The organism is Brachybacterium sp. GCM10030268, assembly GCF_042666305.1.
Taxonomy (GTDB): Bacteria; Actinomycetota; Actinomycetes; order Actinomycetales; family Dermabacteraceae; genus Brachybacterium.
Genome location: NZ_JBHTCW010000004.1, coordinates 283,068 through 340,738, shown reverse-complemented (window position 1 = coordinate 340,738; position 57,671 = coordinate 283,068). Strand labels below are relative to the sequence as shown.

General features: G+C 70.4%; 37 protein-coding genes (2 of these 37 cut by a window edge). 21 read left to right on the top strand and 16 right to left on the bottom strand.

Going from position 1 to position 57,671, the window contains the following annotated elements:
* Positions 1–473 carry the 3' portion of a cytochrome c oxidase assembly protein gene (locus ACFQRD_RS08995; RefSeq protein ID WP_377803817.1) on the top strand. The gene continues 337 nt to the left of window position 1, outside the view, so 473 of the gene's 810 nt are visible here — the last part of the coding sequence; its start codon lies off the left edge, out of view; the stop codon is at positions 471–473.
* A gap of 109 nt (positions 474–582) precedes the next feature.
* Positions 583–1,296, top strand: a complete 714-nt coding sequence (locus ACFQRD_RS08990) for an SOS response-associated peptidase (protein WP_377803816.1) — start codon at positions 583–585, stop codon at positions 1,294–1,296.
* 71 nt (positions 1,297–1,367) lie between these two features.
* Here ACFQRD_RS08990 and ACFQRD_RS08985 read toward each other — a convergent pair whose 3' ends face one another.
* Positions 1,368–2,426 (bottom strand): patatin-like phospholipase family protein, encoded by a 1,059-nt coding sequence (locus tag ACFQRD_RS08985; RefSeq protein WP_377803814.1) that lies wholly within the window; start codon positions 2,424–2,426, stop codon positions 1,368–1,370.
* A gap of 237 nt (positions 2,427–2,663) precedes the next feature.
* On the opposite strand from ACFQRD_RS08985, the gene ACFQRD_RS08980 reads away from it, so the two are divergent.
* The 3 genes from ACFQRD_RS08980 to ACFQRD_RS08970 are packed head-to-tail and all read left to right on the top strand — an operon-like array spanning position 2,664 to position 5,042.
* Positions 2,664–3,197, top strand: a complete 534-nt coding sequence (locus tag ACFQRD_RS08980) for a hypothetical protein (RefSeq protein ID WP_377803812.1) — start codon at positions 2,664–2,666, stop codon at positions 3,195–3,197.
* Positions 3,190–4,662, top strand: coding sequence for an SRPBCC family protein (locus ACFQRD_RS08975; protein WP_377803810.1), 1,473 nt, complete (start codon positions 3,190–3,192; stop codon positions 4,660–4,662). The genes ACFQRD_RS08980 and ACFQRD_RS08975 overlap by 8 nt, the downstream gene beginning before the upstream one ends.
* Positions 4,662–5,042 (top strand): gas vesicle protein, encoded by a 381-nt coding sequence (locus ACFQRD_RS08970; RefSeq protein ID WP_377803808.1) that lies wholly within the window; start codon positions 4,662–4,664, stop codon positions 5,040–5,042. The genes ACFQRD_RS08975 and ACFQRD_RS08970 overlap by 1 nt, the downstream gene beginning before the upstream one ends.
* A 730-nt stretch (positions 5,043–5,772) precedes the next feature.
* On the opposite strand, the gene ACFQRD_RS08965 is transcribed toward ACFQRD_RS08970, so the two are convergent.
* The 5 genes from ACFQRD_RS08965 to ACFQRD_RS08945 all read right to left on the bottom strand — a co-directional run bounded on the left by ACFQRD_RS08965 (position 5,773) and on the right by ACFQRD_RS08945 (position 14,762).
* Positions 5,773–6,846 carry a patatin-like phospholipase family protein gene (locus ACFQRD_RS08965; RefSeq protein WP_377803807.1) on the bottom strand — a complete coding sequence of 358 codons (1,074 nt, stop codon included), beginning with the start codon at positions 6,844–6,846 and terminating at the stop codon, positions 5,773–5,775.
* Positions 6,843–9,317: a ThiF family adenylyltransferase gene (locus ACFQRD_RS08960; RefSeq protein ID WP_377803806.1), complete on the bottom strand. Its 2,475-nt coding sequence runs from the start codon at positions 9,315–9,317 to the stop codon at positions 6,843–6,845. The genes ACFQRD_RS08965 and ACFQRD_RS08960 overlap by 4 nt, the downstream gene beginning before the upstream one ends.
* On the bottom strand, positions 9,314–10,630 hold the full coding sequence (locus ACFQRD_RS08955) for a hypothetical protein (protein WP_377803805.1): 1,317 nt from the start codon (positions 10,628–10,630) through the stop codon (positions 9,314–9,316). The genes ACFQRD_RS08960 and ACFQRD_RS08955 overlap by 4 nt, the downstream gene beginning before the upstream one ends.
* Before the next feature lie 447 nt (positions 10,631–11,077).
* Positions 11,078–13,471 carry a penicillin-binding protein gene (locus ACFQRD_RS08950; RefSeq protein WP_377803804.1) on the bottom strand — a complete coding sequence of 798 codons (2,394 nt, stop codon included), beginning with the start codon at positions 13,469–13,471 and terminating at the stop codon, positions 11,078–11,080.
* Between the two features lie 214 nt (positions 13,472–13,685).
* Complete coding sequence (locus ACFQRD_RS08945) at positions 13,686–14,762, bottom strand: LLM class flavin-dependent oxidoreductase (protein ID WP_377803803.1); 1,077 nt, start codon at positions 14,760–14,762, stop codon at positions 13,686–13,688.
* A gap of 713 nt (positions 14,763–15,475) precedes the next feature.
* Here ACFQRD_RS08945 and ACFQRD_RS08940 point away from each other — a divergent pair.
* A complete protein-coding gene (locus tag ACFQRD_RS08940; RefSeq protein ID WP_377803802.1) occupies positions 15,476–16,642 on the top strand; it encodes a DUF1524 domain-containing protein in 1,167 nt (388 codons plus the stop codon).
* Between the two features lie 191 nt (positions 16,643–16,833).
* Positions 16,834–19,206 carry a LamG-like jellyroll fold domain-containing protein gene (locus ACFQRD_RS08935; RefSeq protein WP_377803801.1) on the top strand — a complete coding sequence of 791 codons (2,373 nt, stop codon included), beginning with the start codon at positions 16,834–16,836 and terminating at the stop codon, positions 19,204–19,206.
* Positions 19,207–19,385: 179 nt separating this feature from the next.
* Here the strand turns inward: ACFQRD_RS08935 and ACFQRD_RS08930 are convergent, their stop codons facing one another.
* The 3 genes from ACFQRD_RS08930 to ACFQRD_RS08920 all read right to left on the bottom strand — a co-directional run bounded on the left by ACFQRD_RS08930 (position 19,386) and on the right by ACFQRD_RS08920 (position 21,006).
* Positions 19,386–19,682, bottom strand: coding sequence for a DUF4235 domain-containing protein (locus tag ACFQRD_RS08930; RefSeq protein ID WP_377803800.1), 297 nt, complete (start codon positions 19,680–19,682; stop codon positions 19,386–19,388).
* Between the two features lie 108 nt (positions 19,683–19,790).
* Entirely contained in the window at positions 19,791–20,609 is an 819-nt protein-coding gene (locus tag ACFQRD_RS08925; protein ID WP_377803799.1) for a DUF3618 domain-containing protein, read from the bottom strand.
* A 1-nt stretch (position 20,610) separates the two neighbouring features.
* Positions 20,611–21,006, bottom strand: coding sequence for a phage holin family protein (locus tag ACFQRD_RS08920; RefSeq protein ID WP_377803797.1), 396 nt, complete (start codon positions 21,004–21,006; stop codon positions 20,611–20,613).
* A 409-nt stretch (positions 21,007–21,415) separates the two neighbouring features.
* Here ACFQRD_RS08920 and ACFQRD_RS08915 point away from each other — a divergent pair, with 409 nt between their 5' ends.
* Positions 21,416–22,699, top strand: coding sequence for a YhjD/YihY/BrkB family envelope integrity protein (locus ACFQRD_RS08915; RefSeq protein ID WP_377803796.1), 1,284 nt, complete (start codon positions 21,416–21,418; stop codon positions 22,697–22,699).
* Between the two features lie 207 nt (positions 22,700–22,906).
* On the opposite strand, the gene ACFQRD_RS08910 is transcribed toward ACFQRD_RS08915, so the two are convergent.
* Both ACFQRD_RS08910 and ACFQRD_RS08905 read right to left on the bottom strand, forming a co-directional pair.
* Positions 22,907–23,473, bottom strand: coding sequence for a YdeI/OmpD-associated family protein (locus ACFQRD_RS08910; protein ID WP_377803794.1), 567 nt, complete (start codon positions 23,471–23,473; stop codon positions 22,907–22,909).
* A gap of 102 nt (positions 23,474–23,575) precedes the next feature.
* Positions 23,576–24,907, bottom strand: a complete 1,332-nt coding sequence (locus ACFQRD_RS08905; protein ID WP_377803792.1) for a hypothetical protein — start codon at positions 24,905–24,907, stop codon at positions 23,576–23,578.
* Between the two features lie 136 nt (positions 24,908–25,043).
* On the opposite strand from ACFQRD_RS08905, the gene ACFQRD_RS08900 reads away from it, so the two are divergent.
* The 7 genes from ACFQRD_RS08900 to ACFQRD_RS08870 all read left to right on the top strand — a co-directional run bounded on the left by ACFQRD_RS08900 (position 25,044) and on the right by ACFQRD_RS08870 (position 39,319).
* Positions 25,044–26,123, top strand: a complete 1,080-nt coding sequence (locus ACFQRD_RS08900; RefSeq protein ID WP_377803791.1) for an AAA family ATPase — start codon at positions 25,044–25,046, stop codon at positions 26,121–26,123.
* On the top strand, positions 26,120–27,520 hold the full coding sequence (locus ACFQRD_RS08895) for a DUF58 domain-containing protein (protein WP_377803790.1): 1,401 nt from the start codon (positions 26,120–26,122) through the stop codon (positions 27,518–27,520). The genes ACFQRD_RS08900 and ACFQRD_RS08895 overlap by 4 nt, the downstream gene beginning before the upstream one ends.
* On the top strand, positions 27,517–30,285 hold the full coding sequence (locus tag ACFQRD_RS08890) for a transglutaminaseTgpA domain-containing protein (RefSeq protein ID WP_377803789.1): 2,769 nt from the start codon (positions 27,517–27,519) through the stop codon (positions 30,283–30,285). Before ACFQRD_RS08895 ends, ACFQRD_RS08890 begins: the two co-directional genes overlap by 4 nt.
* 533 nt (positions 30,286–30,818) lie before the next feature.
* On the top strand, positions 30,819–37,043 hold the full coding sequence (locus ACFQRD_RS08885; RefSeq protein WP_377803788.1) for an Ig-like domain-containing protein: 6,225 nt from the start codon (positions 30,819–30,821) through the stop codon (positions 37,041–37,043).
* A 334-nt stretch (positions 37,044–37,377) separates the two neighbouring features.
* The gene (locus ACFQRD_RS08880; RefSeq protein ID WP_377019316.1) at positions 37,378–38,427 is read left to right on the top strand and encodes a formylglycine-generating enzyme family protein; all 1,050 of its coding nucleotides are present in this window, start codon (positions 37,378–37,380) and stop codon (positions 38,425–38,427) included.
* Entirely contained in the window at positions 38,424–38,786 is a 363-nt protein-coding gene (locus ACFQRD_RS08875; RefSeq protein ID WP_377019317.1) for a YidH family protein, read from the top strand. Before ACFQRD_RS08880 ends, ACFQRD_RS08875 begins: the two co-directional genes overlap by 4 nt.
* Complete coding sequence (locus ACFQRD_RS08870; RefSeq protein WP_377793208.1) at positions 38,783–39,319, top strand: DUF202 domain-containing protein; 537 nt, start codon at positions 38,783–38,785, stop codon at positions 39,317–39,319. The genes ACFQRD_RS08875 and ACFQRD_RS08870 overlap by 4 nt, the downstream gene beginning before the upstream one ends.
* Before the next feature lie 42 nt (positions 39,320–39,361).
* On the opposite strand, the gene ACFQRD_RS08865 is transcribed toward ACFQRD_RS08870, so the two are convergent.
* Positions 39,362–40,813 (bottom strand): NAD(P)/FAD-dependent oxidoreductase, encoded by a 1,452-nt coding sequence (locus ACFQRD_RS08865; protein ID WP_377803845.1) that lies wholly within the window; start codon positions 40,811–40,813, stop codon positions 39,362–39,364.
* Between the two features lie 515 nt (positions 40,814–41,328).
* Between ACFQRD_RS08865 and ACFQRD_RS08860 the strand changes: the two genes are divergently transcribed.
* From ACFQRD_RS08860 to ACFQRD_RS08850, 3 genes are all read left to right on the top strand, one after another.
* Entirely contained in the window at positions 41,329–43,932 is a 2,604-nt protein-coding gene (locus ACFQRD_RS08860; protein WP_377803787.1) for a 5'-nucleotidase C-terminal domain-containing protein, read from the top strand.
* 160 nt (positions 43,933–44,092) lie between these two features.
* A complete protein-coding gene (locus ACFQRD_RS08855; RefSeq protein ID WP_377803786.1) occupies positions 44,093–46,849 on the top strand; it encodes an ExeM/NucH family extracellular endonuclease in 2,757 nt (918 codons plus the stop codon).
* Between the two features lie 42 nt (positions 46,850–46,891).
* Positions 46,892–48,265, top strand: coding sequence for an APC family permease (locus tag ACFQRD_RS08850; RefSeq protein WP_377803785.1), 1,374 nt, complete (start codon positions 46,892–46,894; stop codon positions 48,263–48,265).
* Between the two features lie 91 nt (positions 48,266–48,356).
* Here the strand turns inward: ACFQRD_RS08850 and ACFQRD_RS08845 are convergent, their stop codons facing one another.
* From ACFQRD_RS08845 to ACFQRD_RS08835, 3 genes are all read right to left on the bottom strand, one after another.
* Positions 48,357–49,052 carry a hypothetical protein gene (locus ACFQRD_RS08845; RefSeq protein WP_377803784.1) on the bottom strand — a complete coding sequence of 232 codons (696 nt, stop codon included), beginning with the start codon at positions 49,050–49,052 and terminating at the stop codon, positions 48,357–48,359.
* Positions 49,053–49,172: 120 nt separating this feature from the next.
* Positions 49,173–49,832, bottom strand: a complete 660-nt coding sequence (locus tag ACFQRD_RS08840) for a TetR/AcrR family transcriptional regulator (protein ID WP_377803783.1) — start codon at positions 49,830–49,832, stop codon at positions 49,173–49,175.
* A gap of 741 nt (positions 49,833–50,573) precedes the next feature.
* Entirely contained in the window at positions 50,574–52,076 is a 1,503-nt protein-coding gene (locus tag ACFQRD_RS08835) for a dihydrolipoyl dehydrogenase family protein (RefSeq protein ID WP_377803782.1), read from the bottom strand.
* A gap of 118 nt (positions 52,077–52,194) precedes the next feature.
* Between ACFQRD_RS08835 and ACFQRD_RS08830 the strand changes: the two genes are divergently transcribed.
* Both ACFQRD_RS08830 and ACFQRD_RS08825 read left to right on the top strand, forming a co-directional pair.
* Entirely contained in the window at positions 52,195–53,379 is a 1,185-nt protein-coding gene (locus ACFQRD_RS08830) for an exonuclease SbcCD subunit D (protein ID WP_377803781.1), read from the top strand.
* On the top strand, positions 53,376–56,474 hold the full coding sequence (locus ACFQRD_RS08825) for an AAA family ATPase (RefSeq protein ID WP_377803780.1): 3,099 nt from the start codon (positions 53,376–53,378) through the stop codon (positions 56,472–56,474). Before ACFQRD_RS08830 ends, ACFQRD_RS08825 begins: the two co-directional genes overlap by 4 nt.
* Positions 56,475–56,545: 71 nt before the next feature.
* On the opposite strand, the gene ACFQRD_RS08820 is transcribed toward ACFQRD_RS08825, so the two are convergent.
* Positions 56,546–57,214 (bottom strand): VanZ family protein, encoded by a 669-nt coding sequence (locus tag ACFQRD_RS08820; protein ID WP_377793199.1) that lies wholly within the window; start codon positions 57,212–57,214, stop codon positions 56,546–56,548.
* 141 nt (positions 57,215–57,355) lie between these two features.
* Here ACFQRD_RS08820 and ACFQRD_RS08815 point away from each other — a divergent pair, with 141 nt between their 5' ends.
* A protein-coding gene (locus tag ACFQRD_RS08815) for a VanZ family protein (RefSeq protein ID WP_377803779.1) crosses the window boundary here: on the top strand, positions 57,356–57,671 show its 5' portion. It continues 821 nt past the right edge of the window; only the first 316 of its 1,137 coding nucleotides appear in the window; its start codon is at positions 57,356–57,358; its stop codon lies beyond the right edge, outside the window.

Genomic DNA, 57,671 nt, shown 5'->3' with positions numbered 1-57,671 from the left:
TGACGGGTGCCCGGAGACTGTCGCGGCTGCTGCGCACTGCGGTGATCCGGGCTCTCACCCATCCGGCGGTCGCCGGTGTCCTCAACCTCGGCGGGCTGTGGCTGCTGTACGCCACAGGCCTTTACCCGCTGATGCACTCCTCGGCGCTGGTCCACGCGCTCGTGCATGCCCACATCGTGTTCGCCGGGTATCTCTTCACCGCCTCGCTGATCGGGGCGGATCCGACTCCCCACCGCGCCTCGATCCCGGTGCGCTCGGCGGTGCTCATCGCGTTCATCGCGGGGCACTCGATCCTCGCGAAGTGGCTTTGGGCCAGCCCGCCGGCCGGTGTCGCGCCCGATGACGGCCGGGCGGGCGCGCAGCTCATGTACTACGGCGGGGACGCCGTCGATGTCGCGCTCATCGTGCTGCTGCTGCACCAGTGGTACGTGGCGACCCGGCTCCGGGCCGGCGCCGCGGTGTTGGCTGGCTGAGCGGCGCTCGCCGGCTGAGCGGCGCATTGACCGAAGACTCGCTCCAGCGGGCCCGAACGTCCCCGGTGCCCAGTACGATCGTGGCCACCGAGTCGGAGGAGACGCCACCATGTGCGGACGCTATGTGCTCGAAATCGACGCCGAGGGGCAGATGCGTGCCTACGCGGCCCAGCCCGCGCGTGAGCTGGACTGGTACCCGATCTTCTCCATCGCGCCGCGCACCAAGGCCCCCGTCGTCCGCGAGTACGTCGACGAGAGCGGGCAGCTGCAGCGCACCCTCGAGCTCGCCCGCTGGGGTTTCCAGCCCTCCTGGGCGAAGGAGAAGGGGCCGCGGCCGATCAACGCCCGCTTCGAGACCGCCGCGACCAACGGCATGTTCCGCGCGGCCTTCGCCTCCTCCCGGGCGGTGGTGCCGATGTCCGGGTACTACGAGTGGGTCGAGACTGAGACCGGCAAGCAGCCCTACTACGTCCACCCCACCGATGAGCGCCTGCTGCACGCGGCCGGCCTCACCACGGCCGCGCAGAACGCGGACGGCGAGTGGGACGTCAGCTTCACGATCATCACCCGGGAGGCCCGCGACGCCGCCGGGGACGTCCATGACCGCATGCCCGCCTTCCTCGACGAGGATCTGCTGGCGGACTGGCTCGCCCCCGGCAAGCTCGACGCCACCGGCAGGGAGCGCCTGCATGGCGAGCTCGGGGACGTCTCCGAGCGCCAGGCGCAGACCCTGGTCACCCATCCCGTGGATCGCCGGGTCAACAACACCCGCACGGTGGACCGCACCGACCCGGGCCTGATCGCACCGCTCATCCTCGGCTGAGCATCAGCCTCCGCGTCGGGCCGGATCGCCGTAGGGGAGCGGGACAGGGAAACGACGCGGGGCGGAGAGCGTCACGCCCGCACGGGGGAGCGGTACCTCGCGAAGTACTCCTGGAAGTCCCACGCCGGCTGATCGGCCGTGCCCTCGAGGAAGTCGGTCGCAGCCTGCCGGCCCCGCGTGTACAGCAGCTCGCATTCCTCGTCCGAGAGGGAGAACTTGGTGGGGCCGACGGCGTCGGTGTCGATGAAGATCGTGCGCGCCCGCGCGTGCGAATCCTCGATGTGCTGGCGGTCATAGAACCCGGTGACGGTGTCCACGACCGCCTTGCCGTAGGACAGCGGGCCCGTGATCTTGTTGACCGTGCCGGTCCCGTCCGGCGGCCGCGCCGAGAGCTTGATGCCGAACGTGGGCCAACGCGGCACCTGCCCCTCGGGCAGGTCGAACACGGAGACCGGGAAGTTCGACAGCATCCCGCCGTCGACCAGCCACGCCGGCCCGCCCCGCCGGCTGCGCCACCGCACCGGCCGGAAGAACAGCGGGATCGCCACCGAGGCGCGGACGGCATCGACCACCCGCAGCTGCGCGGGATCGGTCCCGAACTCGGCGCCGTCCGTCGGCAGGAAGCGCAGGCGGCCGGCGGAGAGATCCGAGGCGGTCACGACCAGGCGGAACTGCTGATCGCCCTGCCCTTCGCTGCCGAGGTGCGGATCGTGGCAGAGGAGATCGGCGAACGTGCCGGTGCGGTCGGGCCCGCCGTGCTCGGCCAGCTGCTCCTCGAGCCAACTGACGAGGGTGTCACCGCGGTGGATACCGAGGTGCAGCAGGATGGCCAGAGCCTTGCCGAGCAGGAACCGGGTCCACCACGGACCGTCGGCGAATCGCGAGTAGTCGGTCTCGCGGAGGATCTGGACCATCGTCGTCGCCGGGACCCCCGCGGTGACCAGTGCGCCGGCGATCGCCCCGGCGGAGGAGCCGGCGACCCGGTTGATGCGATACCCGTGCTCCTCGAGCACCTCGATCGCGCCGGCCAGCGCGATGCCTCTGACTCCGCCGCCCTCGAGCACGAGATCGACGCGCGGGGTCTTCTCGCCCGGGTCCGGTGACGGCAGGGAGGGGCGGGCGTTCGGCATCCGCACAGGGTAGGCCAACGCCGCGCAGCCCTGCCGCGGAGACCACCGGACCGCCGACTGACCGAGTGTTCGCCTCCTCGGCAGGACGGCGAACAGCCCCGCTATCAGGGGCGGAGCCTGCGCAACGGCCGTCCCCGCAGTCGCGGGAGCAGCGAGGCATTGACCGTCTGCGAGGGTGGGATAACACTTGCCGCATCATCGGCCGACGGCGCCGATCCTCCCGGGAGGAGTAGATCCATGAACGCGAGATCGAAGATAGCGCTCGGACTGCTGGGCGGGTACGTCCTGGGCCGCGGACGGCAGGCGAAACTCGCAGCACTTGTGCTGGGATACATCGCCGTCAAGCAGGGTGGTCGCGGCCTGGAGTCGGTCCGCTCGTCCCTGATGGAGTCCGACGAGGCCAAGGCGCTCACCCAGCAGATCACCACAGGCCTGGCCACGGCCGCGACCGGGGCCGCGACCGCAGCGGCAGGCAAGGGCATCCACACCCTCAGCGAGAACCTCCAGCAGCGCACGGCGCAGCTGCGCGACGGGTCCGCCTCCGAGACCGCCGCATCCTCCCAGCCCGAGTCATCAGAGTCTTCCGAATCCTCCGACTCGTCAGAGGCCTCGGATTCCTCCGACTCCTCCGAGTCGGCCGCGAGCGGCACGGAGAACTCGTCCGACGAGCCGGCCGAGGGCGGTTCGTCGAGCGAGAGCGAGGCGAGTGGCAGCGCTGAGAACACCGACCAGGCTGAGAGCACGGACCGGAAGGGTGAGTCCGATGAGTGAGCGCACCGCCGAGGACACCTCGACCAAGCCGTGGTGGAAGAGCGCCCTGGAGCAGCTTCCCCTCGATGACCTGAGATCGGACCTGACCGAGTACGCCTCGGCGCTCGCCGAGAAGGGCACCTCCGCCCTGACCGACAAGCTCAACGACTTCGCCGAGTCCATGACACCGGGGGAGGGCGGCGCCGCCGGCGAGGGCCTGAAGAAGGGCGCCGAGAAGCTCAGCGAAGGCAAGAACCCGGCGACCGCGGGCGCCTCCGCGCTGGCTGCCGGAGCCAAGGAGAAACTGACCCCGGGTTCATCCGGTGGGTCCTCTTCGGGTGGGTCGTCAGAGGTCAAGAAGTTCTCCAACATCGTCGAGACGGTCGAGGTCGGCGTGCCCGTCAGGGTCGCCTATAACCAGTGGACGCAGTTCCAGGACTGGACCGGCTTCATGAAGAAGGTCGAGAACGCGGAGCAGCAGTCCGAGGAGAAGGTGGAGTTCAAGGGGCAGGTGTTCCTCTCTCACCGCACCTGGGAATCCACCATCGTCCAGCAGGTTCCCGATGAGCAGATCGTCTGGCGTTCGAAGGGCGAGAAGGGGCACCTCGACGGCGCGGTCACGTTCCACGAGCTCGGCCCGCGCCTGACGCGCATCCTCATCGTCGTCAACTATTACCCGCAGGGCTTCGTCGAGAAGGTCGGCAACATGGGACGCCCGGTGGGCCGGCGCATCCGCGTCGAGGCCCGCCTCTTCGCCCGCTACGTCATGACGCAGACGATCCTGGACGAGGACGCCGTCGAGGGCTGGCGCGGGGAGATCCGCGACAGCGAAGTGGTGCGCACGCACGAGGAGGCCCTCGAGGCCGAACGCGTTGCCCAGGACCAGCAGGGCGAACAGGATCAGCAGAGTCAGCACGGCGAGCAGGGCCAGCAGAGTCAGCACGGCGAGCAGGGCCAGCAGAGTCAGCAAGGCAAGGAACAGCAGGGTCAGCAGGCTCAGGACGATGAGGAGAGCCCGAAGGACGAATCGGCCGGCACCGACGAGAGCGGCGACCAGTCCGACGAGTCCTCAGGCGGCGACGGAACCTCCGAGGCCGACGCTGGCGAGAGCTCCGACGCTGCAGATGCCGAGCAGGAATCAGCCGACACGGAGCAGGATTCTGCCAGCACTGAGCAGGACAGCGAGGGCGACCAGAGCGATGGTGGCGACGGCCAGGACAGCGGCACCGACGAAGACGGCGGTGCTGGGCAGGACGGCGACACCGAAAACGGTGACGACGGCCAGAACGGCGGCACCGACGAAGGCGGTGGCCAGAGCGACGGCGCCGAGGGCGACGGTACCGAGGAAGCCGGCGGCACCGCCGACGCGGAGGGCAGCAGCACCGAGCAGGACGCCAGCACCGAGCCCGACGAGCCTGCCCAGGAGGAGGACGGCGACTTCGAGTACGTCGAGGTCGACCCCGACGACACCAGCGGCTCCTCGTGATGGCACAGGCCTCGCAGAACAACGACCTGGGCGGCGACGGGACAGAGGACGAGAAGGAGCAGGGCCGTCAGGACAGAGGGTCCCGCGCTGAGAAGAAGCCCTCCGGCCGGCGCCGACGGAAGAAGGTGCTGACGGCCAAGGGTGCGGTTCGCCGCTCGACCGGTCACCTCGCGGAGCTGACCGGTCGGGTTCCCGAGTCCGTCATCGCGGTCGAACGCCAGGAGGACGGCTGGAAGGTGAGTCTCGAGTTCCTCGAATCCCGCCGGGTCCCGGACACCACGGACATCCTGGCCGAGTACAGCGTGTACGTCGACGACCGAGGCGAGCTGACCTCCTACAAGCGCGAATCCCGCTACACCCGCGGACGCGTCGACGGGTGAGGCTCCACTCCAGGCCGGGGCGAGGAGCCGCGGCGAGACCCGCGGACAACCCTCGGTACGGTAGGCCCTGCCAGCAGTCATAGAGCCGGCCATGTACCGGCTCTTCGCAGATGAGGGGGAGTGTGACCGGTTTCGACGATCTCTGCGCAGGCGGTGCCGCCGACGGCGTGGGGATCGGAGGTGCGTGGTCGATTAGCGAAGCGTCGGTTCATAGTCTGTCAGCGCGATGTTGTCGCGGCCGGTGCAGTTCCTTCGCTGGTACTGGACTCCATTGATGGTTAGGCCGTCGTAGGGTTGTACGGCTACACACATCGCGGAGTCGGCGTCCCAGGTCTCTGGTCTGTACTGCCAGTAGGCGAGGGTCTGGGTGGCCTCGAGGCCGACGATCGCCTGTCCGATCGAGGATGCGCACGCCCCGTAGATTTTCACTGGCGATCGGGAGAGTGTCGAGGTTGACCCGCGCTCGCTTGTCGGCGGCCATCTTGAAGGTTCGCGGATCCTCGATGACCGGCCTGCGGCTATCCCGGGTCGTGCGCCCTGTTGTTGCCCCACGTGTCGGAACCGACGGCTCTATCGCCGCTGACCTGGGTTTCTCTGTTTCGGTCGTTGCTCGAGGTATTGCGTTTTTGCAGGGTTTGGAGGCCGTTGGTCACTCCCTTGGTGCACTTCGGCAAATAATCCTTCGTTCCACATCCGACGGGATCGCCACCGCGAAGAGTCTGCAGGTGCATCATGCACCGAGGTCGGGGGTGTAGTAGTTGATAAGAGAGCGTGTGAGTTGCTCACCACGGATGGCGATCGCATCCAAGTCGCCCTTGGCCATCGCCGCAAAGTTGGTGGGATAAGCCTGCACCGTGCCGCGTGGGATCAGGTCGGCCATCGGGACTGGGAGCCGGTCGTCGTACATGCCGAAGTAGACATGAAGAAATCCTTTGATCTCCGCGGTCGCTCCGATCGAGTGGATTCGGCTTCGCGCAGCGTCCTGCGACTTCGTGTGGGTGATGTCGAAGCTCTGTGCGAGTCGTCCTGTGAGGAAACGCGCGGCAGTTCGTTCGCCGCGACCTCGACCAGCATCAACCGCAATGATGTAGTCGAGGTCGTAGACATGAGGGCTGTAGCGGGTAGACCGGCCGGGCAGCAGGGGCGCGAGCCCCAGGTTGTCGTAGACACCGCCGTCGGTCATCACCAGCTCTTCGTCGTGGCGCGTGCCGTCGGTTCGCTGAAACATGTATCGCCGATGCAAGGCGGGTAGCAGGACGGGGAAGGCTGCTGAGGCTGCGACGGCCTCGGCGACGGTCACCTCATCGAGGATCCCGCCGTAAGGGGAAGAGGCACTGAGGGCGCTGCCGAACCTGACAGCGTTGCCGGTTCTCATGTCGGTCGCAGAGATGACAGTGTCTAGGCCGGCGTGCCTAACCTCGGTCATCTTCTCGGCGCCGAAGGGGCGCGCGGCGAGTGCCTCAACCAGTGCGTCCGCACGGGAGTACGAGCGACCTTGCCGAGTGCCGAGAGCACGCATTGTGCTCAGTGTTGCTCGCCAGGCGGCGCGTGGTGTAAGTGCGCGGCGCGCTAGTTCGGCTTGTAGACCTCTTCGGAGCAGGGCGGTGACGGTGTCGTCGAACTCGTCGAATTGTTTGGGACCGTATGCCCACATGGCGGTCAGGAGGCTGCCGCCGCTGACGCCTGACACGACATTGACCTTGTCGAGGACGTCCCGGTCATGGAGGGCTCGGAGAGCACCGAGGCCGAATGCTGTGGCGCGGAAGCCTCCCCCGGAGAGGGCAAGACCGATCTTCGTAGTCATCGGTCACCACCTGGAGCTTCTTGTTCCTCTTCGTCAGAAGTTCTCTGGCTCGGGTAGGCGTAGCCGCCGGGGAACCACGCGCTCGACGAGATGAGATGGAGTGCTATCGGCGTCTCAGGTCGGGTCGTGGTCGCGCGGCTTACCACGCGCACGTAGAGATCCGGCGGTGTTCCTATCTCCAACCAGCTCCGCCACGTTTCTCCCCTGCCACCGAGAATCAGCATGACGGCTCTGCGCCCAGTGCCGTCGGGCGACACGATGTCGGCCATGCCGGCCTCGTCGGTGGGGCTCGGGGCGGCGGGTCCGTGCGGATGGGTGTGCCACATACCGACGAATCCGATCCGATCGACGGTCGCGGTGCGGATGCTCGTGACTACGTCTTGGGTACCCTCGATGCCGTGGTCGAAGTACGCGGCTGACAGGCGGCTGTCGGGCGATGGGCCGGTGGCGGCATCGATGTAGACGGTTTGGGTGGCTTCGTCGAGGCTGCCCAGGGTCATCCCACCGGTCTCGACTCGCGTCCCTCGTACTCGTTGTCCTCGCCGTGCCTCGGTGCGCATCTCAGCAAGTGCCCGTTCGCTGATGCGGACTTCATATTCGCCGGTGTGGTCCGTGAGTGTGATGTCGTTCTGCCAGATCAGCGGCACGGGGCGGATGCCTGATGCTGTGGGCGCAAGATCACAGCCGATTGCGGACATTGGTGCTGTGTTCGCGTCGGCAACTGCGGCCAAGGTGGCGGAGAACAGAGTGGACGCAAGCGACGTGACTTCACTTGCTGCGCCGGTGAAGGTTGGTGCTGAGCAGCCTGGCTCTGGGAAGAACCGATCAGTGCGCGGCGGATTCGGGAACAGGTCTTCTGCGATGGCGCTCCAGCCCGCGGGCGGGTTAGTGACCGTGTCGATGGCAACGCGCCGCAGAATGTCGTGGCCACTTCCGGTAGCACCCGGCATCGATACCGTGGCGATGCCTCGCTGGGCGGTGTGCCCGAACAGCGCGCTGATCGTCGGTGGCCATTGTCCGCGTGTAGCTGCACGTGCTCGTTCGATCCCGACCCGCACTCCCACGTCGGCCGTCGCGTCGACGATGAGGTCGTACTGGAGCAGAGCTTTAGGGGCCGAGAGCGTGCCAGTCACGATATTGTCCCGTGCGCTCGTGACCGTAAGGTCCCGGCGGATACGAGACAACCTCTTTGCCAATCGTTCGGCCTTGTTGTAGCCGATGTCCGCGTCGTCGTACGGCTGCCTGACCAGGATTCCTGGCGCGACGACGCCCTTGTCGATGACGTGCAGTTGCGCCACTCCGGAGCGTACGCAGTGTTCAGCGATCGGTGCCCCGAGTGCTCCACAGCCCAAGATCAACACCTTCTGCCCCGCGAGCCACTGGGCGGGCGATCCGGAGTCGCGGCGACGTGTCACCTCCGATCGGGCCTCGTGAATGACCATCCACTGGACTTTGGCGAGACCGAGCCAGGTGTCTGCGAGGTCTCGCACCCGTTGGGTGAGATCGGCATGTTCCGGGCTGACGTCTTGGAGCAGATCGGTGATCTGCTCACCAAGGTCGTCCAGGTGCCAGGCCGTGATGTGGGCCAGTGGCTTTCCAGGTTCGAGCCGGCGCGCGGGAGTGCCGAGCAACATCATGGCGGGTGCGGCGCCGTCCCCGTCCAGTGCGACACCAACTGCTTTGTTTATGGTGCGGGCGTTCACGAAGGCCCTGAGCAGCTCATCGCGGCTATACCCGTAGGTGTCGAGAGCGGTCGCGAGGGCTTCCGCCGTGCTGGGGTACTCCATGTCGAGGGTGTCGCTGATCAACACAAGCGGTACGACGAAGAGAGCAGTGCCTCGATCGTCGTGCGCTGACAGTTCGTCAGCCACGAATCGTTCATAGACCTGCTGTCCGGTGAGCCACTCCAGGACATCAATCCGCTCACCGTGCTGTGCGCACCAGGCGTACAGAAGGCGCACTCGCGCAGAGTCGGGTTCCGTCTCCGCCCAAGGAACCAGGGCGCCCAAGTCGGGGCGAACAACTACCCAGCCGTTCTTGTACGAGCTGTACGCGACCGGCGGGTGCAGCGGCTGGCCGGCCGGATCGAGTTCGCCAGCCGCGGCACGCTGCAGCCACAGGTTTAGTCGCGCGATCAGACCGCGCATCCCGTCCGCGGGATTCCACTCCACGGAAGGAGCCGCATACAGACACAGGAAGCGCCCCCACTGCACATGTGGCGTCCCCGCCCAGCGGAGGTGCATGACGTAAACATCCGGGTATAGATGCGGAAAGGACGAGCCGACCACGATCTCGAATCGTTCTCGGGCGCGCACGCGAATGCCCGGCTCACTCGTCACGATCCCGGACGTATCGAGTGAGACAGTGAAGGTGGTCAGGCCCTTCTCATCGCTCTCGACCTCCAGTAGTTGAATCGCACCACCGCTGACTTCGGCGAGGTCGGAAAGTTGCCGGTGGGCCAGCTCGCTCAACGACCGAACCCGACCGGCGTCTCCGGGGCGCTGTTGCCGCCTCGGTCGGCAGCAACCGCCGCGTCAACACGCTCCGGGCCGGCACCTAAAGGCGCAGAGTTAGCTGTAGCGGCTGGAATTGCGTTCCCGACAGCGACAGCGGCTGCGGTGATGGCAGCAAACCTGTGACCAGTCGCGGAAGCTGCGCGTTCGACCTTGGCCTCGGTCGCCGCGCTGCTGACGATGTCCCCCCGAATGACCCGTGCGCCAGCCGCATCGACACCGAACACGACCGGAGACGGCGTTGCCTCATCTATCCACGACATAGTGCAGATGACCTCGTCCGCGATCTCTGCGTACCGGTCTGCTGCCATCCTGTGCGGCGGGTTGTGTCCGTCCACGTCCGCGTCAGGGAACACGGTGCTGCTGCAGACCACGGTTGCGTTTGGGCGGGCGTTGCGCTCGAACGCGTTGAGAACATCCATCTGGAGCTGTTCGTTGCCGTCGACATCCTTCTTGTACATCACGCGCTTGGAGCAGTGGTGAGGGGCCAAGAGCAAATCCCAAGCAAGATACTGCTCACGGTTGTGGTACTCGCTGTAGTTGAAGATCTTCATGACCGTGTCGTGAGCCAAGTCGCCGAACAGTAGCACCTTGCCGTCAATACCGGTTTCGTCCGTCAAACTGACCTGCATAGACAAGGATGTCTCGTTCCGCGCCGCTGCCGCGTCGTCCTTGAAGGGCGCGTGAATGAATGCCTCGAACACGCCGGCACGCTCGTACCCGTCAAGCACGGTCAGCGACTGGCCTGGCCATGCCAGATACGCATCCGGCAGCTCGGCATAGGCGTGGGAGCTGTGTTCGTCGTCGTAGCCGATGACACGGATGCGATCACCACTTGCAGGGACCCCTCCAGCGTTCACAGCATCCATTGTTGCCGCGATGCGCCGCTCTGACTCTTCCCGGAACGCAACCGCGTCGCTGCATAGCTCCGGAGCGTCCGGATCGTTGTACTCACGCCACAGCCGAGGGGTCGACCACAACTCGCCGATCCTGACGTTCTCCAGCAAATCGGCGAAGCCTAGGCAGTGGTCTTTATCAACGTGTGTCAGGGCGAAGGTCGCCAGGTACGGCATATTGTTCACCATCGGCAGGGCGTCAACGAGCCGGTCAACCACCGCGGCCTCCGGCGTGGTCTCGTCACCTGCTTTCGCCATGTCATGGAGATCGACCTGCAGCACAACGAGATCGTCGATGACTACAGTCGTGCTGTCGCCGGTCCCAACCGGCCAGAACACCACACCGCGGGCTGGAAGCCCCTCAGACTGGTCCATGTGCTGCCTCTCTGCTGGAGTTCGTCGGGCGCGACTCCAAGCTTGCGATAAGGGTAGCCGAGGGCACCGACATCACGACTACGGCACCAAAGCGAACCACGACCCGAGGTGCGGGAATCGACGGCTCTACTGCCCGGATCTGGAATTTGCGTTCCAGCCGTTTGCTCTGGGTGCCTCGTACTCATTGATCTCTATCAACACTTCCTCCGACGAGGCCTTGACGGTGGACCGGCGGTCGCGCCCGACGCACCGCGATTAGCTCGGAGGTTTCCCGGCCATAGCACGATACCGCCGAGGTCTCTCAGGGCCGGAGTGCAACGAACCACCACCGAAGCTCGTCGCGGAATCCCTGGTGTCGATCAATGATCGGAGCATGCAGTGGTTGTGGTTTTGGCTGGCACCGTCGCGCCCGCCCCAGCGACGCTGCCCTCATCTGCGAACAGCCCCTCACCCGGTGGACTGGCGGATGACCACCGTCTCGCCCTGGGGCAGCGGGGTGCCGGCAGGCGGATCGGTGCCGATCACGTACCACTTGCCCACCGTGCTCGAGGGCTCGTTGCGCACCTCGTAGTTGTAGCCGGCTGCCTGCAGCGTGGCTTTGGCCTGGGAGAGATACATGCCGGAGACGGAGGGGACCCCGCCGTTCTGATCCGCCTGCGGCGGGGGCGCCTTCGTTGCTGCCGGTGCGGACGGGAAGGGTTCGCTGGGCAGGCCCTCGTGGACGCGGCTCATGTACTCCTGCCACGTGGGCAGGGAGACGGTGTTGCCCCACACGTGGCCGTGGCGAAGCATCTGGTCATCGACCGGGAAGCCGCCGGGGGAGATGTTGGCCTGGGGGTGGCCGAACCAGACGGCGGTGGACATCTGGCGGGTGAAGCCGACGTACCAGGTGTGGAACTGGGAGCCGGAGGTGCCAGTCTTGCCGCCGGCGGGGTGGCCCTCGATGATCTTGCCCTTGCCGGTGGCGCGGGGGTCCTCGAGGTCCTGCTCGAGGGTCCAGGCCATGGTGTCGGCGACCTTCTTGTCGACCGCCTGGTGGCATTCGGCCCCGGAGATCGGCATGGCCTCGCCGTTGCGGTCGATGACCTCGGTGACCGCCTGCGGCTTGCAGTACGTCCCGCCGGCGGCGTACGTCGCATAGGCGCCTGCCATGTCCAGTGCCGAGATGCGCACCTCGCCGAGCACGATCACGGCCGGGGCCAGTTCGGTGCCGTAGATGTCCTCGATGCTGGCGTCCCACGTCTGCGGATCCGCGGGGTCGTGGGTCGCGGGGACCACGCCGAGCTCCCGCGCGCCCTCGGCGATGTCGCACAGATCCAGCTGCCGGGCCATGTTCGCGTAGGCGGTGTTGATCGAGAACTTCGTGGCGTTCAGCGCGGTCTCCATGGGGGAGATCCGCACCGAGACGGCGTTGTCCGGGTTGTACCCGGGGTTCTCCCGCCACGCGCCGCGAGGCAGGCACTTCGCGGGGAAGCGGGACATGGGCTCGCGCACCGTGCTCACCCTGTCGGTGATGCTGTGGTTCGTCTCCAGCCATTCCTGGAGCACGAAGGGCTTGAACGTGGAGCCGACGGGGAAGCCGCTGGAGCCGCCGAGGGCCTTGGGGACGTTGTAGTTGATCGCCGTCTCGCCCGGATTGACCTCTTGATACGGGTTGAACGAGCGGTTCTCGGCCATCGTGAGGATGTTGCCCGTTCCCGGCTCCACGGTCACGATCGAGTGGCCGAAGCCGTGCTGCGCATCCCCGGGCACGCGGCGTTCGAGGATCTCGCCGGCGATCTTCTGCTTGGCCGGATCCAGCGTGGTGCGGATGGTCAGCCCGCCTCCGTAGAGCAGCTTCTGGCGCTCCTCGTACGTCGGGGCGAACTCGGGGTCGCTGAGCAGGGTACGGGTGACGTAGTCGCAGAAGAACCCGCTGCGGCCCGCGTCGGCGCAGCCCGCCCGCACGTTCTGGATCTGCAGCATGTCCTCCACCGGCTGCTCGGTGTACTTCGTGTACTCCTCGTCGGTGATGTAGCCCTCGCTGTGCATGTCGGCGAGCACCTCGTTGCGGCGCTTCTCGCCGGCTTCGGGGTGGTCGACGGGGTCGTACTGGTTGGGGCCGTTGGTGATACCCGCCAGCAATGCGGCCTCGCCCGGATTCAGATCCGCGGCATTCTTCGAGAAGTAATGCCGCGAGCCGGTCTCGACCCCGTACTGCGAGGGGCCGAACTGGGCGACGTTGAGGTAGGCGTTGAGGATCTCGTCCTTGCTCCAGCGCTTCTCCAGCGAGATCGCCAGTTTCGCCTCGCGCGCCTTGCGCCCGTAGGTCTGTTCCGTGGCCTCTTTGATGTCTTCCTGGTCGCCGCGCTGGACCGCATCCATCAGCAGGGCGTTCTTGACGTACTGCTGGGTCAGCGTTGACCCGCCCTGCGTGGGGCCGCCTCCCATGTTGCTGAGGAAGGCGCGCGCGGTGCCCTTGAGGTCCACGCCGCCGTGCTCGTAGAACCGGCGGTCCTCGACCGCGATCACCGCATGCTGCATGTGCGGCGAGATCTTCTCCAGCGGCACCATGATGCGGTTCTCGGTGTAGAAGGTCGCCAGCAATGATCCGTCGGCCGCCTCGATCCGGCTGGCCTCGTTCAGGGGCTGGACCTCGAGCTCGGTCGGGTAGGACTCGAACAGCTCCACCCCGTCCTCGGCGACCGCGGAGGCGGCCGAGACCGCCGGCAGGAAGAAGGCAGCGAGCAGCACGCCCCCCAGCGCCGAGACGGCGATCATCCCCAGCAGCAGGTACAGGGACTGCGCCAGGGCGACGGGAAGGGAGCGTCCGGACGGGGAAGTGGACGGAGTGCTGGCCATGTTTCCAGGGTATGGCGGGCACATGCGACCGCGGAAGGTTCAACCACGGGTCCTGTGCCTGCGCGTCGCCGATGTAATGCGATCGTTGTGCGCCGAGGGCGCTGTGGGTGGCTCGTGGCACGCATCGCGATGCTCCCGGCGTCGGAGTTCAGGCTCGCTCGGTGCGGCGCGGAGGCCCGTGGCGACGAGGCGGGGCTCCAGCGGTGCGGGGCGGTCAGACGGTGAACATCGCCTCGGCCAGCAGCTGGAGCGTCTGGGCATTGCCCGTCGGCTCATCGAGGGGCTCGGACTCGTAGGCGCCCAGGGAGCCGGAGACCATGATCTCGTCCACCCCGCTGGCGGCGGCGAACTCGCGCAGCCGCGGAGCGACCTGCTCCGGGGTGCCGATGAACCACGAGGAGCGCACCTGCTCCAGCGCCTGCGCCTCGGCGCCCTCGGAGGGCGCTGCCAGGACCTCCTCGATGGTCTCCAGCGGCCGCATCGGAGCGTTGGTGCGCATTCGGGCGAACTGTCGCAGCATCGGCAGGGCGCGCTGGTGAGCCTCCTCCTCGGTGGGTGCGACGGAGACGTTGGCCGTGAGGAAAGACTGCGGCCGGGGATGTCGCTCACTGGGCTGGTACGTCTCGCGGTACAGCGTCATCGCCTGCTCGAGGCCCGGGGCGCCGAAGTGGTTGGCGAACACGTAGGGCAGGCCCAGCTGCGCCGCGAGGCGGGCGGAGAAGTCGCTCGAGCCCAGCAGCCACACCTCGGGCGACGCGGTCGCGGCCGGGGTCGCGCGGGACTCGTAGGTGCCGCCGTTGCTGAAGGAAAAGCTGGCCCCGTCCGGGCTCATGATCTCCATGATCTCCTGGACGTTCTGCGGGAACTCCTGGGCCTCGCTGGTGGTGCCGGAGCGGCGCAGCAGCTGCGTGATCACCGGATCGCTCCCCGGAGCGCGGCCCAGGCCCAGGTCGATCCGGCCCGGGGCGAGCGCCTCCAGCGCCGCGAACTGCTCGGCCACGATCAGCGGGGCGTGGTTGGGCAGCATCACCCCGCCCGAGCCGAGACGGATCCGTGAGGTGCGCGAGGCGGCTGCCGAGATCAGCACCGGCGGCGTCGTGGAGGCGACGGCCGCCATGTTGTGGTGCTCGGCGAACCAGTAGCGGCGATACCCGAGCTCGTCGGCTCTCTGCGCCAGGGCCATGGATGAGGCCACGGCGTGGGCGGAGCTCTGACCGGTGCGCACCGGCACCAGGTCGAGGACGGACAGGGAGGGAATCGCGGTATCGGTCACCGAGGGCGCAACGCCCACCGGCGGAGCTGCATTCCCCGCGCGCGCGGACTCCGAGCACGGGTCCGCCGCCGGCGAGCGGGAAAGGGGGCCGGCGCCGACGAGGAGAGCGGCACCGCCGCGGACTCCGACGCGTCGCGGGCCTCCGTGAGCCAGTGAGGCCCGCGGAGCCGTCGTCCGTCACCTGCTGACGCGGTCGCAGGCAGCCAGCCGGTCAGCGCGTGGAACGACCGCATCGACCAGGTGTGGGCCACTTGCGGCTGACGCCGGGGTGCAGTGCGAGCCGCGGCAGCGCAGCTCGCGGCAGTGCTGCCGCAGCCTGTACGGCACGACATGGAGCGGGCGGGGCCGAGGGCCCCGTCCGCTCCATGTCGCGTTTCGCCATCGTCCACCCTGCACCGAGGTCCGCCCGGCTGAGGACTTCTGCTCGCGCGGGCTGCTCGAGGGGCTCTTGCCGGTAGGCGGAGCGAGAGGCGGCTCTGCGGCGTATCAGGCCGTGAAGTGTAGGTGCCGCGGCTGGTTCTGCCAGGGCCCTTAGGGGCCTTGCCGCGGGGTCGAAAGAGACGATTCCTGTGACCGTCTCGAGACATTCCGGAGGCGGATTTCGAGGTATCCAGAGGCGTGGCGTGGTGTTCAATCATCCATGGAACACCACCCGAGTCCATAGTGAACGGCGGGCGGCCGAACAGGCCGAGCGGTGTCTTCTCCTCCTCAGGTTCTAGGTAAGGGTCACGATGGCTCCTCAGCTCGGCGCGCTCAAAGGTAAGAAGAAGGTCGGCGTCATCTCCGCCCTGTCATGTTGCGGATGCGGCGGGCTCGCGTTTCTCCTGGTGATGATCACCGGCGTCCTGGGAGCGGTCTTCGCTCCTCCCGTGGACGAGACGCCGTCCGATCAGCCCACGGTCGCTGCCCGCGAGGCCGACGCTGAGACGGTTGCGCCGGAAGCGGCGACGGAGACCGCGACCGCCACCCCGTCGCCGACCAGCACGCCGACACCGACCCCTACGCCGACCGCAACACCCGAGCCGACGCCTGACCGCTCGAGCGCCCTCGGGGTTCTCGCCGGGCTCGAGGTCAAGGGCCGCGCGCCGAAGACGGGCTATGACCGCGATTCCTTCGGGTGGCGCGATGACATCGACCGCAACGGGTGCGACACCCGCAACGACATCCTGCGCCGCGACCTCAGCGACATCGTGCTCGAGTACGGCACCGAGGGATGCGTCGTCCTCTCCGGCGTTCTCGCGCCCTCGCCCTACAGCGGTGCGGACGTCTCCTTCCACCAGGAGGACGACAACTCCCTCGATATCGACCACGTCGTGGCTCTTTCCGACGCCTGGCAGACCGGCGCCGCGCAGTGGGATGAGGAGAAGCGGGTGGAGTTCGGCAACGACCCGCTCAATCTGCTTGCGGTGGAAGACTCCCTGAACCAGCAGAAGGGTGATGGGGACGCCGCGACGTGGCTTCCGCCGAACAAGTCGTACCGGTGCGAATACGTCTCTCGGCAACTAGCGGTGAAGGACAAGTACGGCCTGTGGGTCAAGCCGGCCGAGAAGGACGCCATCGAACAGGTCCTCGGTGATTGTGAGGGCTTCGCCGCATTCGCTGACGACGAGGTCACGCCGGACCGCTGGGAGGGCGATGGTGCGCGCGAAGAGGCCGCCCCGGAACCCGAGCCTGCCCCGGAACCCGAGCCTGCCCCGGAACCCGAGCCCGCCCCGGAACCCGAGCCTGCCCCCGAACCGGCTCCCGCACCCGAGCCCGAAGAACCGGCCGGCGGCAGCGTCCACTACAAGAACTGTGATGCGGCACGAGCGGCCGGGGCGGCGCCGGTGCGCGTCGGCGACCCCGGCTACTCACGCAAGCTCGACAGGGACGGCGACGGAGTCGGCTGCGAGAACTGACCGGACGGGACCGGGGCGGGGAAGCGCGTGGCGTGCCGCGAAGAGTGCACGGGAATCAACAAATTAACCCGGCTGAACCCTGAGCGTCATCGGGTGGCTACGGCCCGGTGACGTGGGGCTCATACCGTCGAGCGGCCCGATCCCCGGCGTCGCCCCCGGCGACGCGCATCCCCGCGAAAGGTCCCCGCCCCATGAGTCCCTCCTCGCCGCCCTCGGCGCGCGCCGCCGTGCCTGCCTCCCCGATGCGCCGCAGCAGCTGGCTGCTGCTGGCCCTCGCCCTCGCCGCCACCTCGCTGCTGTGGTCGCCGACCGCTCCGTCGGCGCACGCGGACGGGGAGGAGGGCTCCCGCTTCAGCCTCGCCGTGCTGCCCGATACGCAGTTCTACTCCCGCTACGCCCAGTCGAACTTCATCCCCGACTACGGCACCGATCCCTTCAACGTCCAGACCCAGTGGCTGGCCGATCACGCCGACGAGCTGAACATCCCCTTCACCGCGCACCTCGGCGACGTCGTGGACCAGGCCGGCGTCCAGGAGCAGTGGGAAGTGGCCGACCAGGCCATGGCCACCCTGGAGGAGGCGGGCATGCCCTACTCGATCCTCCCCGGCAACCACGACGTGCTGGACTCGAACGACCAGCTCACCGACACCGACTACGACCTCGCCGCCGAGCCGTTCGCCCAGTGGTTCGGCCCCGAGCGCGCCGCCCAGCAGTCCACCTACGGCGGCAGCGACCCCACTGGCCTCAGCCAGTTCCACCTCTTCGAAGCCGAGGGCCAGCAGTTCCTGGTCCTCGCCCTGCCCTGGCGAGCCTCCGAGCAGACCCTCCAGTGGGCCCAGGGCGTGCTGGATGCGCACCCCACCGTGCCCGCCATCCTCACCACGCACGACACCATCGCCATCGACACCGAGGGCCAGGGGTTCACCAGTGACTACGGCGAGCAGCTCTGGGACGGCCTGATCGCCGGCAACGACCAGATCTTCCTCACCCTGAACGGGCACTACCACGGCGCCGCGGTCACCACCCGCGCCAACGACGCCGGCCACGACGTCACCCAGATCCTCATCGACTACCAGATGGCCCAGGACGGCGGCAACGGCTACCTCGGCCTGCTCGAGTTCGACCTCACCCGCGGCGGCATCCACGGCGAGACCGTCTCCCCGTGGGTCGGCCAGAAGTCCCAGGACCAGCTCACCCAGTTCGACCAGCCCGCGCTGACCGGACCGGCGCAGAGCTTCGACGTCGACATCGACTTCGCCGAGCGCTTCGCCGGCTTCGCGCCGGACTTCGGTCCGGGGGAGGGGCTGTACCCCTCGCTGTCCCAGCGCGCCGTCGACCTCGTCACCGACGGCTTCAGCGGCGTCCCCGAGAACAGCACGCAGGAGCCGGGCTCGGCCCAGGACTACGTGCGCGCCCCGGGCACCCTCGCCCACTGGCGGATGGACGCCCCCGAGGGCACCCTTGAGGAGGGCGCGGTGATCGAGGACGTCGTCGGCGACAGCGACCTGCACCGCGTGAGCCTCGAGGAGTCAGGGTCCAGCGAGGCCCAGGTCGAGGACGTCAGCATCGAGCGCGAGTCCCAGCGGTACTCGGCGTCGGGCAGCTCGGTGTGCTTCGACGACTCCAGCCGGGAGCGCTTCAGCTACCTCAGCACCGACCCGGAGGCCGCGGTCAACAACGCGGACCTCTCCGGTGGCTACACCATCGAGACGTTCCTGAAGATCGACGAGGACTGGAGTGAGTCCGCCAACGCCTGGAGCAAGGCCCTGGTGCGCAGCGGCAACCGCTCCCAGATCGAGGGCATGCCCTGGTCGCAGTGGGACTACACCGCCTCGCCCACCGCCCTCGGCGTCTCGAACCTGCGCGAGTACCAGTTCACCACCGTCGGCCAGGACGCGGCCGCCGGGGACAAGACCGCGTGGTCCGGGGAGATCCTCCCGGGCACCTGGAACCACGTCGCGATCGTCAACGACCCGGCCACCGAGGACATCGTCATGTACGTCAACGGCGCGCCCGTGCTGCGCACCTCCCAGGACGTGCTCGGCCAGTCCTTCAACGAGTCCATGCCCTGGATCATCGGTTCGGACTGGGTCGACGACGCGGCCACCAACGGCTGGCACGGCTGCGTGGGCGAGACCCGCATCTCGGATCGTCCCCTGGACCAGGACCAGTGGCTGACCGCCCGTCCCGATCTGGGCACGCTCGCGGTGACCCAGCAGCCCGAAACCGCGGTCGTAGCCGGTGAGGACGCTGTGCTCGAGGGCACCGGAACCCCGGGCGCCGAGGTGCGCGCCGTGCTGCCCGGCAGCGGCGAGACCCTCAGCGCCGAGGTGGCGGACGACGGCACCTGGACTCTCACCGTTCCCGGCGACCGGCTCTCCGACGCCGAGACGGTGCTGACCCTGGACCAGGGCTTCGGTGAGCGCCGCTCCGAGGCCACAGAGGTGACCGTCCCGGTCGAGGCCGACGGCAACGGCAACGGCAACGGCCACGGCCATGGCAACGGCCATGGCAACGGCAACGGCAACGGCAATGGCCATGGCAAGGGCAACGGCGGCAGCTGAGGTCCCGGGCCGGGCGGTCCGGGGCACGGCCCCGGCGGGGCTCATGACCACGGTGACCTGGCCCGTCGCCCCGTCGCCCCGTCGCCCCGTCGCCCCGCCGCCCCGTCGGGCACCGGTCTACGGGGTTGACTGCGGCCGACCCGTCGGCCTGAGCAGGGGATGGCCCGGCGACTGAGCGCTCAGTCGCCGGGCCATTCGCCGACGAGGCGCTCGAACGTGCGCGCCCCGCCGCGGTCCACGGCCGCCTTGATCGCCGCGTAGATGGCGCCCTGCAGGGCGGAGGCCAGAAGCACCTCGCGCAGCGGGAAGTCGGATTCCAGAGCCTTGGGCGCCTGACCGGCCTCCTTCGGAGTGACGAGCTTCCAGACCTGCTTGAACAGCACGCCCGCGAGGGCGCCGCTGAGGACACCGCTGAGCAGCCCGATGGGGCGGTAGAGGATCTTCGCGGACGTATGCGTCGACTTCTTGTGAGGCATGAACGTGCTCCTTCCGGACTGGCCGTGCTGGACGTGCGGACGATGCCGGCGGCCGGGATCGACGGGCCCGGGCGTCCCAGCTCGAGCCGATCCCGGCGCGACCTCGGGTCAGCGCGCTGCGCGAAGCCCGCGGCCGGCGCCGGCCTTGCGCTTGAGGCGTGCAGGGACGGCGGCGCGGGCCTTGCTCTGCAGAGGCGCCGGAGCGGCGGTGCGAGCCTTGCGCTTCAGCCGCTGCGGGGACGCGGCGCGAGCCTTGGCCTCGGCGCGCGCTGCGCCGGCCACGCGCCCTGCCCGGGCGGCGCGGCCCATCCCGGTCGCGCCCGCCCGGCGTGCGGTGGGCCCGGAGGTCGAGCGGTTCCCGCCCGAGGCGCGCACGATGATCGCGGCGACAGAGGCCAGGGCCACCGCACCGGCCGCGCCCAGAGCCGTCCACCCGTTGCGGTTGGGACGACCCTCGGCATCGGTGAGCGCCTCCCGCGCCTGGGCCACGGACGTCTGGGCCTTGGTCCGGGCAAGCTCGACCTGCTCGCGAGCGCGAGTCTGGAGCTCCTCGGCCTTCTGACCCGCCTCGTTCTTGAGCTGCTCGGTCTGCGCCTTCGGGTCGAGCTTCTTGGACAGCGCCTCGACGGTCTCGCCCATCTCCTCGCGGGTGCGGGCGATGTCCGCCTCGAGCGCCTCGGGGGAGTCGTCCTCGGCCTTGACGGCGTCGGACTCGGCCTCGGCCCGTGAGCCGTCGCCGGCGGCCCGGCGGCCGGTCTCGGCGCCCGGGTCGGTGGCGGGCCCGGGATTGGGGTCGGTCTGCGAGGCCGGGCGCGTGTTGGGGGTGTGCTCTGCTTGATTGCCCGCAGCGGCGGTACCGGGCTGGTCGGGCTTGTTGGGCGTGTTGGGCTGGTCGTGTCGGTCCTCGGGGGGCAGGGCTGTGGTCATGTCAGATCCTCTGCTTGATCTCGTCGGCATCCTGACGAACCGTGGCGACGGTCCGCTCGGGCGTGGGGGACAGGTCCTCGGCCTTCTTCTTGCCCATCAGGGCGGCGATGCCGGCCGCGATGAAGACCACGACGGTCACGATCAGCGCGGCAGCCCAGGCAGGCAGGAACAGCGCCAGGACCAGCACCAGCGTGGCCAGGAGCATGCCGAACCCGAACCAGGCGAGCACGGCGCCGGCACCCACCAGACCTGCGGCGGTCCCGCCCTGCTTGGCCTTCTCGGTGTACTCGGCCTGAGCGAGCTTGAGCTCATCGCGGACCAGGCGCGAGGTCTGCTCGGAGAGCCGATCGACCAGATCGGCGACGGACGGTTCTCTCGATGGATCGGGGACTGTCACCGGATACTCCCTTCGGATCCTCAGCTGCGGATATCCCTGTATGAGTCTCTGCGGCCGGCCCGCATGACCAGGCGGTTCGCGCGGGCACCAGCGGTAGGACGAGCCATCAGCCACAGCGGACGCTGTGTGATGGGCCACAGCCTTCGGCAGGCGTCGCCGCCCGTCAAGAAGTCGCGTCGGCCCCCACCACCGAGCCAGCTAGTGACCTGCGCGTTCGGTGACGGACCGGACGGACGGTGGGGTCGACCGCATGGTCGCGATTCGGCCGGGCCGACGTGATGGCCGCTGACGTGCGCCGGAGCTCTCCGGACCGCGCCGAGCGGACGCCGGGGTGTTCTCTGCCCGCCGCCGGCATGGTTCGATCGCCGCACGAAGCGCGAGAGGTGTCATGCGGCGAAAGGACTCGGCGATGTCATCGAAGAGCACAGATCCCCCGACGAGCACTGAGCCATCGAAGAGCACTGAGCCATCGAGGAGCACGGGCCCCACGGCGGGCACCGAGACGTCCGCGGGCAGTCACCCCGCCGATACCCCGCACCCCGAGGACTCGCGGAAGCCGGACACCCCGGCCGACGTCACGGCCCCCTCCTGGCGATACGTCCTGCGCACCACGATGCGCGAGTATTCCGCCGACGGCTGCAGCGATCTCGCCGCCGGCCTGACCTACCGCACCGTCCTGTCGATCTTCCCGGCCCTGATCGCCCTGGTCTCCCTCCTGAGCCTGGTGGGCCAGAGCGAATCCACCGTCACCGCCGTGCTCGACCAGGCCCAGGGCATCGTCCCGCCGGACATGTGGCAGACGGTGCGGCCCGCGCTGGAATCGATCCTCACCGCGCCGGCCGCCGGAATCGGGTTGATCATCGGTCTGCTGACCGCGCTGTGGTCCGCCTCGAGCTACACCAAGGCCTTCGCCCGCGCGATGAACACCATCCACGACGTGCCCGAGGGGCGCGGGGCGATCAAGCTGAACCTGCAGATGTACCTGCTGACCGCGCTGTTCCTCCTGCTCGGGGCGGTGGGGCTGCTGATCGTCGTCCTCTCCGGACCGGTGGCCGAGGCCGTGGGCAGCGCCATCGGGCTGGGCAGCGTAGCGATCACCGTGTGGTCGATCGCGAAGTGGGTGGTACTGGCGGCCGTCGTCGTGTTCACGATCGCGCTGCTGTACTACGCCACCCCGAACGTGCAGCAGCCGAAGTTCCGGTGGGTCAGCATGGGCGCACTGCTGGCCATCATCGTCGCGGTCCTGGCCAGCGTCGGCTTCTTCCTCTACGTCTCGAACTTCGGCAACTACAACGCCACCTACGGGGCGCTGGCCGGCGTGATCGTGCTGCTGCTGTGGATCTACATCATCAACTCGATCCTGCTGTTCGGCGCCGAGGTCGACAGCGAGATCGAGCGGGGCCGCGAGCTCCAGGCCGGCATCCCCGCCGAGGAAGAGTTGCAGCTGCCGCCGCGGGACACCAAGGCCAGCGACAAGCGGGCGCGGAAGTACGCCGAGGACGTCGAGCGCGGCCGGAACCTCCGCAAGAGCGCCGGCCGCAGCCAGGAGAACCCGTCCGGTGGCCGGGAGGGCTCGTCGGGCCGGCGCGGCCAGGAGGGCTCCGCCGACCGGCGCGGCCGGGAGGGCTCCGCCGACCGGCGCGGCCGGGAGGGCTCGTCCGGTCGGCGGAAGCGGGAGCGGAACCGGTCCTAGTTGCCGCGCTCGAAATTGGAGCCAGCATATGCACCGATAGCTCTATATAGCGCCTACGTGTGCACATGCTGGCTCCAATCCGGGTTCGCCGCCGGATCATGGCAGGCTTCGCGTTACTCGGCTGGCCCCATGTCGCCGGTTGGCCCCATGTAGCTGGGTCGGCCTGTCGTCACTCGGCTGGCCCCGGGTCACTGGGCTGGCCCCACGTCACTCGATCTCGAGCAGCTTGCCGCTCTTCGAGAGTTCCGGGTCGGTGCAGGAGGCCAGATCGAAGCAGCAGGGGCGGCGCTTGCCGGAGCGGAGCTTGTCGATGGAGACGTCCACCCGCCGGGCACGGGTGTCGGGGTTCTTGGTGGCGCCTACCCAGCGCACCCACTCCCAGCGGGCCATGGGCGTGATACTCGCCCAGGTCTGCTCGAGGTCCTCTGCCTCGGATAGTGCCGCGCCGAGGTCCTCGGGGATCTCTGGTTCGGGCCAGGTGGCCGACGGTGTCAGGGTGAAGGCCACGGTGTCGCCGTCGTGCAGGCCGGCGGACTGCTGCAGTTCGGTGTCGATGGAGAGCCAGTGGCCTTTGCGTCCGTCCGGCTCGATCACGGTCTCCACCGCGACGCCGTTCACCTCGCCGGTGACCGCGACCTGGCCGCGGGAGGGGAACTGCGCGCTGGCCTCGTCCGGCAGCGGGAGGATCAGGCGCTCGCCGATGGCGCGCACACGCGCGTGGCCCTGGACGGTCGGTGCCGTGGAGCTGGATCGTGACGTGGGACGTGAAGCCATGGCAGTTCTCCTTACCCCGGCGCCGGTGCTGGAACAGGACGTGCGGGCTGGAGGGGAGCACCGGACGCGTGCTTCCAGAATAGAGCCCCGCCCGAGGTGCCCTTACTCCTCGCGCTGGCGCCGGCTGGCCCACAGGGCGGCAGCTCCGCCACCGAGCGCGAGGGTCGTCAGTGCCGCTGCTCGGCCCGGCTCGTTGCCGGTCTCGGCGAGTTCGTCGCTGCGACCGTCCGAGGTGCCGCCATCGGAGCTGTCCCCGGTGGACGCGTCGCCGTCGGCCGCGCCGTCGTCGTTCGTATCGGAACCGGTCGAGCCGCCACCGCTGAGCAGTTCGCCGATCAACAGGGCCTGGGCAGCGGCCTGCCGGGCCGAGGAGTTCCGAGCCTGATCGGGCTGGAAATCGTCCGTGGCAGGCTCGGGCGAGGCGGGGCGCTCCTCGGGCCGGGCGGGCCGGTCGTCGCTCCCGTTCGGTGCGGGATCCTCGCCGTCCTCCCTGCCCTCGTCATTCCCGGGGGCGGGGTCGGCCGGGGGAGTGGTCGTCGAGGTGTCGCCATCCTCGGCCGGCTCGTCGGGTCCGGTGCCGTCGTTGGGCGCATCAGGGTTCTGCCCGTCGTCGGCCCCGTCGTTCCCGTCAGCCCCGTCGGCCCCATCAGTTCCGTCGTTGCCGGCCGGATCATCGGGAGCGTCATCGCCGTCGGCGCCGGATCCGGCTCCGTCATCGCCGTCCGTCGCATCATCCCCGTCGGCCCCGTCCGACCCATTGCCCTGGTCGGGCGCGGTGCCGTCGGCATCATCCGGGCTCGTCGGGTCCGGGCTGGTCGGTTCAGGGTCCTCGGTGGGCTCCGGCTCCGGTTCGGGGTCCGAAGTCGGTGAGGCGGACGGGTCCTCCGGCGGCTCCGTCGAATCGTCGGGCGGTTCAGCCGGATCGGCAGGCGGTTCCGTCGGCTCCGGCTCCGGCTCCTCTGTCGGTTCCGTCGGCTCCGTCGGCTCCGGCTCCTGCGTCGGCTCGGGCTCCGGTGCCGGCTCTTCTGCGTCCTCCCCGGTCACGGTGAACTGGCCGGTGACCTGGTCTCCGCCCGCCTCGACGACGAACGAGTAGTCGCCCGGCACCTCGGGGCCGTACGTCGACGAGAGGGTACCGTCGCGATCAGAGGTGACCGGGATGGTCTGCGGGCCGGTCCCGGAGGGGCCCGCGATCTTGATCGTGCCCGGGGAGTTCGCCGGGAAGCACTCACCGGTCATCGTCACCGTCTCGCCGGGCGCGATCTCGGAGGGAGAGGCCGAGACCCGTGCGCTGCTGCACACCTCCCCGGCCATCGGTGCCGTCTCGGCGACGCCCGGCGCGATGAACACAGCTGCCGGAGCCAGCGAGCACGCTGCAGCCAGCAGCAGCCCGGCTCCGATCCTGGCGGCGGCCGGGCGACGGCGGGTGGTCACAGGGAGAACTCCTCGAAAGACACGGGGGACCGTCATACTCTATGGGGAGGTCCCCCCGTTGTCCCCCGCATGGAGTTCATCCTCGGGCAAACACTTCGTGAACGACCTCTTCGGTGTCGACCTGAAGGAGCCCGCCATGACGCAGGACGAAGGACCAGTCGTCGCTCTCGACGAAGGCCCGAGCCCCGATCGCCTCGACCGTGCCCACGAGGGCGCCGTCGGCACCGCCCCGGCTCCGGCGCTGCCCCCGCTCACCGACTCCGAGGCCCAGGACATCGCCGCCGAGGCCGATGCCGTGGTCACCGAGGTCGCCACCATCGTCGAGGGCAAGAGCGAGGTGGCCCGCATCGCCGTGCTCGTTCTGCTGGCCGGTGGGCACCTGCTGATCGAGGACATTCCCGGCGTCGGCAAGACCATGCTCGCCAAGTCGCTCGCGGCCGCCCTCGGCGCCGAGCGCCACCGCATCCAGTTCACCCCGGACCTGCTGCCGGGAGACGTCACCGGCGCCAGCATCTTCAACCAGGCCACCGGGGAGTTCGAGTTCCGCCGCGGCGCCGTGTTCACCCAGATCCTGCTGGCCGACGAGATCAACCGCGCCTCGCCGAAGACGCAGTCCGCCCTGCTCGAGGCCATGGAGGAGCGCCAGGTCAGCGTCGACGGCACAACCTACGAGCTGGATGAGCCGTTCATGGTGGTCGCCACCGCCAACCCGGTCGAGATGGAGGGGACCTACCGCCTGCCCGAGGCGCAGCGGGACCGCTTCCTCGCGCAGACCACGATGGGCTACCCCATCCAGGCCGCCGAGACGCGCATGCTCGCCGCCCAGACCGGCCCCGTGCCCGAGGGCGACCGCGAGACCCTCGACGCCGTGCAGCGGCGCACCACCCCGGAACGCATCGCGGCGCACGTACGCGACGTGCGCCGCGTCCATGCCTCCCCGCTGATCCTGGACTACGTGGTCCGCCTGGCCGACGCCACCCGCTCCCACCCGCAGGTCACCCTCGGAGCGTCCCCGCGCGCGGCGGTGCACCTGGTGCGCGCGGCCAAGGCCCACGCCGCCCTCGCCGGTCGCACCTTCGTCGACCCCGAGGACATCCGCTCCGTGCTCATGCCCGTGTGGCGCCACCGCATGCACCTGACCCCTCAGGCCCTCTCGCGGGGCGCGAGCGCGGGCGATCTGCTCGACCAGGTGCTGCGCAGCACCCCCCAGTCGTGACTCCGCGCCCGGGGACGGTCCTGCGGCCCACCGCTCGCGGCGTCGTCGTGATCGTGCTGGCCGTGGCCTGCTGGGTGCTGGCGGACCTGACCCGGGTGATGCCCGCCCGCTATCTCGCCGCGGCCCTGCTGCTGGCCCTGCTGATCGGCGCCGCCGGGATCCTGATCTCCCGGATCGGGCTGGATGCGCGGCGCCAGGTCCTCGATGACGCCGTGCCCGTCGGCTCCGTGGCCCGCGTGCAGCTGGACCTCGTCGGCCGGCCCCCGCTGACCGTGCTCCCGCTGGGCCGCGGCGCCGTGCGCGAGCACCTGCCCGCGGCCCTCGGCGGCCAGGGCGACCTCACGCTGGCCCGGCACATGCCCCACGTGCTGCGAGTCAGCCACCGCGGCCCCCACGAGCTGGGGCCGATCAGCATCATCGTGCGCGACGTGTTCGGGCTGTTCCATCTGCGCCGCACCATCGAGGACGGCCAGCGCATCACCGGACTGCCGGTCGTCGCCGAGCTCACCCCCGCCGCCGCCCGCGCCACCGGCATCACCCGCGAGGGCACGGTAGGCGCCGCCATGGCCCCCGGCGTGGGGGAGATCGGGCCCATCGCCCGGCCCTACGCCACCGGGGACGACATCCGCCGCATCCACTGGCGGGCCAGCGCCCGCACCGGCCAGCTGATGACCCGCGAGGACGAGCCCGCCGAAGGCCACAGCGCCGTGGTCGTGCTGGACACCACCCGGCGCGGCGAGCCCGATCCGGAGGTGGAGGACCGCCTGGTCTCCCACGCCGCGACCGTGCTGGAGTCCCTGGGCCAGAACGGCTGGGAGGTGCGCGTGCTGGAGGCCTCCGGGGACGAGATCACCCGCACCGGCACCCGCCGCGGCCTCTCCGGCACCTCGCCTCTGGGCAGCGAGGCCGACGCGCTCGAGCAGCGCTCCTCACTGATGGCACTGGCCGAACTCGACTTCGACGACGACTGCACCGGCATCGGCCAGGACCACGCCGCCGGGCACACCGCCCTGGCCATCGCCCTCGGGCCCGACGACGGCGAACCGTTCGCCGGCCTCGAACTGGACCGCTTCGCCGGTCGCGCCGCGAACCGCACCGCCATCGCCCTGCGGGCCCTGCGCGAGGACGACGAGGACTCCGGCCGGCGCCGGCCCGCCCGCCGGATCGGCCCCGGCGCGGAGGCCGACGAGATGGGGCACGACGGCGTGGGGGCCGACGGGATACGGGCCGATGGGACCGCGGCCGACGGTGTGGGGGCGGACGGCCCACTCGGCGATCCCGCCGTCGGCCCCGCGCCCACCCGGTCCCGGCTCGGGGCATGGACTCTGGTGCGCGGCACGACGGCCGACAGCCTGACCGACCTGCTCACCGCGGCCGAGGCGGAGGAGACACCATGAGTCCCCTGATCGGACGCCCGGCCCTGCGCGGCCGGCACCTCGTCAGCCGCTCGCTGCTGCTGCTGGTGGCGATCCTGCTGGCCTCGGCGCCCATGTCCATGCTCCTGGCGGGGTCCTCCTGGCTGATGCTGACGGCCGCGGCGGCGACCCCGGTGATCCTCGGCGGGATCGTGCTGCGCCAGGTGCTTCGGCACCAGGCGCTCGTGCCCCTCGGGCAGGTCGTGGTGGTCGCGCTGCTGGTGCTCGTGATCGAGCTGTACCAGGGCGTGGTCCGGCTCGAGGACGGCCCCATCAGCATGATCACCGACCAGGCTGCGATCTTCCCGGCCGCCGTCAGCGAACTGGCCTCCGGCATGGCGCCGCTGAGCCTCGGCGCCCGCGCGACCGTCATCGTGATCCTGATGATGGCCCTGGTCACGCTGGTGCTGGACCTCGTCTTCGTGGACCTGGGGTGGCATACGCCCGTCGGCATCGCCCTGCTGTGCTTCCTGCTGGTCCCGGCCCTGCAGCAGCCCTCCGGCGGCCAGTGGTGGACGGTCGCCGCGCCCGTGCTCGCCGGTCTGATGATCCTGGCGACCCGCACCGTCCACGCCGACCCCTCCTATCTGGAGGGCGACCGCCGGCCGCAGGCAGGCCCGCTGGCCCGCCCCGGTCGCCATGCCGCCGTCACCGCGGTGTGCCTGGTGCTGGTGGCGGGGCTGGCCGCCCCGCTCGGCGCCGCGCTCCCGCAGGTCGCCTCGCCCCGCGTCGCCCTGAACATGGACGTGATCAACCGCTGGCAGAACCGCGACATCCCCCAGCTGGGCCCGGTGATGATCGATGACGACGTCTCGGTGCGCCGTTCCCTGCTGCAGCAGGAGGACGTCGAGGTCGCCCACTACACGACCACCGATCCTGAGCCCTCCTACCTGCGCCTGCGTACGCTGAACACCTACGACGGGGAGACCTACCGCAGTGACTCCGACAGCGAGCAGCCGGCTCTGAGCACCGCCGCGTTCTCCGACGCCCGCGACGACGGCGCACCCGTCTTCGGCGGCGACGACCTGGTCGAGACGCAGGTGGAGATCGGCAGCCTCGCCGGGGACCGGCTGCCCGTGCCCGACAACATCCGCGACATCTCCACCGCCGACCCGGCCGTGCTGGAGCAGCTCTCGCTGCGGCCCTCCAACGGGGAGATCGCCGTGGCCGGGAGACGCGCGGGGCTGACGGGCCTGCAGTACACGGTGACCTCCGAGGAGAGCAGCGCCAGCCCCGACCAGCTGCGCACCGTGGCCCCCGCCGTGTTCGAGACCCCCTTCGACGAGGGCTACACCTCCCGCGACGAGGTGCCGCCGATCGCCGCCGACCTCGCCGAGGAGATCGCCACCGATGCGGAGGCGGACAACGCCTTCGACACCGCCGTCGCCTACCAGGACTACTTCCGCTCCTCCTTCGCCTACTCCCTGACGGTCAGCACCCCGCCCGGGGAGGACCCGCTGGAGTCGTTCCTCTCCGACCGCATCGGCTACTGCGAGCAGTTCGCCGCCGCCTTCGCCCTGATGATGACCTCGCAGGGCTACCCCACGCGGGTGGCGATCGGCTTCACCGCCGGGGAGCAGGACGGTGACGAATGGTCCGTGAACTCCCAGAACGCGCATGCCTGGCCCGAGGTGTGGTTCGGGCCCCGGTACGGCTGGGTGCGATTCGAGCCGACGCCGGCCGCCGCCAACAACGGGGTGCGCCCGCCCGGCGTCACCGATGAGAACCAGGGAGCCGACGAGGCCGAGGAGCCGGCGCAGGAGGAGACGGAGCCCAGCCCGGAGGCGGCCGAGGAGAGCCCCAGCACCGAGGAGACCTCCTCCGAGGACCCGGAGGACTCCACGGAAGCGGCGGCATCCGACGGCGGCGGGCTGGGCAGCAACCCCGAGACCGTCAACCGTGTCGAGAGCGGGCTGGTGCTCGGCCTCTCGATCGGTGCCCTGGTCGCCGCGGCGGGCGCGGCAGCCGTGGTGCTGATCCGGCGGCACCGCATGCGACTGCGTGAGGACCGGTGGAACAGCCTGCTGCTCGGTGAGGGCGGCGGTGGCGATGGGCCCGGTGGCTCCGGCGGTGCCGGTGGCTCTGGTGGCTCCGGCGGGCCCGGTGGGCCTGGTGGTGCCAGTGGGTCCGCAGGTCCCGGCGGGACCGGCTCCGGGGCCGGAGACGGGATGGCTGCGGCGGTGCTGGCCGGCACTGCCTCCCCGACGGCCGTCGAGCGAGTGCGGCGCCGAGCGGGGGAGCTGGCCTGGTCCGAGCTGACCCGGGAACTGGCCGTCCGCAGCCTGGCGATCCGGTGGCTGGGCTGGACCGGCGCCTGGGGCGTCCCCCCGCAGACGCTCTCCCTGGACCAGACGCTGCCCCCGGCCCGCGCGCTGGACGACCTACTGGACCAGGCAGGCCAGGGCGACACCGAGGTCACCGACGAGCACCGCGCCGCCGCGGCCCGCATCGCCTCGGCCTACACCGCCGCCCGCTACGCCGCGCCCCTGCCCGAGGGGGAGACGCCGCAGGCAGGCGCGTCCCCGTCGCAGATCGGGGAGAGCCCGTCGCACTCCGGCACGGATGCCCAGAGCGATCCGCGTCCCGACAACGCTCCCGCGGGAACGCATGGCGAGCGCACTGGGGACGTTCCCGCGGGAACGCGCGGGGAGCGTGCTGGGGACGTTCCCGCGGGAACGCGCGGTGCCCAGCACCCGCTGCGCCGGGACGCCGACACCGTCGTGGAACTGGTCCGCAACTCGCGCTGACCCCTCGACGCCCACCCCGTGGTGCCCCCAGGCGCCCCGTGATGCGTCCCTGTCGTGGGTGCCGGCGGATCCCACGTGCCGCCGGTGCGCCCCACGTGCCGCTGGTGAATCCCACGCGCCGCCGGTGGATCCCACGTGCCGCCAGATCCGTGAAGCTGTTGGTATTACGCTCCGATTCCAACGGGGTCACGGATCTGTCGGCGCCCAGCCCGGCCCTGCCTCGTGCCCACCCCGCCCGGCCCGGCCCAGCCTCGCCCGGCCCAGCCTCGCCCACCCCGCCCTGCCCAGCCTCGCGCGCTCCGCCCGGCCCAGCCGCGCCCGCCCCGCCCGGCCCAGCCGCGCCCGCCCCGCCCGGCCTCGGCGTCCCGCCCTGAGACGCCGTCCACCGTGCGTGCGACCCGTCGCGTGCCGTGCCGAGGATAGGTACTCTGGGGGCCGTCGTGCGCGCGGCAGGGCCGTCCTCGGGGGTGGATCCGGAGCTACGGAATGGGTCGGCGCGCTTTGCGAACGTCGTCTCGAAGGGGTCCCACCACATGTCCGTCACCGCTGGAGTGAAGCGGCGTCGCCGGCGCACCACCGTCGCCTCGAGCGCTGTCCTCTCGGTGATCGCCCTGGTCGTGACCGGGTTCGCGCTGAACTACCCGGGTCTGACGTCCTCGGACATCGAGAGCTCCAACGGCGGCGTCTGGGTGATGAACCAGCAGGACGGGCTGATGGGCCGGATGAACGTCGATGCCGGTGAGCTCGATGCACGCCTGGCGACCACGGGGGACGATCTCGACATCATCCAGTCCGGGACCACGGTGTTCGAGACCGGTTCGAACGGGATGACCCCCATCAACACCGCCTCGGTCCAGCGCGGCGGGCTGGTCGACCTGCCGCCCGAGACCGATCTGAAGCTCGGTGGGGACCGGGTGGTGATCGCCACCCCCGACGGGCGCGTCTGGATCCTCTCGCCCGAGGAAGCCGCGGCGTTCACGCCCAGCGGAGTCGACCCCAACTACACCGCGGAGGACGGCGCGCCGCTGGTGACGGTCTCCAGCGAGGGCACCGTGTTCCTCCTGGACGGCGACCAGCTGCTGACGTTCCCCCACTCCCAGGACACGCGCAAGACGAAGCCCGGGAAGCCGAACGTGGCCAGCAACGTCTCCAGTGACCCCGAGATGCTGAAACTGACAGCCGTCGGCGAGAAGCCCGTGATCCTGGACAAGGAGAACGGGATCCTGCGCGTCGGCACCGAGTTCAGGACGGTCGATCTCTCCGATCAGGGTGTCTCCAGCCTCGAGTCGGCGCGCCTGCAGAAGCCCAGCCCCACCTCGAAGAACTTCGCGCTCGCGACCGAGGACAGCCTGTTCGTGATTCCCTTCAGCGGCGGCGATCCCCAGGAGATCTCGGCGGGCGGGACCGGGGAGCCGGTGGTCCCTGCCCAGGCGAAGGGCTGCGTGTACGGGGCATGGAACAAGTCGATGCGCTACGTGCGCGCGTGCGAGGGCCAGGAGCCGGTGGCCGAACCGGTTCCGGAGGCGGATACCGCGGGGGACCTGACGCTGCGCGTGAACAACGACCTGGTGGTCCTCAACGACCAGGAGTTCGGCCTGTCCTGGAAGATCACGGACAAGATGCAGATCGTCGATGACTGGGTGATCAACCAGGACATCAAGACGAACACGTCCGAGGAGAAGGAGAAGGAGACCCTCACCACCACGATCACGAACATCGCGGCCGAGCGCGACGAGGAGAACCGCCCGCCCACGGCGAACGACGACGAGTTCGGCGTCAGACCCGGCCAGAGCGTGGTGCTGCCGGTGACGAGGAACGACACCGACCCCGACGGGGACATCCTCACCGTCTCGCTGCAGGGGGAGCAGCCCTCGATCGGCACGGTCACCCCCATCCGCGGAGGGACGCAGATGCAGATCGAGGTCGCCGATGACGCCAGCGGCAGCGCCTCGTTCACCTACATCGCCGACGACGGCCGCGGGCAGAGCGATACCGCCACCGTGACCCTCGACGTGCAGCCGGAGGGGGAGAACTCTGCCCCGGCGCCGGCCGAGGATGCCGTGACCAAGGTGAAGGTCCGCTCGGGCGCGGAGGTCAGCGTCAACATCAAGCCCTACTGGGAGGATCCCGAGGGTGACGCGTTCTATCTCGCCAATGCCACCACGCAGCCCGAGGACATCGTCACCTTCCGGCCCGACGGCCAGCTGACGTTCAACGACGCGGGCCTGGAGACGGGCACGAAGCAGGTCCAGGTCACCTTCCGCGACGAGTTCGGCGAGACCGCCGAGGGCACCGTCGAGGTCGAGACGGTCAGCGAGAACGACATCCCGCCCGTGACCACCGCCGACCACGCGAGCGTCGTCGCCGGTCAGGACACCACCATCGAACCGCTGGCGAACGACCTCAACCCCAACGGCGGGGACCTCGAGCTGACCAACGTATCCGAGACGGAGGGACTCGAGGTGGAGCCGGCACTGGATGCGGGCACGGTCTCGGTCTCCGGCGAGAGCCCGGGGACGTACTACCTCGAATACACGGTCGCCGCCGCCGGCTCCAGCACGGCCACCCAGGGTCTGATCCGCGTCGACGTCATCGAACCGGCCTCGGAGGAGCTCGCGCCGGTGGCGGTCGATGACATGGGAACCGTGACCACCGGTTCGGACACCTTGATCGACCCGCTGGAGAACGACGTCGACCCCACCGGGGGCGTGCTGGTGGTCAACTCCGGCTCCGTGCCCGAGAACAGCGGGCTCAAGGCGACCATCGTGTCCCATCACCTGGTCCGGGTCGAGGCCGAGCCGGGGGCCGAGGTCTCCGACGAACCGATCGCGCTGACCTACGAGGTCGCCAACTCCGCCGGCACCACGACCGGCACCATCCGCACGATGGTGGCCAGCACCGACACCCAGTTCGCCAATCCATCGGCGGTGCCCGACGAGGCCGTCGTCCGCGCCGGGGACATGGTCAACATCGACGTCGTCGGCAACGACGTCTCGCCGACGGATCTCGACCTGCACCTCGGCCAGATCCTCGACGACTCCGACGCCGAGACGAAGGGGCACGTCGAGACGCACGAGGACCAGCTGCGCTTCACGGCCGACGACGACGCCAGCGGCGAGGCGGTGGTGACCTATGAGGTGGTCGACGAGAGCGGTCGCACCGGCTCCGCCCGCACCACCATCACGATCGTGCCCCGCGATGCGCCCAACACGCCGCCCGGGCCGGACAACCTCACCGCCCGCACGGTGGCGGGCACGCCGGTGCGGATCCCGGTGCCGACCACGGGCATCGATGCCGACGGGGACTCGGTGATGCTCACGGGCATCACCAGTCCCACCCCGCAGCTCGGCGAGGTCACCGAGGCCAACGGCCAATGGATCGAATACGTGCCACACGAGGACGCCGCGGGCACCGACCGGTTCAGCTATCAGGTCATGGACCGGCACGGCGCGATCGGCACGGCGGACGTGCAGGTCGGCGTGGCGCCGCCGAACGAGATGAACCTCGAGCCGTACGCGGTCGACGACACCGTCGAGGTGAAACCGGACCGCGAGGTCCAGATCCCGGTGCTGGAGAACGACACGGACCCCGAGGGGGCGCCGCTCAGCGTCGTCCGCGAGGACGTCGAGGCAATGACGGACATCGAGGTGGCCGATCCGGAGCAGGAGAAGAACGACGGCGTGGTCACCGTGACCACCCCGTCGGAGCCGGGAACTCACACCGTGCTCTACAGCGCCTCGGACGGGCAGCTGAAGAGCTCGGCGACGATCACCATCAAGGTCGATCCCAATGCGCCCGAGCGCGCGCCGATCGCGCGGGACGACTTCGTCTCCGCCGAGGAGGTGCTCGATCCCGAGGCCGAGTACGTCGACGTGGACGTGCTGGCCAACGATTCGGATCCCGACGGCAGCACCAGTGACCTGAAGGTCTCGCTGGACGAGGCTCCCGAGGGCACGCAGCTGCGCGACGACGGGATCGTGCGGGTGACCCCGCAGGAGGAGCAGCAGCGACTGCGCTACATCATCGAGGACGTCGACGGCCTGACCTCGGCCGGGTACGTCTGGGTGCCCGGCACCTCGAAGCAGGCCCCTGTGTGGGTGGGCGAGCCGATCCAGGTCCAGGGCGGGGCCGAGGCGACGGTGGACCTCTCCGACTCCGAGAACGTGCGGGTGCGGCCGGGCGCGGAGTCGGCGACGATCACCGATCCCAGCCTCGTCACCGCTGCCCACAGCGACGGCTCCGAACTCGTCCAGGACGAATCCACGCTGGTCTACCGCCCGGCGGAAGGCTTCTCGGGCAAGGACACCATCTCGGTGGAGGTCACCGACGGCGAGGTGGGCGACGCCACCGCGGCGACCGCGACCCTCGCGATCCCCGTGGAGGTCGCGCCGGAGGACTCCAACCTGCCGCCGACTCTGCAGGGCGCTGTGCTGGAGGTCGAGCAGGGCGGGCCGCAGGCGAGCGTCGACCTGGCCGCCTCCGCCGAGGATCCCGAGGGTGACGAGCTCACCTTCTCCCTCGGCGAGGTCCCGGCCACGGACGGCGTGAGCGTCGGTCTGGAGGGTTCGACCGTGACCGCGAAGGCCGGGGCGGAGGTGCCCAAGGGAACGATCGTGGACGTGCCGGTCTCGGTCACCGACGGGCACAGCGACCCGGTCCCGGCCAAGGTCCAGCTGACCGTGGGCGGCTCGAACCGGCCGCTGCTGGCCGCCGTTCTGGACAAGGACCAGATCGACGCGGGGCAGACCAAGTCCATCGACGTGCTCGCCAACGACTCCAACCCGTTCCCCGGCGGCAAGCGCGAGGTCGTCAGCCCCACCATCACCAGCGGTGAGGGAGAGATCGGCCTGGACGGGAACAAGGTCACGATCACCCCGGATGCCGGCTTCCACGGGATCCTGACTGCGCAGTACGGCGTCAAGGATGACACCGGCGACCCGGACCGGCAGGTCACCGGTGAGATCCGGGTGACCGTGCGTGCCGCGCCCGAGCCGCCGTCGGCCCCGCGGATCGGCGAGGTGGGCGACGGGTTCGTCGAGCTGAACTTCAAGGCCGGGGCCGACAACGGTGCCCCGATCACCGGCTACGAGGTCTCCACGGCCACCGGGCCGTCCGTGACGCAGGAGTGCGCCTCGACCTCGTGCACCATCTCCGGGCTGCAGAACGACGTGGAGTACACCTTCCAGGTCGTCGCGAACAACGAGGTGGGCCCGTCGAAGGCCTCGGTGGCCTCGGCCACGGCACGGCCGGACGTGCGCCCCGAGAAGCCGGAGACCCCGTCGGCCCAGCGCGGCGACCAGCAGTTGACCGTGGGCTGGAGTGCGCCGGTCAATCATGGCTCCGCCATCCAGAAGTACGACCTGCAGATGCAGGACACCGCCACCGGTGAGCTCCACACCCGCGAGGTGGAGTCGGGTTCGACCGAGCTCGCCTGGGAGGGGCTGACCAATGGGACCGATTACCGGTTCCGGGTGCGGGCCCACAACCTCGCCGACCAACCGTCGGACTGGTCGGGCTGGTCGCGGGCGGAGCACCCGGCAGGCAAGCCCGCCGCCCCCAGCGGCACCGCGACCGCTGAACGCGTCAGCACTGCGCTCGGCGGCAGCGTCAAGGTGACCTGGCCGAAGATGACCACGGCCGAGGCCAACGGCGAGCCGATCACCGAGTACATCGTCAAGGCCTCCTCCGGCGCGGAGCAGACGGTCGATGCGAGCACGAGGTCGGCCACCTTCAGGAACCTCGACCGGAACAAGGAGCACACCTTCACCTACATCGGTGTGAACTCCGTGGGCCGCGGCACCGGCGCGTCCTCGCCGTCGGAGGCCGTCGTCCCCTGGGCGGTGCCGGATGCTCCGACCGGGGTGAAGGCCTCCCTGCCCAGCGAGGGCAAGGGCGACGGGCCGAACGGGCGAGCGCACGTGGAATGGAATACCGCCGAGAGCAACGGCACCGAGATCAAGGACTACGTGATCACCTGGTCCGGCGGCGGCAGCAAGGTCGTCGACAAGTCGGCGACCTCGGCGGACATCAGCGGACTGACCAACGGCAAGGCCTACAGATTCCAGGTCCAGGCCCGGAACCGCTTCACCGAGAGCGACCGTTCCGGTGAGTCGAACTCAGTGAAGCCCTACACCAAACCGGCGAAGCCGCAGGTGTCGATCTCGACGAAGAGCTGCACGAACAGCAAGACGTGCCCGGTCTCCGTCACGGCGGAAGCACCCGGCGGCGATGGCGGCGGGGGCGGCAAGACGCTCGAGGTGTGGGTCGACGGATCCAAGAAATCCGTGAACGGCAACTCCTATTCGACGACCATCACGGCGAAATCCGGTTCGAGCCACAGCATTGAAGCGCGCGTGGTGAACGGCAAGGGTCTCTCCAGCGACAAGGTCTCGCAGAGCAAGAAGGCCCAGACCTATACTCCGCCGGATCCGGCCATGGACGGTGGCGTGACGTGGGGGGAGAAAGTCCCTGCCGGCACCAAGGGGTGCGACAGTGGGAACTGCCGGTACTTCCGCTTCTCGCTGAAGAACCTTGAGCCCGGCGCGACGTACAAGGTGACGCTGTCCAACGAGGGCGAGACGAACTACAAGTGCTTCGATCTGAAAGCCGGCAGCAATGGCCGGGCCACGACGGCGGCGAGGTCGAACTTCTACGGGTATGTGCGCGGTGGGGAGCCGGACTGGCCCCTGACGATCAAGGTCGGCCGCAAATGCGGGAACACCAAGGTCGTGGCCGACGGCATCTACATGCCGAGCTGAGGGGCGAGAGGCCTTGCCCGCGTCGGCCACGGGGGCTCGCCATGGGAGACGGTCGCAGCGGCTCGCCGTCGCCCGCTGGTGCGGTGGCCCGCCGTGGCCTGCCGATGCCGCGGCGGGTCTCTTGGCACGGGAGCGGTCGTCGACTACTGGCGATATAGCGGGAACCGATCCTCATAGAGCAACGGCACCCGCTCCTGATAACGGCACCCGCTCCTGATCCAGTACCCGACGACGAGGCACTCGCGCGAAGATCGCTAGGCTGGTGCGGCGGTGCGCCCGGGAGAGCGACGGTAGTCCCGGAAGAACGGCGGTCCGAGCAGGAGAGGAGTCGAGGATGTCCCATCCGGCAGGGAACACGGGGTGCGGCTGCGGCTGCGGTACACCCTCGCGCGATCAGTTCGTCGAACTCGGCTCGACCCGTACCGGGCAGACCGCCACGGGTGACGGCGCACAGCCTCGGCACGGCATCGAGCAGGTCCGCGTGCCCGCGGGGACGTTCACCATGGGCGACTCCTCGGGCGACCGTAATCGGGCCGACGGGGAGACCCCGCGCCACCAGGTCGCCCTCAGCGCCTTCGAGATCGACGCCACCAGCGTGACCAATGCCGACTTCGCCCGCTTCGTCGAGGCGACCGGCTACCGCACCGAGGCCGAGACCTTCGGGTTCTCCGCCGTGTTCCACCTCGCCGTCGCTGCGAAGGACGAGGAGATCATGGGCCCGGCCCAGGGCACCCCGTGGTGGCGCGGCGTCCAGGGCGCCGACTGGCGCCACCCCGGCGGCTCCCGGTCCGGCATCGACGGGCTCGAGGACCATCCCGTCGTCCACGTGAGCTGGAATGACGCCGTGGCGTACTGCGAATGGGCCAGCCGCCGCCTGCCCACCGAGGCCGAATGGGAGTACGCCTCCCGCGGCGGCCTGGAGGGCGCGAAGTACCCGTGGGGCGATGCGGAGGTCGACGAGGGCGGCTGGCGCGCCAACATCTGGCAGGGCGACTTCCCGCGCGTGAACACCCGCGAGGACGGCTTCCTCACCACCGCGCCCGTGCGCACCTTCGAGCCCAACGGCTACGGGTTGTGGCAGACCGTGGGCAACGTGTGGGAGTGGTGCCAGGACTGGTACCACCCGACCACCTACCGCCGCGGGACGACCGCGGAGCACCGCACCACCGCCCACGACCCCGTCGGCCCCGAGGACGGCCAGGCCCGGGTGATGCGCGGCGGCAGCTACCTCTGCCACATCTCGTACTGCAATCGGTACCGCAACTCGGCCCGTTCCCAGAACACCCCGGACTCGTCCATGGGCAACGGCGGATTCCGCACCGTCGCCCTGGTCGACAGGGACGGCCCCGACTCCTCGGCGACCCCCCGAAAGGCCGACGCATGAACGCTCCCCGCCGTTTCCCCGCCTCCGTCTACCGCGACGGCGAGGAGCCCGATCCGCGGTTCAGCCTCGCCAACGAGCGCACCTTCCTCGCCTGGCTGCGCACGGCGCTGGCCCTGTATGCCGGGGCGTTCGCCCTGGAGGCTCTCGCTCTGCCCCATGCCGTCGGCTGGCGCGTCTCCGCCGCCTCGGTCTTCCTCGTCCTCGGCACCATCGCGTCCCTGCAGGCGTGGCTCGGGTGGCGCGCCACCGAGAAGTCGCTGCGCCACGGGAGCCCGCTGCCCGGCCTGGCGGTGGGTGCCGTGCTGGTGGTGGGCATCATCATCGCCGCGGCACTGGTGTTCATCGGGTTGGTGGCGTGAGCGACGAGAACGAGCACGAGCACGAGCACGACGGACCCGTCGGCCCCGCGGGGGACGACGACCGTGAAGCCACCGGATCCGCGGGCCGCGGCGACCGGGGCGAGGCCGGCGCAGCCGGTGACCCGGACGGCGTCCAGGACGCGAGCGTCCACCCCGATCCCGCGGAGGCCGACGGCGAGGTGGCGCAGCCCGGTCAGGACGTCACCTCGATCTACGATCCGGGACTGCAGCCCGAGCGCACCCTGCTGTCGTGGCGGCGCACCTGCCTCGCCTTCGGGGTCGCGAGCCTGGTCGGGATGCGTTTCACCGTCGAGCAGCTGGGCCTGTTCGGCGCGGTCGCCGGGCTGGTCGGCGCCGGCCTCGCGGTGCTCGCCTACGTGCTGACCGCCTCCGGCTACCAGCGGGCACAGGACTCGCTGCTGGGACTGGGGCAGCTGGCCCGCGACGGCAAGCCGATGCTCGTGGGCACCGCGGCCGTGCTGTGCATCGGTCTGGTCTGTGCCTCGTACCTGGTCGTCAACCTCATCCGCTGAGCGGAGTCGAGGGTCCGGCGAGCCGCCGCCGGGCCGGCCCCGTCAGTCCTTGACGGGGTCAGAGACGTCGCGTGCGCCGTGCTCGCCCTCCGACGCGGCGGCGATCCGGTCGGACTCGGAGGCGCCCTGGGCATCGCGGCCGAACTTGCGGTGCTTGGCCTGCTCCTCGAAGATCCGGGCCGCGCGCACCGAATCGACCTCGCCGACGACGGGGTTGGGCTGGTGGGTCGCGCGGGTGCCGCCGTACAGCGTCAGCAGGTTCATCGCCACCGCGCGCCGGTTGCGGTGGCCGATCATCTTGGCCACGTGCACGCCCAGCCACGCCGCCCAGCCGACGGATCCCGTCAGGCCCGGCATGTGCGGGATCTCCGCGATCGCGGCGTGACGGCCGATGGTGGCCATGGTGCCCAGATCGGTGTACTCGAACTTCTTGCGCGGCTTGCCGGCGACCTCCGCGGCGATCGCGGCGGCCGCGGCCTCGCCCATCTGCACGGCGGGCTGGGCGAGCTGGGGGAGCGGATCGTCCTGGGCGGCGATGTCGCCGGCCGCGTAGACCCCCGGCAGGCCCTTGACCTGCAGGTAGTCGTCGACCTGGATGCGGCCGCGCTTGTCCTGCGGCAGCCCCCACTCCGAGACGATCTCCGGCACGGTGACGCCCGCGGCCCAGATGGTGATGTCCGATTCGAGGATGGTGTCGTCGTCGAGAACCACGTGGTCGTAGCCCACCGACTGCACGCCCTTGCCCAGCTGCAGCGTGACCCCGCGCTCGCGCAGCTCCTCGGCCGCGTACTCGCGGAACTCGGGACGGAACTCCTTGATGAGGTCCTCGCCGCGGTTCAGCACGGTGATCTGCAGCGTGCCCGGGTCCATCTCGGGGTAGAGGATGTCCAGCTCCTGCATGCGGAAGTCCGCCAGCGCGCCGGCGATCTCCACGCCCGTCGGCCCGCCGCCGACCACGCACACGTGCAGCCGGTCCACGCCGGCCTCCGCCTCGCGGCTCGAACGCTCCAGCTCCGAGAAGACCCGGTCGCGGATCGCTATCGCCTGCGAGCGGGTGTACATCGGCATGGCGTGCTCTTCGGCGCCCGGGGTCCCGAAGAACGTGGTCGTGGCGCCGTTGGCGACGATCAGGTAGTCGTACTCGAGCTCATGGGTGCCCTGCTGGCCCTCGTCGATGGTGACGGTCCTGTGCTCGGGATCCACGCCCGTGACATGGCCCTGGCGGTAGCGCATGTTGGGCACCTTCAGCGAGAGCCCGCGCAGGAACATGGTCACGTCGCCCGGGTTCAGGCCGGCGGTGGCCACCTGGTACAGCAGCGGCTGGAAGGTCTTGTACACGTTCCGGTCGATCAGGGTGACGCGCACGCGGGCGTCCCGCAGCGCCCTGACGGCGTGTGCCCCGGCGAATCCACCACCCAGGATGATCACGTGCGGCCAGCTGTGGCCATCCTTCGCGGGAACGGTGGGACGACGGCTGAGGAACGGCATGACCATGGTCAGGACTCCTAGGGCGACGAGGACGGCCACCCGGCCACCGCTCGTGCGAGCCGGGAACCGCGCCTGCATCTGGAACGGGGAGAGGCAGAGGAGCGGGCGGGCTGCGGGCGGGCCGGCGTGCGACTCGGGAGGCGAGCCCGAGGTCATGCCGGGCCCGGAGCCTGAGAAGGGTTCGCAGGGACCGGCTCGTCCGAAGTCCCCACCGATGCTACCCACTCCGGCGGCGTGCCGTCACCGCAGGCCGGGACAGTCGGTCGGGCACCACACGGGAAAACGGTCGCCGGCGGCGAGGCGGCGCATTCGGGGCCGGTCCGCTGCGCGCGGCACTGTCAAGCGGCGGCAAAGCTGACATTACGGTCCCATCACAGCGCACAGCCGGATCGGGACGGTAGATGAACATCGGATGACATGTCGCGGCCCGGACGGGGAACGGATGGGCGTGTCTCGGCTCCGGTGCGGTGAGATGGACCGCAGCGTTCCGCGTTCTTCCACTTCTCCTTCAGGAGCCATTCATGTTCGATTCCTCCGCACGCCGCATCGCGCGCGGCGCGTCCGTGGGCCTGGGCACCGTCGCGATCGCGTTCGCGTCGGCCGTGGTGCCCCTCGGCGCCGCAGCCGCCGATCCCGGCGACCAGGTCGACCTGCTCACCTTCAACGACTTCCACGGCGCCCTCCCGGCCGGGGACGCCTTCGCCTGCACCGTCGCCAACACCCGCGCGGCCAGCGAGAGCGGCAACACGGCGCTGCTGTCCGCCGGGGACAACGTCGGCGGCTCGGCCTTCGAATCGGCCGTGCAGAACGACGAGCCCACGATCGACTTCCTCAACGCGCTCGGCGTCGACGCGGCGGCGATCGGCAACCACGAGTACGACCAGGGCTACGAGGACCTCACCGGCCGCATCGCCCCGCGCACCGACTTCCCCGACCTCGCCGCGAACGTCTACCAGTCCGACGGCACCCTCCTGCACGACGCCTGGGCCGTGGTCGAGGCCGGTGACGTGAAGGTCGCCGTGATCGGCGCGGTCACCACCAAGACGACCGGCAAGGTCAGCCCCGCCGCCATCGAGGGTCTCGAGTTCCGCGACCCGGTCGACTCCGTCAACGACGCCGTCGCCGACCTCGAGGCATCCGGCGAGGACTACGACGTCGTCGTCGCCTCGTACCACGAGGGCGCCAGCGGCAACGGCGAGGCCGGCCAGGCCCCGGAGAACAGCGACCCGATCTTCGACAAGATCGTCGAGGAGACCTCCCCCGAGGTCGACGCCATCTTCAACGGCGACTCCCACCAGACCTACGCCTACACCGCCCCGGTGCCCGGCCAGGACGGCGAGATGCGTCCCGTCATCCAGGCCGGAGCCAGCGGTGAGTTCCTGGGCTCGACGAGCCTGCAGCTGGGCGAGGACGGCGACTGGGACGTCACCGGGGAGCCCGAGCTGATCGCCACCGAGGCCGCCGATCTCGAGGCCTGCGCCGACGATCCCGCCTACCAGGCCGCCTCCACGGTCGCCGCCGACGCCATCGAGGACGCCGCCGAGATCGGCGCCGAGCCCGTCGGCACCATCGAGGACGACATCACCACCTCGTGGGCCGGGGACAAGGCCGAGTACGTCGACGGCGTCCGCAAGCCCAGCGATCCGGTCACCGACCAGGCCACCACCAAGGGCGACAACCGCTCCCGCCACTCGGCCGCCGGCAACATGCTGGCCGACTCCATGAAGTGGTACCTCGAGGAGCGCGGCACCACGGAGGAGCACGAGGTCATCGGCTGGATGAACCCCGGCGGCATCCGCGCCGAGCTGTTCCACGAGGCGGCCGGGAACGAGGGCGACGGCGTGGTCACCTACGCCGAGGCCAACAACATGGTCCCCTTCGGCAACACCCTGAACTCCGGTGAGGTCACCGGTGCGCAGTTCGTGCAGATGCTCGAGGAGCAGTGGCAGCGCAACGCCGGCGGCGAGCCCACCAGCGAGTTCTACGCCTTCAGCGTCTCGAACAACGTCGAGTACGTCTTCGACGCCGAGCGGGAGATGGACGACCGCATCGTCGCGGTGCGGATCAACGGTGAGCCCATCGACCCCGAGGCGACCTACACGATCGTCACCGCGAGCTTCCTGTTCGAGGGCGGCGACAACATGCACACCCTGGCTCAGGCGCAGAACGTCAGCGACACCGGCGTGCTGGACCGCGAGGCCTTCGTCGAGTACCTCGGAGCCCACGAGAACCTCGAGCCCGACTACTCGCAGCGACAGGTCGAGGCCCACATCCTCGAGGGCGAGCAGCCCACCCTGCGCCTGCGCGGCCTGGAGTCCGAGAGCCTCGGCGCCCCGCAGATCACGACGGTCTCCGTCGACGCCGGCGAGCTCGGCACCTTCGAGGCCCCGTACGAGCTGGATTCGGACAGCGGCCGCTACACCGCCGAGGTCGCCCTGGGCGAGGACTTCTGTGTGAGCGAGGGCGAGTCGGTGCCGCTGACCGTCACCGCCCAGCCCGACACCGGCACCGCCGTCACCTACGAGGTCACCGCCGTCGGCGGCGAGGACTGCGGAACCCTCGAGTTCAGCGACGTGCCCCCGTCGAACATGTTCTACGACGAGATCATGTGGATGGCGAACGAGGGCTACTCCACCGGATGGGACGACGGCACCTTCCGCCCGCTGGAGCCCGTCAACCGCGACGCGATGGCGGCGTTCCTGTACCGCATGGCCGGATCGCCGGAGGTGGACCACCCGCGCAGCGAGCCGTTCACCGACGTCGAGAAGGGCGACGAGCACTACGACGCGATCATGTGGGCCTACCAGCAGGGCATCACCACCGGCTGGTCGGATCGCACCTTCCGCCCGACCCAGCCGATCGCCCGCGACGCGATGGCCGCGTTCGTCTACCGCTACGCGGGCTCGCCCGAGGTGGAGGCCCCGACCTCGCCCGTCTTCAGCGACGTGCCGGCCAGCACCATGTACGCCAAGGAAATCGCGTGGATGGAGTCCGAAGGCATCACGACGGGCTGGCCGGACGGCACCTACCGCCCGCTGAACCCGACCAACCGTGACGCCACCGCCGCGTTCCTGTACCGCATGAACACGGAGCAGGGCATCACCTACCTGTCCGAAGCGGACTGACCCCGCACGGCGGGCCGGGGAGTGATCCGCTCCCCGGCCCGCCGCTGTGTGCGGGTCGAGCAGCACGCCCGCTCCGCCAGCTCGCCGCACCATCAGAGCACCCGCACCCCCAGTGCACCGCACCCCACCACGCATCCCGCCTCTTCAGGAGAACCCCGCCATGAGCATTCGTCCGCACGGCGACGGCCTGCACCCGCGCCTGACGCGCGTCGGCATCGCCGCAGCCGCCCTCACCCTCGGGCTCTCGGCCCTGCCCGGCATCGCGCCCATCGCCCAGGCCGCCGTGGTCACCCCCGGCGACCTCCAGATCAGCGAGGCCTACGGCGGCGGGGGCAACTCCGGGGCCAGCTTCCAGAGCGACTTCGTCGAACTGCGCAACACCTCCGAGGCCGACATCAGCCTCGACGGCTGGTCCCTCCAGTACGCCTCGAAGACCGGCACCTTCAACAACACCGTCTCCCTCAGCGGCACCGTCCCCGCCGGCGGCACCTTCCTCATCGAGCTGGCCTCCGGCAACGGCAACGGCGAGCCCCTGCCCGCGGCCGACCTCACCGGCGGCATCAACGCCTCCGGCAGCGGCGGCGTGTTCGCCCTGTCCGACGCCGAGGGCAACCTCGAGTGCCACGGGACCACCTGCGCCGAGGACCCGGCCGTCGTCGACCTCGTCGGCTGGGGCGCGGCGGAGACCTTCTCCGGGGACGCCCCCGCTCCCGGCACCGACAACGCCACCTCCGTCTCCCGCGTCGAGGTCACCGGCGAGAACTCCACCGACTTCGTCGAGGGCGCCCCCACGCCGACCCCGTCGGGCGCGGAGGAGACGGACTCCGAGGATCCGGAGGAGCCCGAGGATCCCGAGGTGCCGGCCGATCCCACCGAGGCGAGCATCGCCGAGATCCAGGGCACGGGCGAGGCCAGCCCCCTGGAGGGCGAAACTGTCGTCACCGAGGGCGTCGTGACCGCGGTCTACGCCACCGGCGGCCTGGACGGCTACGTCATCCAGACCCCCGGCACCGGCGGGGCGCTGGACTTCTCCACGCACACCGGCTCCACCGCCGTGTTCGTCTACTCGCCCGACACCGTCGGCGACGTCGCCATCGGCGACTCTGTCCGCGTGACCGGCGAGGTCTCCGAGTACTACGAATCCACGCAGGTCACCGTCGGCGCCGGCGGGCTCGAGCAGCTGCCCGAACCCCTCGGCGAGGTCGAGCCCCTCACGATCGAGGGCGGCTTCCCGACCGAGGAGACCGAGCGCGAGAGCATCGAGCACATGCTCTACCTGCCGGGTGAGGGCGACTTCACCGTCACCGACGTCTACGGCACCAACCAGTACGGCGAGGTGGGCCTGGCCATCGGCGACGAGCCGCTGAAGCAGGCCGGCGACATCATGGAGCCGGGCGAGGAGGCCACCGCCTACTTCGAGCAGCAGGCCCAGAACCTGGTGCTGCTGGACGACGGGAAGTCGACCAACTTCAGCAGCAACCCCGAGCAGCCGATGAGCTGGCTGACCACCGAGGAGCCCGTGCGAGTCGGCGCCTCCGTCGGGTTCACCGAGCCCACCGTCGTCGCCTACTCCTTCGACCAGTGGCGGCTGAACACCACCACCCCGTGGGAATCGGCCGAGACCGACGGGGTCGACTTCGAGAACACCCGCAGCGCCACGCCCGACGAGGTCGGCGGAGACCTGCAGCTGGCCACGTTCAACGTGCTGAACTACTTCACCACCCTCGGTGAGGACACCCCTGGCTGCGAGCCCTACACCAACCTCCACGGCGAGGGCACCAACGTGCGCGGCGGCTGCGACCTGCGCGGCGCGTGGGGAGCCGACGACCTCGAGCGCCAGCAGTCCAAGATCGTCGAGGCGATCTCCGGCACCGAGGCCGAGGTGGTGGGCCTGATGGAGATCGAGAACTCCGCCCGCCTGGGCGAGGAGCCCGACGAGGCCACCGCCACCCTGGTCGCCGCGCTGAACGAGCGCGACGGCGAGGGCACCTGGGACTACGTCCGCACCGGTGAGGCCTACGCCGAGCAGGGCCTGGACGGCGGCAGCGACGTCATCACCAACGCGATCATCTACCGCACCGCCGCCGTGGCCCCGCAGGGCCAGGCGCAGATCCTCGCCGGCGACGAGGCGTTCGACAACGCCCGCGAGCCGATCGGGCAGGTGTTCGTGCCCGTCCAGGGCTCCGGCGAGGAGCAGGTCGAGGGTGAGCCGTTCTTCTTCACCGTCAACCACTTCAAGTCCAAGGGTTCCCAGGACGCCGAGGATGCCGAGCTGGAGGAGGACCCGGTCCAGGGCAATGCCCGCACCTCCCGCCTGCAGCAGGCCGAGGCGCTGCTGAGCTGGAGCGAGGAGACGGCCGCGGAGCTCGGCGTCGAGGACTTCTTCCACGGCGGCGACTTCAACGCGTACACGCAGGAGGACCCGCTGCAGACGTTCTACGACCAGGGCTACATCGACCTCGGCGAGACCTACGATCCCGAGGGCTGGTCCTACAGCTACGACGGCATGGTCGGCTCGCTCGACCACGTCCTGGCCAATCCCGCCGCCGCCGAGCGCCTCACCGGTGGCACCCACTGGCAGATCAACGGTGCCGAGTCCGTGATGACCCAGTACTCGCGGTACCACAACAACACCGTCGACCTGTACGAGGACGGCGTGTTCGGCTCCTCCGACCACGACCCGATCATCGCCGGCCTGGATGCCGGGTTCCCCGCAGGCGGTGGGGACGACGAGGATGACCAGGATGACGACGAGGGTTCCGGTCACCCCGGCAAGGGCCACGGCAAAGGCCACGACAAGGGTCACGGCAACGGGCACGGCAAGGGTCACGGCAATGGCAACGGCAACGGCAACGCCCACGGTCATGACAAGGGCAAGGCCAACGGCAACGCCAAGGGTCACGGCAAGGACGACTGACGTGCCACCTGCTCCCGCCGGCGGCGCCCGGCCCATCTCGTGATGAGCCCGGCGCCGCCGCCCGGCCCGGACGCCCTGGCCCGCCGCCTGAGGCTGACCGACGCGGTCATCGTCGGCCTGGCCGCGATGATCGGGGCCGGCGCCTTCGTCTCCCTCGGCGCCGCCCAGGACCTCGCCGGGGTGCTGGCACCGCTGGCGGTGCTGGTCGCCGCCGTGGTCGCCCTGTGCAACGCCACCTCCACCGCGCAGCTGGCCGCTCAGCACCCGGCCTCCGGCGGCGTGTACCACTTCGGGGGCAAGCAGCTGGGGCCCTGGTGGGGCTTCCTCGCCGGCTGGTGCTTCGTCATCGGCAAGACCGCCTCCTGCGCGGCGATGGCCCTGGTGATCGCCGCCTATCTGGTGCCCGAACCGGCCCAGCGCCCGGTCGCCGCCGCAGTCGCCGTGGTGCTGACCGGCGTGAACCTGGTCGGCATCACCCGCACCGCGACGCTCGCCCGAGTGCTGGTGACGATCGCGGTGACAGCACTGGTGCTCACCGCGGCACGCCTGCTCATCGGTCTCGATGGGGGAGCAGGCAGCACGTCCGACGGGGCCCAGGGCTTCGCCGCCGGAGCCCCCGGCCCGCTCGCCGGGGCCGACGCCGGACTGTGGGACGGCGGCCTCGCCGCGGTGCTCGGCGCCGCCACCGGAGGACCCCTCGGCCTCGCACTCGTGGTCGCACAGGCCGCGGCGATCATGTTCTTCGCCTTCGCCGGATACGCGCGCATCGCAACCCTCGGCGAAGAGGTGATCTCCCCGCGCCGCACCATCCCGCGCGCGATCCTGCTGGCGCTCGCAGCGGTGTTCGTGCTGTACGTGGCGCTGTCGATCGTGCTGGTCGCCGTGGGTCCCGCCCCCGGCGACCAGGGGTGGGGACCGGCACCGTTCCGCACCGCCCTCGACGGGGTAGGTGCCGGCGCCGGCTGGCACCTCATCGTCACCGTGGGTGCCGTCGCCGCGGCCGGTGGGGCGCTGCTCGCCCTGGTCGCGGGCATCTCCCGCACCATGCTCGCCATGGCGCGCGAGAGCGACCTGCCCCGCCCGCTGGCACAGGTGAACCAGCGCTTCTCGGTGCCGCAGCGCGCCGAGATCGCCGCCGCGATCGCCATCGTGCTGCTGGTGCTGCTGGCCGGCGACGTGCTGGTGGCAGTGGCCGCCTCGTCGTTCGGGGTGCTGCTGTACTACGGGGTCGCGAACCTGGCCGCCTTCACCCAGCGCGGCCAGTGGCGCCTGTTCCCCAGCGCCCTGCAGGTGCTGGGCCTGATCGGCTGCCTCGCGCTGGTGGCGGCGCTGCCGGGCCGGACGATCGTGGCCGGTGTGGGGCTCGTGCTGGTCGGCGTGGCGTATCGCGGCGCCGTGCTGGCCCTGCGGCGCTGAGCTCGCCCGCCTTCGCACTCGTACCCGCATCGGCACCCGCGCCCGCGCCGGCACCGGCGCGGGCTCGGGCGGAGCACCATCCCGCCAGGGCTCAGGTCCAGGCGGTCCAGGTGGTGTCGGCGTCGATCAGCCAGTGGTGGCGCAGGGTCAGGGCGCGTTCGGTCGCCGCGAGAGCGCCCGCGACGAGCAGCGTGGTGTTCGCCCACGCGGGCAGGCTGATCGGGGAGGTGAAGGTGCCGACCCGATCGGCGACCACGTCCACGCTCGTGATCAGCTCCGCCAGCTGCGGGGCCATCGTCACGAGGCCGATCAGCAGGATCACGATCGCGACCATCCCGATCGCGGCGCTGGCCCGCGGATGGCGCCGGTCGAGGCGTGCGCGCAGGCCCTCCATCGAGCGAGGGTGCGGGCGCAGGGGCTGCGACCGGGTGCCGTCCTCCGGCACGTGGTGCATCCGGGTCAGGCCGTACATGCTGGTGGCCACCTCGATCACGCCGCCGGGGACGTCGAACGCGACCGGCGGGTTCGCGATCTGGATCTGTCGGCCGTCGCGATAGAGCTCGACCGGGGCGTGCCGCGCGCCCTCGGCGATCTTGCCGCCCTCGAGCTCGGCGGCGAGGTACCGCACGTCGACGGCGTACTGCGAGAACCGTCCCGCCCCGTCGTCCGGATCCAGGAAGAACTGGGTGCGGGTCAGCAACTGCCACCAGCGCAGCGTCGTGAGCGCCCTGCCGTCGCCGGGCTTCGCCCGACGCTGACGGAGCGAGCGCTGCAATCTCCTGAACATGATCCTCCCCGGGGCGGCGCGAGGCCGCGAGTCGTCGCTGCGAGGCGTCGTCGCCTCCATTGCAGCGGACGTCCCGCCCCGGGACCAGTGCGATCTGTCATCTCCTCCCAAGGAAGGAGTTCACGTCCCGGGGGTCGCGCCGCGGAGATCGAGGAATGCTCGCGCCAGCCTCGCCAGATCCTCCTCCGGCGAGTCGCCGTACCGCTGGTGCTGCATCGCCCGGACCGTCTTCTCCCGCACCGCGTGGCCGAGCACGAGATCCAGCACCGCGCGGCCGGCGAAGGCCGGATCGATCCCCGCTCGCAGCCGGCCGCGATCCCCGAGCTGGGCGAAGCACTGCCCCAGGACGTACTCGTGCACGCGGCGCAGCCGAGCCACACGGAACCTCCCGGGATGCTCCTGGTTGACGGCATCGGTGCTGAGCGTGGCCAGAAGCTGCATCGTCGCCGAGGCCGGGTGCCAGATGGCCGCCAGGTTCTCCAGCAGCATGTCGGCATCCGGGGCGAGTTCGCCGACGCGGGTCAGCGCGTCCTGCGCGTGCTCCTCGAGGCGATCGATGACTGCGTGCAGCAGAACCTCCTTGGAGGCGAAGTGATGCAGCATTCCGGGGTGGGAGATCCTCACCCGTTTCGAGATGTCGCGCACGCTGGCACCGTGGTACCCGTACTCGGCGAACATGGCGGCTGCCGCGTCGAGGATGCGCTCCCTGCGCCGAGAGGGGTCACCGGCGTCGGCGCACGCCCCGTCGCGGGTCGCGCTGTGCCCGCCGGTATGCGACACCGGCAGGCGGGATGCCGCCTCCGGCGTGGTCGCGTCGTTGCTGTGCCCGAGGCCGGGGACGTCCGGCCGGTATGCCGCCCCTCGCTCGTCGATGGTGGATGAGGGGTCGGAGGTGTTCGTGAGGAATCGGTCCGATCGTGTGTGGGGCGCGCTCAGGCAGAGCGCGTGTCGTCGTGCAGTCGTAGGCGTCCGGGTGCCATGGCGCCCGCCTGTCCGGGAGGCGCGAGAAGCACGACGTGAATCGTGGTGGTCCGGGTATTGTCGATGACGACATCGCGACCGGATCCGGAATAGGCTGGTCGATCTGACGACGGCATTCACCGAATGTCGCGACAACGGGGTCCGGGTGGCGTGAGAGAGATTCCGGGGTGGTTGTGGGAATGGCGATCCCCGGAATCAGAAAGAATGGTGGTCGGGAAATCTCTGGTGTGGTGCGGGCATCATCCCGTCTGCCTGCTCACCGTGCGGAGAGAACTGGGCTCGGGCGGCCTCGGCCGGGCCTCGCTCTGTGCCGATGCACAGCAGTCGACGAGAATCGGGCCCTGGCGGATGGAGCTTCTCTCGGCTCCGTGCCGTTGCGGCCTGTCCCTCGAGCATAGTGGACGAATCGGCGGCACGCTCACGCGGCCGTCATATCTCGCGCCGAGAACGCCATCGGAGACGCTGGCGGTGGTCGCCATGTATAATGTGCCCGGAAATCGGGAATAATCCTGTGGCCTGCGATGCCCGGGAGCTCGCGTGCTACCCGGCCCGCATCTCGCGCGGCAGCTCTTCCAGCAGCTGCAGCCACAATTCCGAGGCCGTGGGGAAGCTCGGTACCGCGTGCCGCAGCACGTGCACCGGCACCTTCCCGACGATCGCGATGGTGGCAGAGTGGATCATCTCCGAGGCGTCGGGGCCGACGAACGTCGCGCCGACCAGCTGTCTCGTGCTCGCATCGACCACCAGCTGCGCAGTGCCGGTGACATCGTCCCGCAGCACAGCGGAGCCCGCCGCTCCGCCGAAGGGGACCCGCGCGGTGACCACGTCGATCCCCTGCTCGCGGGCCTGCGCCTCGGTGAGACCGGCCGACGTGACCTGGGGTTCGGTGAACACGACCTGGGGGACCGGCACGGCGTCGGGGACGGGCTCGAGAGCCTCACCGGTGGCCCCGGCGCGGATGCGCTGTCCGATCACGCGGGCGCGGTACTTGCCCCAGTGCGTCAGCGGCGCCTCCCCGCTGGCATCTCCGACGGCATGCAGCCAGTCCGGCAGCGCTGTCTCGGCGGCATCGTCGGACGTGGGCTTCGCGGCGGCGGTCACGTCGTCGGCCGTGAGCCCGATCGCCTCGAGTCCGACGCTGCTCAGCCGGGGACTGCGGCCGGTCGCGGCCAGCACCTCGTCCCCGGTGACATCGCGCCGCCCGTCGGCATCCTCGACCTGCAGGGTCACCGCGCCGCCGTGCAGTCGGCCCAGTCCGGTCCGCCGTGCATCGGCGCGCTCGCCGGAGACCACGGAGGTGCCCAGCTCCACGGTGACACCCAGGTTCCCCAGGGCCTCCAGCATGTGCTCCCCGGCGAAGGGTTCGTAGCCGCTGAGCAGTCCGTCCCCGCGCACCAGCATCGTCACCTCGCTGCCCAGCGCGGCCATCCACGTCGCGGCCTCCACGGCCACCACGCCGCCGCCCACGATCAGCAGCTGGCCGGGAACCTCCCTCACCCCGGTGACGTCGCGCGAGGTCCACGGGGCCAGCGCCTGCAGCGGTTCGGGGATCCTCGCCTCCGAGCCGGTGGCGAGCACGACTGCCCGCTCGGCGTGGACGAGTGTCGGCCCGCTGCCGTCCTGGCCGTCGGCGGGCTCGACGAGCACCTCGCGCTCGCCGACGAGCCGGCCGTGCCCGCGCACCACGTGGATCCCGGCACCCTCGGCCCACTGCACCTGGCCGGAGTCGTCGTAGTTCGAGACCCACGTATCGCGTCGTGCCAGCAGGGCGTCCCGGTCGATCTCGGGATCACCGACCCCGTCGAGATGAGCGGCGGCGCCGGCCACGGACGTCGGCCGCAGCAGAGCTTTCGAGGGGATGCAGGCGTAGTACGAGCATTCGCCGCCCAGCAGCTCACCCTCGATGATCACGGCGCTGAGGTCCGTGCCCTCGGTGGCGTACTGGGCGGCGTTCTCACCCACGGGGCCGCCGCCGAGCACGACGACGTCGGCGGTGATCTCTGTGGTCGGGGCAGCGTCGGTGGCGTTCGCTTCGTGGGCCATGACGGCACGCTACGCCGCCCGGCGGCCGACGTCACGGGGTGTTCCTCCCCAGTGCCGTCCGTCCACAGCGCCGCGCGGCGCGCCCGGGTTGTCGGCGGCGGTCCTTAGAGTCGGAGCCATGAGAATCCTGCACACCTCGGACTGGCACCTGGGGCGCACCCTCCACGAGGCCGATCTGCACGATCACCAGGCCGACTTCCACGACTGGCTGGTCGACCTGGTGACCGAGCGCGAGGTCGACGTGGTCGTCATCCCGGGAGACGTGTACGACCGCGCGGTGCCTCCGGTGCGGTCCGTGGAACTGCTGGGGCGGACCCTGCGGCGCCTGGCCGACGTCGCCACCGTGATCCTCACGCCCGGCAACCACGATTCCGCGAAGCGTCTCGGCTTCGGCTCGGCCCTGATGCGCGACGGGGTGCACATCCTCGCCGATGCCCGCACCGCGCTCGAGCATCCCGTCGTGGTGCCCGATGCCCACGGTGAGGTGCTGTTCTTCGCTCTGCCCTACCTCGAGCCCGACATCGCGCGCTTCGCCCTCGCGGCCGACGAGACCCAGCCGCTCGGCCGCAGCCACGAGGCCGTCACCCGCGCCGCGATGGAGCGCATCGCCACCCGGATCGCCCAGCACGCGGAGGCCGCCGGGCCGGGCCCGAGGGCACGATCGGTGGTCCTGGCGCACACCTTCGTCGCCGGCGGCTCCGGCAGCGACTCCGAGCGGGACCTCAGCGTCGGCGGCGTCGACTCGGTGCCGGCCGATGCGCTGCGCGGCGTCGACTACGTGGCCCTCGGTCACCTCCACGGCTGCCAGGATCTCCCCGCCCAGGCCGGCACCACGGCCTGGTACTGCGGGTCACCGCTGGCCTTCTCCTTCTCCGAGAAGGACCATCGCAAGTCCGTGCTGCTGGTCGAGCTCGACGCCCCCGGGGAGGTGTCCGTCCAGCGCATCGCCACCCCGGTGCCGCGGCGCCTGAGCGAGCTGCAGGGAACCCTCGAGGAGGTCCTCGCCCAGGCCGAGACCCACGGCGAGGACTGGGTCAAGGCGGTGATCACCGACCCGCATCGGCCGCCCCACCTGCTCGAACGCCTGCGCGGCGCGTACCCGCATCTGCGCCATACCGAGCATCGTCCCCAGGGGCGCGAGGACAGCGACCTCACTCCCGTGGTGCGCCGTGAACAGGATCCGATGGAGGTCATGGGCCAGTTCCTGGAGTACGTCACCGGGACGGAGGCGACCGACGCGGAACGTGACGTGCTCGAGCAGGCCTACCAGAGCGTGCGCACGCAGCGGTCGGAGGCCTCATGAAGCTCCACCACCTGCGCCTCAGCGGCATCGGCCCCTTCCGCGACACCGTCGACATCGACCTCGCCTCCCTCTCGACCAGCGGCATGTTCCTGTTGGAGGGGCCGACGGGATCGGGCAAGTCCACGATCCTCGACGCGATCGTGTTCGCCCTCTACGGCACCGTGGCCGGCAGCGAAGCCAGCGGCGAGCGGATCCGCTCCCAGTTCGCCGACCCCACCGCCCCCAGCGCCGTCGACCTCGTCTTCGAGACCGGCCACGGGATCTACCGAGTGCGCCGCCAGCCGCAGTACGCCCGCGCCAAGCGCCGCGGCACCGGGACCACCAAGGAGAACGCCCGGGCCATCCTGTGGCGGCTCAGCTCGCCCGAGCTGATCCCCGCCGCCCTCGCCGACCGCGCCGGGGAGGGGGCCGGCGTCACGCCGATCTCGACCCGGCTCGACGAGGTCGGCGGGGAGATCACCCGTGCCGTCGGCCTCTCCCGCGAGCAGTTCACCCAGACCATGCTGCTGCCGCAGAACGAGTTCGCCCGCTTCCTGCGCGCCGGCACGGGCGAGCGCCAGACGGTGCTGCAGCGCGTGTTCGGCACCGAGATCTACCAGAACGTCGAGAAGCAGCTCGAACAGATGCGGCGCGAGGCCGCCACGGAGGTCACCGCCGCCCGCAACGACGTCAGCAAGGCCGTCGCCCGCTTCGCCGAGGCCGCCGGCCTCGAGGACGAACAGCGCAGCGAGCTCGACGACCACGCCGCGACCGGTCGCCGGGACGAGCTGAGCGTCGCCGTCACCAGCATCGAGAAGGCCCTCACCGCCCGGGCCGAGGACGCCGCCGAGGCCGCCACCGCCGCCACTGGGCGCGAGACCACGGCCCGCGAGCACGCCGACCGCGCCGCCACCCACCGCGCACGGATCACCCGCCGCCGCGAGCTCGATGCCCTGGCAGCGCGCCTGGCCGAGGAGGAACCGGCAGCCCGCGCGGCGCAGCGCCGACTGACCTGCGACGACGCCGCCCGGCCCGCCGCCGTCGCGCTGCAGCGGGCGAGCCACGCCGCCCAGCGGCTGAGCGACCTGCGCGCTGCCCGGGAGGACGTCGCCGCGAGGCACCGGGAGTCCCACCCGGACCTCGTCGAGCTGCTGGACGGGGAGGATCCGCTGGAGGCCCTGGCCGCCGCCGCCGAGGACGCCACCTCGGCCGCCGGAGCCCTGGGGGACCTCGTCGACCTCGAGAAGGCCCTGCCCCAGCGCGCGAGGGAGATCGAGACCCGCCGCCAGACTGATGCCGAGCTGGCCACGAGCATCCAGGCGCTGACCGAGCAGCTCGCCGCCCGCCCCGAGGCCCGCCAGAAGCTCGTCGCCGAGCGCACCACTGCCCAGACCGCCGCGGAAGCACTCGGCGATGCCCGCGCCGCTCGCGTGACCGCCGCCTCGCACCTGGCCGCCGCCCGCGACGCGGACCGGCTCGCGAAGGAGGTCACCGCGGCGGAGAGGACCGCCGCCGCCGCGCTCGCGGCCGCGCGACGGGCCGCCGACGAGGAGAAGAGGCTGCGCGATCGCCGCCACGCCGGCATCGCCTCCGAGCTCGCCCTGCAGCTCGCCCCCGAGGAGGCCTGCCCCGTCTGCGGGTCCACGGAACATCCCGCACCCGCGGAACCCGCCGAGGACCACGTCGGCCCCGAGCAGATCGAGGCCGCCGAAGAGCACCGCCGGAGCGCCGACGAGGCCGCCTCCCGCGCCGCCGAATCGCTCACCGCCGTGCGCACACAGCGCGACAAGGCCCTGGCCGACGCCGGCGGGCTCACCCTCGAGGACGCCCGCACCGCCGACGCCGACGCCCAGCAGGCCGTCGAGAAGGCGCTGGCCGCTCAGAAGCGCGCCGAGACCCTGGAGAAGGAGCTCGAGGCGCACGACGCCGAGACCACCCGGCTGACCCAGCACTGCAGCGCCCAGGAGCGCGAGCTGGAGGGGCGGGCCGCCTCCCTGCGCGAGGCCGAGACCGCTCTGGCCAAGGACACCGAACGGGCGCGTGAGGCCCGTGGCGAGCATGCGAGCGTGACCGAGCGTCGCGCGGCCCAGCTGACCAGAGCCAGAGCGGCGACCGCGCTGCGCGAGGCGCACCTCGCGGCGGACCAGGCCGCCGCTCGCCTCGCCGAACTCGAGGAGGAGGCAGCCGCCGCCCGCGCCGAGGCCGCCGAGCAGCTGACCGCTGCCGGGCACACTCCCTTCGCCACGGATGACGAGCTGCGCGCCGCCGTCCTGGCCGAGGGCGAGCGGGCAGAGCTGACGACGCTGCTCTCGGACCGCACCGTGAACCGGGCCCGATACACCGATGGCATGGCCGAGGAGGGCATCGCCGAGATCGACGCGAGCGAGGACGCGGCCGGCGCAGTGGACCAGGTCGTCACGGCCGCCGCCGAAGCCCTCACCCTCGCCCGCACCGCCGCCCGGGAAGCCGGCGACCACGCCGCGAGGCTGCGCGCCGCAGCCGAGCGCACCGCCGGTGCACGCACCGCGCTGGACGGGGCGCTGGACCGCCTGGCACGTCTGGACAGCACCGCCGGGGCCATCGTGCGCGTCGCCGACCTCGCCACCGGGCGCTCCTCCGACGGCACCCGTATCCAGCTGTCGACCTACGTGCTCATGCGCCGCTTCGAGGAGGTCGTCGCCGCGGCCAACACCCGCCTGGCCCAGTTCTCCGACTCCACCCTGGAGCTGCTGCGCGACACCGGGGCCCGAGGCGCCAAGAAGACCGGACTGGACCTGCTGGTCATCGACCACCGCACCGACCAGCATCGGCTGCCCGAGACCCTCTCCGGCGGCGAGACCTTCTTCGTCTCCCTCGCCCTCGCCCTCGGCCTGGCCGACATCGTCACCGCCGAGGCCGGGGGAGTGCAGATGGAGACCCTGTTCATCGACGAGGGCTTCGGCAGCCTCGACCCCGAAGCCCTGGAGCGGGTGGTCGCCGAGATCGGGCGCCTGGCCGAGCACGGTCGCACCATCGGCATCGTCAGCCACGTCAGCGAGATGAAGGCCCAGATCGCCGAGCAGATCCATGTGCGGCGTCTGCCGGACCGCTCCTCGACCCTGTCGGTGACCGCGTGACCGCGTGACCGCGTGACCGCGTGACCGCGTGACCGAGCCGGGCTACGAGGGATACGGCTCGCCGGTCGCCGTCACGGCCACGGGTCCTCATCCGCGGCGCCCTCGTGTCCACCCTCGCGGCCGCGATCATCGTCCAGCGGTCGCTCATGGACGAACAGCGGCACTCCCAGCCGGGTGAACACCGGGGCGATCAGGGCCCCCAGTAGCGCACCGAGGGAATTGGCCAGCACGTCGTCGATGTCCGCGATCCGCACCCCGCACGGATACAGCCCCCACGCGCCGGTGTACTGCGTGGCCTCGATGAGCACCGACAGCATCACCCCGATGGCCAGCGACGTCGTCGTATCCAGCCGGAACACCCCGCGCAGGATCGCCCCCAGCGGCACGAACAGCACGATGTTCATGCCCAGCTGCAGCACCGGCCAGCTCAGCAGCAGGCCCAGCCCGGTGGTGCCCTCGGCATGGACCGCGAGGATCTCGCCCACCGCGTTGAAGGGGTAGGGCCGCAGCTCGCCGCCCGCTCGGTTCTGGCAGGTGCTGGCCACCTCGTAGGCGGGAGCGACCGTCAGGCCCGCCAGCGTCATGGTGTACACGCAGATCACCAGCACACCGACCAGCCGCAGCGGCCGCACCCGGCCGAAGCGTCGTCGCTGCAGCAGCACGGCGGGGAGCAGGATCGCGACGAACACCCCCACGCCGCCTGCGATGCCCACCAGGGCCAGGCGCACGAATTCGGTCACAGGAGCACGCTATGGCCAGTTGCTGGACGCTGCACAGGAACCGTCGGATGACCCTCCCGGGACCGGCTCCACCCACGGTAGGAGCGACGCAGACCCATGGGCCCATCCCCCCGGAGCCCCCTGCGACCTTAGGGTTCAGCCATGATCGACGCATGGGCCTGGCAGATCCCCTTCAGCCTCCTCGGCGGCACACTGTGCTTCCTCGCGGTCCTGCTGCCGATCCTGATCATCCAGTACTACGCCTACGGGCGCCTCAGCCCCGCCCGCCTCATCGGCGCCGCCGGCGTCGCGATCTACGCCGTCGCCCTGGTGGCATACACGCTGCTGCCGCTTCCTGACCCCTCGGTCTGCGCGGGCGGCGGCGGGACCTCGCTGCAGCCGATACCGCTGGCGACCCTCGGCGACATCGGCCGGCTCGCCGGGCAGTACGGCCTGGGCTCGACCACCACCATCGCGG

Coding starts and splice junctions, on each gene's coding strand:
- ACFQRD_RS08990 (WP_377803816.1), top strand. CDS start 583: ATGTGCGGACGCTATGTGCTCGAAATCGACGCCGAGGGGCAGATGCGT.
- ACFQRD_RS08985 (WP_377803814.1), bottom strand. CDS start 2,426: ATGCCGAACGCCCGCCCCTCCCTGCCGTCACCGGACCCGGGCGAGAAG.
- ACFQRD_RS08980 (WP_377803812.1), top strand. CDS start 2,664: ATGAACGCGAGATCGAAGATAGCGCTCGGACTGCTGGGCGGGTACGTC.
- ACFQRD_RS08975 (WP_377803810.1), top strand. CDS start 3,190: ATGAGTGAGCGCACCGCCGAGGACACCTCGACCAAGCCGTGGTGGAAG.
- ACFQRD_RS08970 (WP_377803808.1), top strand. CDS start 4,662: ATGGCACAGGCCTCGCAGAACAACGACCTGGGCGGCGACGGGACAGAG.
- ACFQRD_RS08965 (WP_377803807.1), bottom strand. CDS start 6,846: ATGACTACGAAGATCGGTCTTGCCCTCTCCGGGGGAGGCTTCCGCGCC.
- ACFQRD_RS08955 (WP_377803805.1), bottom strand. CDS start 10,630: ATGGACCAGTCTGAGGGGCTTCCAGCCCGCGGTGTGGTGTTCTGGCCG.
- ACFQRD_RS08950 (WP_377803804.1), bottom strand. CDS start 13,471: ATGGCCAGCACTCCGTCCACTTCCCCGTCCGGACGCTCCCTTCCCGTC.
- ACFQRD_RS08940 (WP_377803802.1), top strand. CDS start 15,476: ATGGCTCCTCAGCTCGGCGCGCTCAAAGGTAAGAAGAAGGTCGGCGTC.
- ACFQRD_RS08935 (WP_377803801.1), top strand. CDS start 16,834: ATGAGTCCCTCCTCGCCGCCCTCGGCGCGCGCCGCCGTGCCTGCCTCC.
- ACFQRD_RS08930 (WP_377803800.1), bottom strand. CDS start 19,682: ATGCCTCACAAGAAGTCGACGCATACGTCCGCGAAGATCCTCTACCGC.
- ACFQRD_RS08925 (WP_377803799.1), bottom strand. CDS start 20,609: ATGACCACAGCCCTGCCCCCCGAGGACCGACACGACCAGCCCAACACG.
- ACFQRD_RS08915 (WP_377803796.1), top strand. CDS start 21,416: ATGTCATCGAAGAGCACAGATCCCCCGACGAGCACTGAGCCATCGAAG.
- ACFQRD_RS08910 (WP_377803794.1), bottom strand. CDS start 23,473: ATGGCTTCACGTCCCACGTCACGATCCAGCTCCACGGCACCGACCGTC.
- ACFQRD_RS08900 (WP_377803791.1), top strand. CDS start 25,044: ATGACGCAGGACGAAGGACCAGTCGTCGCTCTCGACGAAGGCCCGAGC.
- ACFQRD_RS08890 (WP_377803789.1), top strand. CDS start 27,517: ATGAGTCCCCTGATCGGACGCCCGGCCCTGCGCGGCCGGCACCTCGTC.
- ACFQRD_RS08885 (WP_377803788.1), top strand. CDS start 30,819: ATGTCCGTCACCGCTGGAGTGAAGCGGCGTCGCCGGCGCACCACCGTC.
- ACFQRD_RS08880 (WP_377019316.1), top strand. CDS start 37,378: ATGTCCCATCCGGCAGGGAACACGGGGTGCGGCTGCGGCTGCGGTACA.
- ACFQRD_RS08875 (WP_377019317.1), top strand. CDS start 38,424: ATGAACGCTCCCCGCCGTTTCCCCGCCTCCGTCTACCGCGACGGCGAG.
- ACFQRD_RS08865 (WP_377803845.1), bottom strand. CDS start 40,813: ATGGTCATGCCGTTCCTCAGCCGTCGTCCCACCGTTCCCGCGAAGGAT.
- ACFQRD_RS08860 (WP_377803787.1), top strand. CDS start 41,329: ATGTTCGATTCCTCCGCACGCCGCATCGCGCGCGGCGCGTCCGTGGGC.
- ACFQRD_RS08855 (WP_377803786.1), top strand. CDS start 44,093: ATGAGCATTCGTCCGCACGGCGACGGCCTGCACCCGCGCCTGACGCGC.
- ACFQRD_RS08850 (WP_377803785.1), top strand. CDS start 46,892: ATGAGCCCGGCGCCGCCGCCCGGCCCGGACGCCCTGGCCCGCCGCCTG.
- ACFQRD_RS08845 (WP_377803784.1), bottom strand. CDS start 49,052: ATGTTCAGGAGATTGCAGCGCTCGCTCCGTCAGCGTCGGGCGAAGCCC.
- ACFQRD_RS08835 (WP_377803782.1), bottom strand. CDS start 52,076: ATGGCCCACGAAGCGAACGCCACCGACGCTGCCCCGACCACAGAGATC.
- ACFQRD_RS08830 (WP_377803781.1), top strand. CDS start 52,195: ATGAGAATCCTGCACACCTCGGACTGGCACCTGGGGCGCACCCTCCAC.
- ACFQRD_RS08825 (WP_377803780.1), top strand. CDS start 53,376: ATGAAGCTCCACCACCTGCGCCTCAGCGGCATCGGCCCCTTCCGCGAC.